A 56,970-nucleotide genomic window follows, 5' to 3' on the forward strand; every position below is an offset into this window, starting at 1 on the left:
GGTCATTTTCGGGGGGTGGGGGGTGCATGGCGCTCGATCATTTCGATTAGTGGACGCACGGCGTCGAGTATGGCTAGGGCTTCGTCCAGGCAGTACTCGCGTTGGGCGAGTAGCCGGGCTGCACGTCCGCATTGGGCGGCGGCGGCGATCATGCGGGCTCGCATTCCTGGTCGATACAGCGGGGCTGCGCTTCGCAGAATGTAAGCGGTGTCTCGTAGTTGCGACCAGGCCGCGACTACGGCGAACATTGGGCGGCTGGGCTTCTGGGTTGGTGTGGTCATGGTTTTGTCATGAGTCGGTCGGTGTTTTCTAGAGCGAGTCGCTGGAGCTGTAGCGCGTGCTCGGTTACGTCTTGGGCGAAGGCGAGCGGGACGGCGTTGTTAGCTGTGGCTTCCATGGCGTCGGCGACGGCTGAGCCGGCTAGGCCGATCATGGCGCGGGCAGACTGGGCTTGTCGCTGCATGAGGATGCCGGGGCGGTCGAGCTGCTTTGTTGAGCGGGTGCGCTGTAGTTCGCGGTGAGCTTCAACGAGTAGGGCGGTGAGTTGGCGGCGGTGGACTTGTTCGGTTGTCATGCGCTCTGGTCTTTCTTGTTGGTTTGAGTTGGTAGCTGGCCGGGTGACTGATTGGAGTGCTGGCGCACCTGTGCCGGTGCGGCCCCACTCCCCAAGGCAAATTCACCCGGCAAGCCTCGAAACTGTGCCGTCAGCAACGCCAATTAGCGCCATCCCGTTTTGGGGGTGTGGCGCTGTGGCGTTCCTGCTAGCACGGGGATCAGTCGTGACTAGCTGGTTCCCCACCTCTCTGGGCACCACGTGCCAATGTGGTGGCGTATCAAGGCCGTCGAGTTGGTGAGGCAGTCCCGCGTGTATCGCTGCACTGCCGTAGCGCTTGGTGCGCCGCGCGCTACCGGCGGCTAGATAGGTGGCGTGGTGCGTTAGGCATCACCGCCTAGGCTGTGGGCATGGGATGGTTCAAGCAGAGACGTGAACAGCGAGCCGCTCGTAAAGCGGCTGAGCAGGAAGCTCGCGAAGCGGCTGAGTTGGCGGCGCGTGAGGCTCGCCTTGCACAATTCAAGCGCTGGGATGGCGAGCGCATCGAGGTGCTTCTTCAGCCGGTGGCGAATGCTGAGCGGCTTAAGGCGATACCCGACGGTAAGCGCCGTAAGTGGCTGTGGTGCGAGCTGGAGGTCATCGCGTCGCCTGATGGGAAATACAAGGGCGAGCCGATGCTGCTGGTCAAGCGCGGCGAGAGCACGCTTGGTTGGCTGCGTCCAGCAGCGTTCGCCAAGGCTCGCGAGCTGCACGCCGCCGTCGTTGGCGGTGTGAACGTCGGCACGGTGGCGATTAGTAAGGATCGCGAATATGACGATCTCAAGGCCACTGCTGAGCTTGTGCTTGGCGAACATGACTGGATGCCCTACTTCGATTTGTGAGCACCAGCGCGCTCGGTCTTGAAGCGGGCGACCTCAGCAGGATCAAAGAAGTAGGCACCACGGCGGCCAGGGGCTTTCAGCGCTGGCCGTAGCGTCTTACTGCGCACAAGCTGCGCTACATATTGGTGCGACAGTCCGAGCACCCGCGCAACATCGCGCGTAGACATGTATCCAGAGCTATGCATATGACTAACCGTACAGCATCATTACGCATATGCCTAGCTTTGGCTGTCAAACTCGCTATAGACACTTGAGGCATATGTCTGCAATGCGTAACGTTGCAGATATGACTATGCAGCCCATCCACGGCGGTGCAATTCCGCAGATCACACTACGAACGCGCCTGCGCGTGGCGCGCGAGTTCGCTGGGCTAGAGCAGAGCGAGCTAGCGCAGCGAGCTGGTATTAGCCGCGCCACAATCTCGAATGCCGAGCGCGGCCTAGCCACACCAAACCGCGCGACCCTATCAATGTGGGCATTCGCTTGCGGCGTTGACGTGCATTGGCTGATGACGGGCGAAACAAACAACGCCCCGGCACCTGATGATGGTGCCGGGGCGTCCGATGCGCGCCCGAAGGGACTCGAACCCCTAACCTTCTGATCCGTAGTCAGATGCTCTATCCATTGAGCTACGGGCGCAGCTGCCATTTCCCGCCGTGCGGGCGACTCAGCTAAATTAGCACAGACTTTGACGCGGAAGCAAGCCGCGCTCGGCGGAGTAGATTAGACCGTGTGAGTGACTCGATTCCCGGCTTTTCTGAGACAGGCACGACCTGGTTGGGACATCGCCGCGGCTCGCGGCACTACCTGCGCATCCAACTGGCCATGCTGCTCGCCGGCATCGCCACCTTCGCGCAGCTGTATGCTCCCCAGGCGGTGCTGCCGCAGATCGCGCAGGCGTTCGAGGTTTCGCTCGCCGAATCATCACTGATGGTGTCAATGGGCACCGGCGGGCTCGCCCTCGCAACGGTGCCCTGGTCGCTCGTCGCCGACCGCATCGGCCGCAAGCGCACCATCACCATCGCCGTGACCGCGGCCACGGTGCTCGGCATCATCGTGACCCTCATGCCCACTTTCGAGCTGGCGCTCGCGGCGCGACTGCTCGAAGGATTCGCGCTCGGCGGCGTTCCCGCGGTGGCGATGGCCTACATCAACGAAGAGATTCACCAGCTGGATGCAGCCGCTGCGGTTGGCACATTCATCGCCGGTAATACCGTCGGTGGCCTCTCGGGTCGCATTATTTCGGGCCCGGTAGGTGATTTCACCGGATCGTGGCAGGCGGGTTTTCTCGCGATCTCAGTGATGTCGGTACTCACCGCCACGCTTTTTGTGGTTTTGGCACCGTCTCCGCACGGATTCCAACCCATCGGTGCGCAGGGTGTGACGATCAAACAGTCGATCATTGACACGTTGCGCAACTCGGCACGCCACCTCACTGATCCGGTGCTGCTGGCGCTCTATTTGCAGCCGTTCATGATGATGGGTGGATTTGTTGCGCTCTACAACTATCTCGGCTCGCACCTCACCGCGCCGCCCTACCTGCTGCCGGTGTGGGTGTCGTCGTTCGTGTTCCTCGCCTATTTGGCGGGTACCTTCTCGTCGCCCATCGCCGGTCGATTGGCGGGCAAATACGGCCGCAAAATCGTGATGCTCATCAGTGACGCCATCGCCATGGCCGCGCTCCTACTGCTGCTGGTGCCGTCGCTTGCTGTTTCGATCGGCGCGCTGATCGTGTTTACCGCCGCGTTCTTCGGCGCGCATTCCACCGCATCCGGGTGGGCGGGTGCGCATCCCAAAATTGGCCGGGCGCAGTCGACCGCGCTGTATAACTTCAGCTACTACATCGGCTCGAGCGTGTTCGGCTTTGTGGGTGGACTGTTCTATCAGTCGCTCGGATGGCCGGCGCTGATTGGGATGATCGCGACAATTTTCGTGATCGCCACGACAGTTGCCATGATCGTACTGCCGCGCAAAAAGCTGCCGCCCCGCGCATCGAAACGTGCCTAGGCACGGTTTATCTGGCCCGTCCCACAATCGCCGCATGACTGATTTGCCACCGGTTGAGCGGCTTCGCCGCGGCGAGTATGCCTTCCCGGGTCCGCTCCGCGACCGGCTCGTGTCAGCGATTCTCGACGGCACCAAGACGTCCACCGCATGTCTGCTGGCCGAGTACAAGCTGGGTGAGAACCCGCTGGCAGAGTTTGGCACGTTTGAGGCGGTAGTCGATTCGCACGACCGAGTGGTATGCATCACGCAGACGACAAGCGTGTGCGTGATGCGGCTTGCCGATGTGAGTGATGCGCATGCCGTTGCTGAGGGCGAGGGCTATCGCGACGCTGCCGAGTGGCGAGGCTGCCACGAACGCTTTTGGACTTCACCCGAGTACGTTGCGGAGGTGGGTCAGGTGGAGCTCACCGATAACACTCCCGTCGTGTGCTTCACGTTCGAGGTGGTGAAGCATTTTGAGCTGCACTAGGTGTGGCACCTCATTTTGTTCAACAAGTGACCCTGTTAGTGCCAAATGACCCTCCTATAACAGGGTCACTTAGCAGTTACAGGGTCACTTAGCGGCCAAGGAGTTCTGTGTTGGCAGAGTCGCTGCGCTAACAGGGTCATTTAGCGGTAAAGGGGTGCTGCAGTAACGGGGTGGTGCTGCAGGGCGCAGCGGTGACGAGGTCTGGCTGTGAAGGGGCGCTGCGGCGAAGCGGCCTCGAACGTTTCTGCCCTTCACCGCGTGCACAAGTGACCCTGTTAGTGGCAAGTGACCCTCCTATAACAGGGTCACTTAGCAGTTACAGGGTCATTTGGCGGTAGTTGGGGGCCTGCGTTGGCGGAGCCGCTGCAGTAACAGGGTCATTTGGCAGTTACAGGGTCATTTGGCGGGAACGAGGGAAACAAGTAACCCCCGACCTCCGCATGATTGCAACGGGGTCGAGGGCTTGAGTCTGGCGGACACGGTGGGATTCGAACCCACGGTCCCACTAACGCGGGACTCCACCTTAGCAGGGTGGCCGATTCGGCCGCTCTCGCACGTGTCCAGACTTGCCTAGTGTACACGCTCCCCACGGCCATTGGCACAAGACCGCAGCACACTCACGCCTCGAGCCCCAATGCCCGCTACCCAGCCGTGAGCACAAAAGCGCAGCACTAGGAGACACAAGAAGACACTAGAAGATCGAGTCGGAGTTTGAGCAGCGCACATCGTCGGCGGTCTGCCCGGTCAGCGTTGGCCCGGAATCGGGCGTGGCCTCACCGCTGCTCTCAGGCTCGCCCTCGCCGGCTGCGGGGTCTTCCGACTCCGCGCCCTCGCCTTCAGCACCGGTCTCGCCTTCAGCACCGGCCTCGCCCTCGGGCGCCGCGTCCGTTTCGCCGGCGGCTTCCGACCCCTTCGGCGCAACATTCGGCGAACGGTCATTGCGCAGCAGCTCCCAAAGCGCCTCACTGGCGTATTCATCGGGCACCACACGGTTGGCGTCGTAGTCCGAAGTCACCACGGGAAGCTGCACGAAGCTGATCTGGTCGAGCGGCACCTCCGACAGTGCGACAGCGATCTGCACCATCACATCCAGATTGTTCAGGTTGCTCGAAAGCACCATATTTTGTGTTGCCGCGCGCGCAATTCCGTAGAGCTTCGTCGGGTCGGTCAGGGTGTCGCTGCTCTTGAGCGTGCGCATCAGCGCCGAGAGGAACACCTGCTGGTTCGAGATGCGTGACAGGTCACTCCCGTCGCCCACGCCGTGGCGGGTGCGCAGGAAAGCCAGCGCATCCGCACCCTTGAGCGTGTGATAGCCAGCATCAAGCTGCAGCCCGATATAGGGGTCGTCGATGGGCTGCTCAACACACACCTCGACGCCACCCACCGCGTTCGACATCTCGATAACGCCACGGAATTTCACCATGGCCGCAAACTGAATGTCCAGTCCGCTCATGTGTTCAACTGTCGAAATAACGCAGTTCATGCCACCGCTGCCGAGCAGCGAGTTGAACTGCACCCCGTACTGTTCGGGAATCTCTTCGCCCTCGTCACTGATGCACGTGGGGGTATCGACGAGCGTGTCGCGAGGGATGGACACTACGGTTGCGTGCTTATGGTCCTCCGACAGATGCAGGACCATCGTGACGTCGTTGAGCACGCCCTCGGCGTCTTCACTTCCCTCACCAAATTCAGCGCCCTGACCGGTGCGGTCGTCGCTGCCGACCAGCAGGAAGTTCACACCGCCCTCGATCGCAGCGAGGTTTTTGACCGGCGCTTCTTCGGCGATCTCGAAGGTCTCAACTCCGGAGCGCAGATTGGTGTAGACAATCGCACCGAACACGAGCACCGACACCAGCGCGGTGCCCAGCAGCATCGCCAACCCTTTTGCGAGGGATGCAGCGGCTCCGGTCTGCCGCAGCCGCCCGTGCCGCGCCATTGTCGCAGCTCGGCGCCCCCGGCGAGGCGCTATGGCGCGATCGAAATCTGATTCCACTCGGCGGCGCTTCCCTCGGTGCGATTGCTATTGGCCTGTGCGGAGGGCGTGGGATTCGAACCCACGGGACATTGCTGCCCACTGGTTTTCAAGACCAGCTCCATCGGCCGCTCGGACAGCCCTCCAGTCGATTTGCACCGGTTGGCGCAAGTCGATTTGTACATCCTACTCGACGTTTCGTGATAAAAACGAGACATTCTGAAAAATGCCAGCTCAGCACCCCAAACTCGGGATGCTTGCAAGCTTTTTTGCGAGCCCCTCGTGGTTGAAATCGGCGGCAATTTCATTTCCCGCATCGATCACTTCCTGTGGCGCTCCGCCGATCGCAATCGCGCGGCCACCACCGGTTTTCGCCCACTCGAGCATCTCAATATCGTTGCGACCATCACCGGCCACAAACACCGACTCGCGCGGGATATCGAGCTGCTGCCGCACGCGTTCAAGCGCCACACCCTTATTGACACCGAACGGCGCAATATCGAGCCAGGCGGTCCAACCCACCGAGTAGCTCACCGAGTGTAGGCCGACCTTTTCGACCTGGGCGAGAAATTCTTCGGTGGTCTGGTCGAACGAAACCACGACCATACGGGTGACCTGCTGGTGCAGCAGCTCTTCAAACTCAACCTGTTTTCCCTGCGCCTCGAACGATCCCTCGGGGAAGGTGCCGGCGTAGCGGAACACGCCGTCCGGCCCCTCCACCGCGTAGTTCGCACCCGACAGCACCGAACGCAGTGACAGCAGCGTCTCAGTGGGGTCGAAGGTTTCGACCCATTCGGCGCGATAGTTTCCGGATGCATCCCGTTTCAGTGTCATCGCGCCGTTTGCCGACACGATGTAGTCGGAGATAATTCCCAGGCGTTCTGCCACCGGCAGCGTGTCGGATGGAGAACGTCCGGTGGCGAGCATCACCTCGTGACCCGATTCGCGCAGGCGCGCAACTTCACGATGCGTTTCGTCGGGTATCCGACCCGACGAATCAAGAATCGTGCCGTCAATATCGAGGGCAATCAGCATCCGTCCGGTCGTCATCGCGCTACGCCTCCGGTTCGATAACTTCCAGGCCGCCCAGGTAGGGACGCAGCGCTTCGGGCACCACCACCGAGCCATCGGCCCGCTGATGCGTTTCGAGCAGCGCCACCAGCCAGCGCGTGGTGGCGAGTGTGCCGTTCAGCGTTGCCACCGGCTGTGTGCGGCCGCCCTCGCTGCGGAAACGCGTGTTGAGGCGGCGAGCCTGGAACGTGGTGCAGTTTGAGGTCGAGGTGAGTTCGCGGAAGGTTTCCTGCGTGGGTACCCACGCTTCGACGTCATATTTGCGAGCTGCTGACGACCCCAGGTCGCCGGCGGCGGTGTCGATGACGCGGTAGTGCAGCCCGAGCGCGTTCATCATCCATTCCTGCCAGCCCAGCAGCCGCTCGTGTTCGGCCTGCGCGATCTCGGGGTCGGCGTAGACAAACATTTCGAGCTTGTTGAACTGGTGTACGCGAATGATGCCGCGGGTGTCTTTACCGGCCGATCCCGCTTCGGAGCGGTAGCAGGTCGACCAGCCCACATAGCGCAGCGGTTCGGTCACATCGATGATTTCGTCGGCGTGGTAGCCCGCGAGCGCCACCTCGCTGGTGCCGGTGAGGTAAAGGTCTTGGCGTTCGAGCAGATACACCTCATCGGCGTGCTCGCCGAGAAAACCGGTGCCCTGCATGATTTCGGGTTTTACGAGAGTGGGCGGGGTGAGCATCACGAAGCCTTCTTCGAGTGCTTTGTTGAGCCCGAGCTGCATGATGGCGAGTTCGAGTCGGGCGCCGATGCCGCGCAGGAAGTGGAATCGTGAGCCCGATACTTTGGCTCCGCGCGCCATATCGATACCGCCGATGAGCTCACCAATTTCGAGGTGATCGCGCGGTGTGAAATCAAAGGTCGGGCGTTCGCCGACAGTTTTCAGCACGGTGAAATTGTCTTCGCCACCTGCCGGTACGCCGTCGGCGACGAGGTTTTCGATGCGGGCGGCTGCTGCGGTGAACTCGCTCTCGGCGGCGGTTACTTCGGCCTGGGCCTGTTTCACCTGCTCAGAGAGCTCTTTTACCTCGGCGAGCAGGGCCGGGCGTTCTTCTTTGGCGGCTTTACCGATGGCTTTCGAGCGTGCGTTCTGTTCGGCGCGCAGCGTTTCAAAATTTCGAATCGCTTCGCGTCGACGGGTGTCGGCAGCCAGGGCGGCGTCTACCGTCGCTTCGTCATTACCTCGCGCACGCTGGGATGCACGCACAATTTCGGGCTGGTCACGCAGAATTTGAACATCGATCACCTCGCCATCGTACTTGGCGCGTAAACTCGCCACGTGAACGGGACCGTTGAACCCGATCTGAGGAGTCACCGTGCGCGCCGCGATTATTTTTAACCCCACCAAAATCGATGAGTCGGAGCTTTCCGCTGCGCTGCTGCCGGCCGAGCGCGCGAATGACTACGCATCCTCAAAAATCATTCCCACCCGGCCCGACTATTCGGCAGCCGAGGCCGCGGCAGACGCGATTGCGGATGGTGTCGATCTCGTCATCGCCTGCGGCGGCGACGGTACGGTACGTGAGGCGGCTGCGGCGCTTGCCGAAACAAAGGCGCCGGTGGCACTGGGCATTGTGCCGCTGGGCACTGGCAATCTGCTCGCACGCAATCTCGGTATCGACCCACGCCAGCCGCTGCAAACTCATTTCGAGATCGCTTTCGGCGGCACCACACGTCCGCTAGACGCCTGCGAGCTCACCGCGACGCTCGATGACGGCAACCGGGTTCGTGAGTGGTTCATGGTGATGGCGGGGATGGGCATCGATGCCGGCATGATTCAGTTCACCGACGAAGACAAAAAGCAGCGTTTCGGCTGGCTCGCGTATCTCGGCGGAGTTGCCCGCACGCTGCGCAAACAGCCGATGTTCACCGCGCGCTATCGCGTGGATTCGGAATCCACCTACGGGGTGCGGGCCGCTTCGATGCTGTTGCTCAACTGTGGCCAGTTGCAGGGCGGAATCACGCTCGCACCCGATGCCACCTTTGATGACGGCATGCTCGATGTGGTGATCGTGCGACCGCGTGGCCCGCTGGGCTGGCTCGAGCTGCTCGGCCAGGGGATGCTGCGGAGTATTTCGACGGTCGTGCCGCCGCTGCGCGAGATTTTGCTGGAGTCGGATGCTGAAAAGCAGGTGGCGCGACGCTATAGCGGCAACCGTGCCATCACCGGCGCGCAGGGCGCGGGCGTTTCGTTCGCCGTTGATTCAGATGCCGAACCGTTCCAGCTGGATGGGGATCTGCTTGGTCGGGTGCGCGATGGTTTGGTGGTGGTGCATCACGATGCACTCAACGTGCGGGCGCCCGCCGTCGATGAAACCGCGCGCCTGGTTTTTGGGTTGCGCGGTCGCGTGGCGCGCTAGCTGTCGAGCCCTGCCACCCATTTTTCGGCCTCGGCGAAATTTTCGTCTGAGTAGGCCCGGTTGATTTCCACGCGCGAGGCCACTGCCCGCGGGTATGAGCCGAGGAAGGTGACGCGCGGGCTGAATCGCCGCAACCCCAAAAGTGCCTCGTGCACGCGCGCATCGTGGATGTGCCCGTCGAGGTCGATCACGAAGCGGTAGCGACCGGGCTGGTCGGGCAGTGGTCGCGAGGTGATCATTGACAGGTTGACGCCGCGGGTGGCGAACTGTTCGAGCATCGACATCAGCCCGCCGGGCCGCTCTTCGGGAAGCTCGACGATCAGGCTGGTCTTGTCGTTCCCGGTGCGAGCCGGCACATCGGTGCGGGTGGTGACCAGCACGAAGCGGGTGAAGGCGTTTTGGTTGTCTTGAATATCGCCGTGGAGCAGTTCGACATCGACGTGTTCCGTGATCGTCATCGGGGTGATTGCGGCGTCGATGCGGTTGGTTTCGTCTATGAGATCGTGGGCGCTTGCCACATTTGATACGGCGACGATGTGTTCGTGGCCGGGTGCGTTGCGCTGCAGCCAGCGGCGGCACTGGCCGTAGGCAACCGGATGCGCGGCGATGCGGTGAATCTGGCCGGGTGCGGTTCCGTGTCGCACAGCCAGACCAAAACGGATGGGCACCACATACTCGCCCGAGATGCGCAGCTTTGGCAGCGTGGCCAGGGCATCCTGGGATGCGGTTACGCCACCCTCGATCGAGTTTTCGAGCGCGATCATCGCGGCCACCGACCGTCCGGTGCGCACGTCGTCGAGCGCTTCGAGCACATTGGTTACCGGCTTCCAGTGTTTGCCCACCGCGTCGGGTGCGAGCTTGAGTGCGGCTTCGGTGAAGGTGCCGGCGGGGCCGAGGAACGAGATCGTCTCCATGCATCCAGCCTAGAGCTAACCGTGCGCGCTCATGCCGGGTGGCAGGTTGGAGGCGGTAAGGCGACGTTCACCAGTAGCTGGTTGGATGGAAGTATGCATGAGCGAGCTGGCACAGTTGCCCTTCCAGAAGATCTCATCGACGTTGACGTTCTGGTCGGCGCCTTCTACCGCAATGTTCCCGATGTGAGCGAGCCAACGCAACGAGTTGCTTTTGGCACTTCGGGGCACCGCGGCTCGAGCCTCAAATCGTCATTTAACGAGACGCACATCCTGGCGATCACACAGGCAATCTGCGAGTATCGCGCCGGGCAGGGCATCACCGGTCCGCTATTTATTGGCCGCGACACCCACGCACTGTCAGAGCCGGCAGAAAAAACCGCTCTGGATGTGCTGGCCGCCAACGGGGTTACCGTGCTCGCCGATGCCGACGATTCGTGGGTTCCCACGCCGTCGCTGTCGCGCGCCATCATCGCCTATAACAGCGGAGGTCACGATGATGTTGCGGACGGCATCATCATCACGCCGAGCCACAACCCGCCGCAGGATGGCGGTTTCAAATACAACCCACCCCACGGCGGCCCGGCTGACACCGACGCCACCAAGTGGATCGAAAACCGCGCCAATGAGCTCATTGCCGCGGGGCTCGATGACGTGCAGCGGGTGAACTCTGACGGCAAGATCGGCAAGTATGACTTCCTCGGCAACTATGTGAACGATCTCGCCGACATCATTGATTTTGAGGCGATCCAGCGCGCGGGTGTACGCATCGGTGCCGATCCGCTCGGCGGTTCGAGCGTGAAGTACTGGCAGCGTATCGCCGAGACCTACGGTATTGATCTGACCGTGGTCAACCCGGTAGTTGATCCGCGCTGGCCGTTCATGACGCTCGACTGGGATGGCAAGATCCGGATGGACCCGTCGTCGCCGTCGGCAATGGCTTCGGTGCTCGCACACAAGGATGAGTACGACGTGCTCACCGGTAATGATGCTGATGCCGACCGCCACGGTATCGTCACCCCCTCGGCGGGGCTGATGAACCCGAACCACTATCTCGCAGTGGCGATCAACTACCTGCTGCAGCACCGTCCCGATTGGTCACCCGAGGCCGGTATCGGGAAGACGCTCGTGTCGAGCTCGATGATCGACCGGGTGGTTGCATCGCACGGACGCAAGCTCATCGAGGTGCCGGTGGGCTTCAAGTGGTTCGTGCCTGGCCTTTCGGATGGCACGGTCGTGTTTGGTGGCGAAGAGTCGGCCGGTGCCGCGTTTTTGAAATTTGATGGCACCACCTGGACCACCGATAAGGACGGCATCCTGCTGGCGCTGCTGGCGGCCGAAATCATTGCGGTTACCGGTAAGTCGCCCTCGCACCACTATCGCGATCTCACCGAACAGTTTGGCGACCCCGCCTACCAGCGTGTGGATGCGCCGGCGACTCCCGACCAGAAGGCGGTACTGAAAGCACTGTCGGGTGATTCGATTGCCGCCACCGAGCTGGCTGGTGAGCCGATCATCGCGCGGCTGTCGGAGGCTCCGGGCAATGGTGCCGCGATCGGTGGCGTCAAGATCGTCAGCGAAAATGCCTGGTTTGCGGCACGCCCTTCCGGCACCGAAGACGTGTACAAAATTTATGCCGAGTCGTTCAAGGGCCCCGAACACCTGAAGCAGGTGCAGGCCGAGGCGAAGGCGATTGTGGACCAGGCGCTCGGAGGCTAGCGCGGGCCACGAAGGCCATAGAGTTGCGGGGCCGGGCAGCTATTGCTGCTCGACCCCGCAACTTTTTGATTGCCAGCTGGCAATGAGGATGCGTCGCTACGGCACGTAGACCGGAACCGTCGGGTTTTTATCGGCGGCGACGTTACCCGAGCTGCTGATACCGTCGGAGTACTCCATCGTGAACGCATCCACCGCCTTGTTATTGCAACTGAGGCCGAGCTCGTAGTCGATGACGCAGTTGAATTCCCCGACCGAGATCACTTCGTTGTAGGCCACCACCTGCCCCCCGGCAAGATCGCCCTCGAGGCACGGATAGTTCACGCCGTCTTTTGTGATCCCGACAGCGGCGCCACTAAAAGCTCCATCGCATTGATTTTCATCGGGCGCAAAGGCGGGGCTGAGCATCTGGCAGGCCACCCCGTTTTCGGGAGTGATCTGGCAGCGAATATTGCCCGATTCGCTTTGGAATGCCACCGGTTCAAACTGTGGCTGTTCTTCGGTGGGTGGCGCGGGGCTCTCGGTCTCGCGCTCGGGGAGGTTCGGGGCCGTCACTGTTGCCGGGGCCTCCGAAGCGCTGGTCGTTGCCGCGGCCTCGCCGCCGTCGTCGCCACCGCCAAAGAGGCGAGTCACACCGAATACGCCACCGATCACCACCAGTGCGGCCGCGGCTGCCGCGAGGATCACCCGCACGCCACGGCGCTGTTGCTCCTGCTCGCCCCCGCCACCACTGCCAGCAGCGCCATCTTTTCCGCCGCCAGCAAAGCCGCCGCCACCGAAGGCACCGGCACCAGCATCAGCACCGGCAGCTGCCGAATCGCGCCGCGCATCCTGCTGCCGGTGGCCATCGGCCACTTCCGACCTCCCCGGCAGCCCCGGTAGCGGCGGCATCTCGCTGCCACCAGCTGCGGCAGCCGGCGGTGCAAACGGAGATGGCTGGGCAACGACTACCGGCTCGTGGCGACGGGTCGCATCCGGATCATCGGCCACTGGCTGCTCATCGCTGTCATCGGCGAATCGCTCAACCGGCTCGGGCTCAGCAAAGAGCCCGTCGATGTTGGTGTACTGATCGTCGTCGTGATCCGGCTCGTCATCGTGATCCGGCTCGTCGATCGTGGTCTCGTGCTGAACCGGAGTGCCGTGCTGGTCTGGGTGATCATGCTGAGCTGGGTCGGCAGGCTGCGCCGCGTCAGCCGGCTGTCCGCCACCGTTTCCGCTCCAAAATGCGGCTGCACGCTCACGAGCCGCCGTGACCTCGGGGTCAATCGGCGCCGGGTCCTGCCGCGGCAGCGGCACAACACCCGTCTCATTAAAGGCGGGGGAACTAATCGGACGGTCGGCCGGGTCGTTGTCCAGCCCGACAATGAGCGAGGTGAATGTCGACTCACCCGCCGACCCGGTGGGTCGTTCGACGGTGTTGGTATCGGATGCGTTCGGTTCGGCTTCCGGCTGATTCTCTGGTTCGTCGTCGAGGAAAGAGGGTGGCACCTGCACCGGCGCGGTCGGCGGTTCGGGTTCGCCAGCTGCGGGCTGCTGCTCGGGTGCCGGCGCCGTAGGCTCGGCGGCTTGCGGCGGAGTTGCTGGCACGGCAGGTTCGGCGGCTTGCAGCCGTGGACGATTCACTCGTTCTGGCTCAGCCTCGCCCGATACCGGGGGTTCGGGCTGAGCCGGCGTCGGGGGCTCGGGCGCAACGGGTGGCGTGGCCCGCTCAGCTGCTGACGGCTGCTGCGGCGCCGGCTCGCTTTCAAGCTTCGGCAGTGTGGTCGGCACCTCACCGGTGTCATAAAGGCTCGGGTTGAAGCGACGCCGAGCTCGCCGAGTGGGTTGCTGCGGGGGCTGTGGCGCATCATCCGAGTCGATTGATGACTTCGGCACAAACTGCGAAAAAAAGTCGTCACTCGCCGCGTCATCGCTGCCGCCAACCGTGAACGGGTCGGGAACGCCGCCACCCGGACGGTGCATCACGGCATTTCGTTCACCGCTCGGAGGCGCCACGAGCCTGGCACCGCACTCACCGCAAAATCGCTGACTGGCGGCTGCTACAGCTCCGCATTGAGAACACTTGTTCATGATTCACTCCGCACTGGGTGGATTACGTACAGACCCGAAGTAGAGGCTTTGTCGGAAATCTACCGGTTTCAGGTGTGAGTAAGGCGTAGGCTAGGCGGGCTGTCGTTAGTCGACTGACGTTCCAGCCGACGCGTCGCCGACAGCGAAGGTGGGTCACTTGAACAAACGAACAGCGCCGTTGCTTTCTCCCCGCGAAATCAGGTTGATCATGATCAGCCTGCTCGCGGCGCTATTCCTCTCATCGCTGAACCAAACCGTGGTCGGCACCGCCATGCGCACGATCGCTGACGATCTCGGCGGTGTTTCCATGCAGGCCTGGGTCACCACCGCCTTCCTCATCGCATCCACGGTGAGCACACCCATTTATGGCAAACTCTCGGATATTTTCGGGCGCCGGCCGCTGCTGCTCACTGCCATGCTGCTTTTTGTGGGCGGTTCACTGCTGGCCACCACCTCTGTCGATATGATCCAGCTCGCCGCCTACCGTGGCGTGCAGGGTCTGGGCGCGGGCGGTTTGATGACGCTACCGTTGGCTGTCATCGCCGATGTGCTCTCACCCACCCAGCGCGCCAAAGTGCAGGGCCTATTCATGGCAGTGTTCGGGGTTTCCTCAGTGGCCGGCCCGCTCGTCGGCGGCCTGCTCGCCGGCATTGACGAAATCCTCGGCGTCACCGGTTGGCGCTGGGTGTTCCTCATCAGCGTGCCGCTGGGACTGATCGCATTCATCCTCACCTGGCGTCACCTCCGCCTGCCCAAAGTGCACGGCAGCGCGCGTATCGACTGGTTCGGTTCGGCACTCGTGGTGCTCATCGTGGTGCCGCTCATCCTCGTTGCAGAACAGGGGATGCGCTGGGGCTGGACCTCCCCCACCGCCATCACCTGTTACGTAACCACCGTCGTATCGCTGATTGTTTTTGTTTTCGTCGAACGGCATATGGGTGACGATGCAATCATCCCGCTGAGCCTTTTTCGCATCCCAACCTTCTCGGTGGCGGTTGGTGTGAGCGTGCTGGTGGGATTCGGGATGTTCCTGGCCATGATCATCCTGCCGCTCTACATGCAGATCGTGCTGCGCCTCGACCCCACATCCGCCGGGTTGGCGCTGCTGCCGCAGGTGTTTGCGCAGCTCATTTCATCAATGGTGGTGGGCTTTGTGGTGGCAAAACTTGGCCGCACCAAACCACTGGTTGTTGGTGGCACCGCGCTGATGCTGGTGGCCTACTGGCTGCTCACCACCAGCGAATACGACCAGCCGCTGTGGCGGCTGTATCTGCCAATGGTGCTGTTCGGTGTCGCGCTGGGTGCGCTGCTGCAATCGCTCACGCTCACCCTGCAATCGTCGGTCGCGCCCGAGCAGATGGGTGTGGCGTCGTCGGCATCCGCGTTTTTCCGCTCAATCGGCGGCACCTTCGGCACCGGGATCGGTTTTTCGGTACTGTTTGGTTCGCTTTCGATCACGATTCCCGAGGCGTTCGACCGCCCCGAGCTGCGCGCCGGTGTACAGCAGGCGCTGGCGCAAAAAGAGGTGCGCGCCGACCCCGACAACGCCGCGCTCATCCAAATTTTGCAATCGCAATCTGGCGACCCGGCGAACTCGCTGCACGGCGACACGTCGTTTTTGATGCACGCCAACGACCAGCTCGCCGCGCCCTTCCTGTGGGCGTTTAATGACTCGACCGTGCAGGCCTTCTGGTTCGGTCTCGCCATGGTGGCGGCCGCACTAGCGCTGTCCCTTTTCTTGCCCGACACGCGCCTCGGCGATCGCTCAGCACTGCAAGAAATGCACGACCGCAGCCAGATCACACCCCCGAGCACGGCCGGGGATGCACCCACCGGTTCCATTCCGATCGTGCTGCCAAAAACCGACGACAACGCGAACAACAGCGCTGCATCCCGGAGTCGAAAAAAACCACCGGAACGCTCATAATCGACCACCGGCTTGCGGAAACATCCAGCCCGTTTCGGCACACTATTGGCATGAGTGATTCCGACAGCTACACCTTCACCCGCGACGCGAGTCGCTCACGATTCGTGGCACACCACGGCGATCAGCTCGTGGGCTTCATGTCGTTCGTCGACCGGGGCGACCGCATCATCATTGACCACACGGTCGTCGATGAGGCCCACCAGGGTGGCGGCGTGGCCTCACGGCTCGTTGCCCACGGGATGCGCGAGCTTGCCGAAACCACGACGGCGACGATCATCCCCGAGTGCTCATATGTGGCGATGTGGCTGCGCCGCCACCCCGAGTTTGCGCATCTCACCAGCCGCGGCACCGGTGCATCCGAGCCCGCCGCGTCCACAGCGGAAGATGTCGCCAAGTTGCTCGACGCCGCCAAGGTGACGCCGTCGCTCGGCGACGATTCCGCTGCGGCAACCCAGCCGAGCAGCAGCGAGCAGTTCGGCATCGACCAGAAGGGCCAGTAGTGCACGGCGAATACAAGGTACCCGGCGGCAAACTCGTGGTGATCGACTTTGAGGTGCGGGATGATCGCATCACCAATCCACGGGTTGCGGGCGACTTTTTTCTCGAACCGGATGAAGCACTCGACGCGATCAATACCGCGCTGACGGGACTTCCTGTCGATTCGACGGCGGCCGAAATCACGCGCGCCATACAGTCAGCACTCCCCGAGGACGCACACCTGGTGGGCGTCAGCCCCGCCGCAATCGCCACCGTCGTGCGCCGCGCCGTAACCGGAGCGCGCGAATGGAACGACTACGACTGGCAGGTCGTGCATCCGGGCCCGCTGCCGGCGCGCGTACACGTCGCGCTCGACCAGGTGCTCACCGAAGAAGTTGCTACCGGCCGCCGCGCCCCCACGCTGCGGTTTTGGGAGTGGACCGAATCAGCGGCGATTCTCGGTTCGTACCAGTCGGTGAGCAATGAGGTCGATTTGGATGCGGCACAGGCTGAGGGCATCCAGGTGATCCGTCGCGTTTCGGGCGGCGGAGCCATGTTCATGGAGGCCGGCAACGTGGTCACCTATTCGCTGTACGTACCCACCGAACTGGTGGCGGGGATGAGCTTTGCCGAGTCATACGCCTACCTCGACTCATGGGTGCTGACAGCGCTGCGCGAAATTGGCGTGAACGCCACCTACCAGCCGCTCAATGACATTGCCTCACCGGCCGGAAAAATCGGCGGCGCCGCACAAAAACGCATGGGCGCGGGCGTGCTGCACCACGCCACGCTGTCGTATGACATCGACGCCGACAAGATGACCAGGGTGCTGCGCATCGGCCGCGAAAAGGTCAGTGATAAGGGCATCCGCTCAGCGAAAAAACGAGTGTCGCCGCTGCGATCGCAAACCGGTATGCCCCGCGACGAAATCATCAGCTCGCTCACGCGGTCATTCATGGCCGAGAACCGCGCCGAATTTGGCGAAGTGACCCCGGCCGAGCTGCAGCGGGCACGCGAACTTGCCGACACGAAGTTTGCCAGCGACGAGTGGACGTTCCGGGTGCCCTAGCCCGCGCATCCCGTTAGCTGTGCGTTAGGTGGGCAGCAGCAAACCGAGCTCCATAGCCAATATGATGCCCGTCACCAAACTTGACATTCCGACTCGTAACCGAGCAGTTCATGATGACTGAGTGCAACTAACTCAGATGCGACCGCGTTCCTCCACCAAGGGGACGACTGCGCGCATCCGGACTGCCGAATACTGAATGTCGGTTGCGCGAGTCGCCCTAATCCCGGTGCCGATTCCGCAGCCCTAACCGAAGCGAGAAGATGTCAAAGAAGACAAATAGCGACAGCTCCGCAGCTCCCGCAAGCAACACGGGCACCGTCGATATCGGCGACCACGGCTATCAAAAGGGTCTGCAGAACCGTCACATCCAGATGATCGCCATCGGCGGCGCGATCGGTACGGGGCTTTTCCTCGGCACCGGTGGCCGTTTCGAAATCGCCGGTCCGGCACTCGCGATCGTCTACGCCATCTGTGGTGTTTTCGCCTACATGGTGGTGCGTGCGCTCGGCGAGCTCGCCATGTACCGCCCATCATCGGGTGCCTTCGTGAGCTACGCACGTGAGTTTTTTGGCGAAAAGGGCGCCTACACCGTCGGCTGGCTGTACTTCCTCGACTGGGCCGCCACTGTCGTCGCCGACATCACCGCGGTAGCGCTCTACGCACACTTCTGGTCGATCTTCATGCCGATCCCCCAGTGGGTGCTCGCGCTCATCGCGCTCGCGGTCGTGATGACCATGAACCTGATCTCGGTGCGCCTATTCGGTGAACTCGAATTCTGGTTCGCATTCATCAAGGTTGGTGCGATCGTCCTGTTCGGCATCATCGGTATCTGGGTGCTGATTAGCGGACAGGCCGTCGGCGACTACCAGCCGGGCCTGAGCCTCATTACCGAACACGGTGGCCTGATCCCGAACGGTATCGGCTCGCTATTTGCCATCACCCTCGGTGTGGTGTTCGCCTTCGCTGGTATCGAAATGGTTGGTATCACCGCCGGTGAATCAACCGACCCGCACAAGTCGATCCCGCGCGCGGTCAACTCGGTTGTGTGGCGCATCCTGCTGTTCTACGTCGGCTCGGTGCTGCTGCTCACCCTGCTCATGCCGTGGGATGCCTACTCGTCAAGCGAGAGCCCGTTCGTTACCGTGCTCAGCGCAATCGGCATCCCCGCCGCCGACGATGTGATGAACCTCGTGGTGCTCACCGCCGCCATGTCGAGCCTCAACGCGGGGCTTTACGCCACCGGCCGCACCCTGCGTTCGCTGGCAATGGCCGGCACCGCACCAAAATTTGCCAAGCGGATGAACAAGGCGGGCGTGCCCTACGGCGGCATCCTGATCACCTGCGCCGTCGGTATCCTCGGCGTGTTCCTCAACATGATCATGCCCGAAAAGGCATTCGAGGTGGTGCTCAACCTCTCGGGTATCGGCACCGTCTCGGCATGGGCATCGATCATGCTCTGTCACTGGGCGCTGGTGCGGCGCGCCCGCCAGGGCAAGCTGCAGCGCCCCGAGTTCCAGCTGCGATTTGCCCCGTGGGTCAACCTGCTCACGCTGGTGTTCCTGGTGTCGGTGGTCGTGATGATCGGCCTCGACGGTGAAATCGGCCCGCTCACGCTCGGCCTGTTCGGCATCGCGCTCGTGGTGATGTTCATCGGCTGGTTCGTGGTGCGTGGTCGTATCGACGCCGAGGCGCTGACCCACAACATTGATGTGGTCGGCGAGGGAATCAACGACTAACCAAGCTGTTCTGCTGCTGCGCTGGCTGGTGTTTCAAATCGGAACGCCAGCCAGCGCAGCAAGTCGTTTGTGGTGGTTTCGTGGTCGAGCTCGTTAAACACCTCGTGCCGCGCACCCGGGTAGATGCGCAGCTCCACATCCTGCAGCCGCGAAACGTGACGATATGCCCAGGCAAGCGCCCGAGCGCCCCGACCGCCATAGCTGAGCGGATCGTGATCGCCGCCGAGAATGAGCACCGGCAGGCGTGCATCCCGCCCGCTACGCGGCAGCGGCGGCAGAGTCAGCAGGCCAAGCGCACCGAGCGGCGACCACACCGACGAGTGGGCGATGTCAAAGCCGTAGGGATCGTCAAGCATCCGATACACCTCGTCTTCGTCGCGCGAAAGCCAGCTGAGCCCGTGCGGTTTTTTCAGGTGCTCCCACGCGGCGTTGTAGTTGCCGACATTGATCAGGCCCGGCTGCGCGAGCGTGGTGCCCGAAAGCACGAGCCCGTCGAAGAGGTGGGGGTCGGTGCGGAATAGCTGCTGCGCCATGAGCGACCCCCACGAGTGGCCGAGCTCAATGATCGGCAACCCGCTGTGTTCGGCGCGGATGCGGTGCAGCACTTCGTGCACGGCGTGGCGGGCCCCGGGCACTCCATCGGGGCCGAGCTGCCCCAGCCCGTAGGCGCCGACGCCGGTGCGACCGTGCCCGTAGTGGTCGTCGGCGATCACGGTGTAGCCGGCGGCGGCCAGGGTGTTGGCGAGACGCTGGTAGCGACGAGCGTGCTCGCCGGCACCGTGCGAAATGTGCACGATCGCGTGCGGACGGCGACGGTTTGCCGGCCACTCGTAGATGTGGACGTTGATCCCCCGGATGCGGACCTGGTGTTCGAGATAGTCAACCCTGAAGCCATCATTGCTGGTGTCTTGTTTGGGGATGTAAAAACGTTCAGCTACCGGTCGAGGAGTCATAGCTTCCAGCCTATGCCCGGGTTCCTGCAGCTTTCTGCGGCTCCCTGCAGCTTCCTGCTGGTTCCTGCTGGTTCCTGCTGGTTCCTGCTGGTTCCTGCGGATTTTTGTTTCCTGTTTCCTGATTTTTGACTGCAGCGAGACAGGAAAAGGCCAGAATTCACCGGTTTTGGCACCTATCCCGCCCATTCTGCAGCCAAAAATCAGAGCCCGAATCCACTAATGCAGCCAGGAAACAAAAATCGCAGGGCACAGGTGCAGAGGCAGCGGCCGGGATGCAGACAGAGCAGACCGGATGCAGACAGAGCAGACCGGATGCAGACAGCACCGGATGCAGGCAGCACTCCAGAGATAGACAGCACCGGATGCAGACAGCACCGGAAAACAAACAGGGCTGGGGACGCACACCCCCAGCCCCTCGGCAACTAGGCCTGGCGTTCGTTCCAGCGGCGCTCAATCACCGCTGTGAACTCACGCACGAACAGTTCGAGCTCTTCGCGGCTCACCACAATCGGCAGCGCAACGCGGATCGACTGCGGCCGGGTGTTTTTGATCAGAATCCCCCGCTCGATCAACTCCGCAACCACCTCGGCGGCGGTGCCAATTGCCGGGTCAATATCAACACCCGCCCACAGCGCCACACCGCGCACCTCGGTGAGACCGCGCCCGAGCAGCGCGCGCAGCCCATCAAAGAGAACCGGATGCAGTTCTTCGGCGTGCGCCTGCCACTTGCCGGTGGCGAGTTCGTCACACACCGCTTTACCGAGCGCGGTTGCCACCGGGTTCCCACCAAAGGTCGAACCGTGCGTTCCCGGCGTGAATACGCTCATCACCTCGTCGCTGCCGAGCACCGCCGACACCGGGTAGAGACCGGCGCTCAGCGATTTTGCACAGGTGACCATATCGGGCAGGATGCCCTCGGCCTGGAAGCGGAACGGCGTTCCGGTGCGCCCCATCCCGGTCTGCACCTCATCGCAAATCATCAGCACGTTATTCCGCTGCGTAATCTCGCGCACCCGCTTGAGGTAGCCCTCCGGCGGCACCACGACGCCACCCTCACCCTGGATCGGTTCGAGCAGCACGGCGACGGTGTTGTCGTCGATGGCCGCTTCAATCGCGTCGGCGTCACCGAACGGCACCTTCACGAATCCGGGTGTGAATGGACCGAATCCATCCCGCGCGTTTTCGTCATCGCTGAACGACATGATGGTCGTGGTACGGCCGTGGAAGTTGCCGTGCATCACAATGATTTTGGCCTGGTCGGCGGCCACGCCCTTCACCTTGTAGCCCCACTTGCGGGCGGCTTTGATCGCGGTCTCATTCGCTTCGGCGCCGGTGTTCATCATCAGCACGCGATCGAGGCCCGACAGTTTCGTGATCGCCTCGGCGAACTCACCAAACCCGGTGGCATAAAACGCCCGCGAGGTGACGTCGAGCTTACGCATCTGGGCGCAGGCGATGTCGATGAATTTGTCGTTCGAGTGACCGAAGTTCGCAGCCGAGTATGCCATGACGGCGTCGAGGTAGCGCTTGCCGTCAACGTCGGTGACCCAGGCGCCCTTGCCTTCGGCGAGCACCACCGGCAGCGGGCCGTAGTTGTTGGTGCCGTGTTCGTTTACGAGTTCAATTTCTGCGGATGCGCGCGAAGACAGTTCAGACATGCTCCAAGCCTAGTGTCACAAAACAGCCCCAGCAGCCCGACCGGCACCGAAACAAGCGGCCCCGCAGCAACAAAACTGCGGGGCCGCTCAGCGTGCCCATCAGGATGCACACACTTCGTTGGGACTATTCGAGACCCTCACCCGAGGGCGACACCAAAATTTTTACCGCGGTTTCGTTGCGGTTGATGAGGGTGTCGAAGCCCTTGTCGATGAGGTCGTCGAGACCGATCTTGCCGGTGATGAATGGCTTCAGGTCGACCTTGCCTTCTTCAACCATCTTGATGGTCTTGGGATGCGTGTTGACGTACGCGATCGAACCGCGCATGTCGATCTCTTTCATGACCAGCTTGTGCATGTCGAAGTCGGCCTTGTGGCCCCAGATCGAGACGATCAGCAGCACACCGGTGGGGCGCAGCGCATCCATCAGAGTGTCGAGCACGACCTGCACGCTGGTGGCTTCAAAGGCAACATCGGCGCCCTTGCCGTCGGTGAGTTCGCGCACCTTCTCGACCACGTCGACCTCGCGCGGGTCAAAGGCGTAATCGGCGGCACCCGAGTCAAGCGCCTTCTGACGGCGCAGTTCACTCAGCTCAGACACCACGACGGTGGCGCCGATGGCCTTCAACGCGGCACCGCAGAGCACACCGATCGGCCCAGCACCGCCGACGATAGCAACATCGCCAGCCTTGGCACCCGAGCGCTCAACCGCGTGCACGGCCACCGAGAAGGGTTCGATGAGCGCGGCCTGGTCGAGGGGAATATCCTTCGAAATCTTGTGCACCCAGCGGCGCTCGACGGCGATCTTTTCTGACAGGCCACCGCCGCGGCCGGCGAGGCCAATGAAGTTCATGTCTTTCGAAAGGTGGTAGTCGTTGCTGTCGGGGCCGGTTTCGACACCGTCAGCGATGATGTAGGGCTCAACGACAACGTGGTCGCCAACTTCGAGCCCTTCAACGCCCTCGCCCACCTCGTAGACGACGCCCGACATTTCGTGTCCGAGCGTGACGGGCGACTCTTCACCCGAGATGGGGTGCGGTTGCCCCGCGGGCGGGCAAAAAATGGGGCCGTCGAGGTATTCGTGCAGGTCGGTGCCGCAGATACCGCACCAGGCAACGTCGATGCCGACTGTGCCCGGGGTAACCGCCGGCTCGGGGATGTCTTCGATGCGAATGTCGTGATTTCCGTAGTAGCGTGCTGCCTTCATTACGACCTCCTGATTGGAAGATGAGTCGGCACGGATCACGCGCCGATCGGCGACGATAACGCCCAAGCTCAGCGTACTCCTGCAGCTACCTTGCTATCTTCAGATTCGATGAGAGATTAACGGACCGGCACCACCAACAATTCACAAAGGTCACCCAATAATCACTATTCGAAAAACACCTTGCCCCTATTGAGAATGTTTTTCGGATCAAAGACGCGTTTAATCTGCCGCTGCAGCTCATACTGCCGATCGCCGAGCTCGTCGCCGAGCCAGCGACGTTTGAGCAGGCCGATGCCGTGCTCACCCGAAAGCGTGCCGCCAAGCTCAAGCGCGGCATGAAACATTTCGCTGGCTGCTTCCCAAACATGATCGGGAACCGCATCCGCCGACCCCTCAAATACGAAGGTCGGATGCAAATTCCCATCACCGGCATGAGACGGGCAGGCAATAAACACATTATATTTCGCGGCGATGCGATCAATTTCGGCGAACATGTCGACCATTTTTGATCGCGGAACCGCCACATCTTCGACCAGCACTGCCCCCATTGCGTCCAGCGCCGGAAAACCCTGCCGGCGCACATCCACGAGCGATGCGGCAGCCTCGGGGTCGGTGGTGAGCAGGGCCCGCCCGCCGGCCCGCTCGACCACTTCAAGCACCAGCCGCGCCTCACGCTCGGCATCGCTGCCATCGGTTTGAATGAGCAAATACACATTGCCCTGGCTGGCGAGATCAACGCCGGTGTGATCACTCACCGCCCGCAGCATATTGGCGTCGAGCAGCTCCTGTATCGCCGGCTGCAAACCGGCCGCCGTGATCGCAGCCGACGCGGCAGCTGCATCCGCCACGGTGTCAAAATAGGCGCCGATAGTGGGCACCACCCCGGCAACCGCCGGGCGAAGTTTCAGTGTCGCCTCGACAATAATGCCGAGCGTGCCCTCCGAACCGATCATCAGCGCACACAGGTCGAGGCCGGTGACGCCCTTGACCGTGCGGTGTCCCACTTCGATCAGCTCACCGTCGGCGAGCACCACTTTGAGCGACAGCACCGATTCGCGGGTCACACCGTATTTGGCGCACAGCAGCCCGCCCGCGTTCATGGCGATATTGCCGCCCACGGTCGACAGGTCTTTACTGGCGGGGTCGGGCGACCACCACAGGCCGTGTTTGGCGAGTTCGCGATTGAGGTCGCCATTGATAATGCCGGGTTCAACCACACACAGCAGGTCGTCACGCGAGATTTCGTGGATGCGGGTCATCTTGGCCGTCGACAGCACGATTTCACCGTGCCCGGCAACGGCGCCGCCGGAGAGCCCCGTACCGGCGCCACGGGTTACGACCGGGATGCCCTGCTCGTTGGCGTAGCGGCAGGTGGCCTGCACATCGGCGACTGTTTCGGCCTCAACGAGCGCCAGCGGTGCCGCACTGCTGCGCAGCCCCGAGCGGTCGCTGCGTAGCTGATCGAGCAGCTCCGGTTCGGTGCGCACTCGGCCGGGGACGGCGGCAAACAACCCATCAAGCATGAGGGTCAGTTTAATGAGTCGCGCACGGGCTGCCGCGACAGCTGACTTCTGGGGTAACGCAGCGCTCTAGACCGGCGCGTTCATCGTTTCAGCAACCGTGACCCGGCTGCGCAACACGAGCCGCTCCCCCACAGCAAGACGAGTGCCGCCGAGCGCGGCGGCTTCGACGCACACAAAATTGCGCCACTCACCCGCACCGAGGTCACTTGGGGATGCATCCGGGCCACAGTTCCACACGACCGCCTGCCGAGCGCCATCAAAACGCAATTTGAGCTGCCGCGCCATCGCCGCATCGGCGACGACAATTTCGCCGGCATCACCACCCGGCAATTCATAGATGCGATCGACCAGCGCACCGAACTCGATAGTCGGTTCTGCTTCGCACTCGCGCTGTGCAACCTTGTCAAAATAGCGGCAGTGCTCGAGCCCGCGCAGCAAAATTGCGGTCACATCCGACACCTGCAAATAGGTGTGCAGGGCCGCCTCAACCAGCGCCTCGCGCTCGCCGCGGTTGGTGATTGTCACCTCATTCACCAGCGTATTGTCGGCGGCCGTTGCCGCGGCCACAAGTTCAAGGGATGCATCGTTGCCGGCGGCATCCCGGTCAACTTCGAGCCGGTGCCGGGTGGCGGTTTCGCTCACCTCAAGCGGCTGCCACAGGCTCGTGCGGGCCGGGCCGTGACTCGGGCGCTGGTTCCCGTCGGGGCCGGCGGCAAACCACGGTGCGCAGATCGGCACCCCACCGCGCCAGGCGGTTTCGGCGCTCGAGGTCGCGAGCGAACTCGAAAACAGCACCGGCTTACCGGCCACCTCCCACGACACCGCGTGGGCCCCACGATCAAGCACCTGCAACATGGCCACAATGCTACGGCTGGCAGGTTACGTGGCCCATCGCCCGGATGCGCGCCCAACTGCCTGGTGCGCGCCAGACTACCCGGATGCGCGCTAGAGCTGTTCCGCCTCCCGCTCGTGCGGGAAGAGCCCCATCACCCGGTCGTCGGTATACCCAAACCGGTTTGCGGTGATCGAAATCGCCTGCTCGCGCAGGAATGGCAACATCTCAATCCGGCCCGCAAGCGTGACATCGTCTGAGAACAGCGCAATATCGACAATATTTTTTGTGGCGCGGCACACCGCCGAGCGCGATCCACCCACGAGTCGCATCCGCAGTGCATCCCGAAGCCCTTCCTGCCGCATCCGCTGCAGGAACGCCTCGTCGTTTTCAATCCACACCCGGGCGCCGCGACGCGCCAATTCATCGGCCACCTGCTGGGGCAACTCGCGGCTGAGCGACAGCAGCACCGGAGCCCGCGAGACGGTCACCGCCACCAGCACCTGCGCGAGTTCGGTAAACGAGGCGTCGTCGGCGGCACGAATCAGACATTCTGTGGGTCGATACCGGAACAGATTGCGCTCAACCCCGAGGTTGGCGCGATCGACCACCTCACCAAACTCTTCATTCCAGGCGATCTGGCAGCTCACCGCGGTGGTGCGCACACGCTCGAACGCGTCAAAGTCGAGCGACGCCTGCATCGCCTCGATCAGCCGCTGGCTGTCGTCTTCGAGCCCGCGCAGATGCAGCGTGTGTGACTGCTCACCCGGCTCGGCCCGCCAACGTCCCAGATGCACGAGCGAGTTGGGGCCACCCGATTTCATCTTGGTGCCGATCATTGAGCGACCCCAGCCACCGGTGGGATGCCGCTGCACACGGCCGTCGATCATTTCGCGGTTGACGTAGAGGTTGCCGGCCTTCACCAGCTGCACCCATTCGGCGATTTCGGCGCGGTCGAGCGCAAATAGCCCGGCACTCAGCCCGTAATCGATACGGTTTTGAATTTCAGTGGCCGCGGCCAGCGAATCGGCGGTAATGAGGTTGATGACCGGCACCGGTGCATCCTGCAGGGCCGATGGCGAATCAGGCTGCACACCGGCCCGGATACCGGGGGTCCACAATCTGCCGGCATCGTCGAGGGCACGCGGCTCGAGCAGCCAGCGCTCCCCCTCGGCCAGTTCGGTCAGCGCCTCCACCTGTTTCACCGTGGCGCGGCTGACGAGCGGGCCGACATGTACGGCGGGGTCTGACGGATAGCCGATGCGCACCGCCGCGATTGCGTCGGCAAGCTGGGCGGTGAATCGCGCCGAACGCGCCACCGCACCCACGAGAATCGCATTCGAGGGTCGGGCCGCGCGCTGTCCGAGCGAAGCCACCACCGAGCGCGCAATTTCAAATGCGGCCAGGTCGTAGTCGGCCGAGGGCGTCACGATCACCGATGATTTTCCACCAGACATCCCCACCAGCGGCAGATCTGACCGCCATTCGAGGAATCTGCGCGCGGTTTCATAGGTGCCCTGCATGAGCACTCGTTCGACACGTCGGTCGGTGATGAGCTGTTCACCCAGCTGTTCGTCGGTGAGCAGCCGTTCATCACATGATGCGACGTGTAGCAGCTGTTCATCCACGCCCGCCGCCCACAGCACTCGCACAATAATTGCGGCGGTGCGCGGGGTGCGCGGTGATGGCTTGAGCACTACGGCGCTGCCGGCCGCGAGCGCCGCGACAATCCCGCCGCAGGTTGACGCCACCGGCGGAATCCAGCCGGGCACCACGAGTGACACGCGCACCGGCTCGAATCGGGCGCCCTGCATCCGGTCGAGCTGGCGGGCCTGGTGGGCGGCGTGATTGGTGAGGTCGATCGCGTCGCTGACATCACGGTCGGCTTCGGCGAAGGTAAAACCGGTTTCGCTGATCGCCACCTCGATGAGACGCGCACGGTTGGCTTCGAGTGCGCGGGCGATGGTGTCGAGGCGAGCGGCGCGTTCCCAACCGCTGGTTGTTGACCAGGTTTCGGATGCCCGGTGTGCTTCGTCGAGTATCGTACCGATTGCTTCGGTCGACTCGACCATATCGGCGGCCGCTTCGGTGATGCCGAGTTCGCTGTGAGCGACGCGGCGGATGATGCGGCCGGCCCATTCGCGCACCGATGCCTGGGTGTGGTCTGAGACGGGTTCGTTGCGGAAGGTGTTGCGCAGTGGCCGGCCGCGGCGCAGCCCGAGCACCACTTCGGTGAGGTCGGGTTGGGCACCGGTATCTGCCGGGTTGACGATGGCGGTTTCGTTGCTGTCGGTTGCGCGGTTGCCGGATGCGGCCACGGTCAGCTCGGTACCGGCTTCAGTATCTGCGTCGGTGTGCGTCTGGGTGCGGTTGTTTGCTGCCGGTTGATTGTGGATGCGGCCAAGCACCGTGGTTGCGTTCGCATCGCCGTCGATGGTGATGGGTCGGGCCGCCACGAACGATTCCGACCAGTCGGGGCGCGGCGCTTCGGGCTCGTCGCTGAACAGCCCGGGCGGGAACATATCGAAGGGTATTGAGGCGGTGACGTTGGGGGCATCCTCGGGGTTCACTCGCTGCTGCACGTGCGTGCGTCCCACCGGCAGTTCATCGGCAAGGTCGACCGCGGCGAGCAGTCGCTGCGCGGCCGGTGACAGGTCATCGTCGACACTCGCCTCGGTGTCGGCTCGCTGCAGTTCACGTTCGGCGAGTAGCGAGCGCAGATAGCGGGTGCCGGCGCGCAGACCGCTTTCGGGTAGCAGCCCCAGCCTCACTCGGATGGCCGCGCCCGCGTCACGCAGCTGCTCGATCAGATGCCGGGGTGTTCCGGCCGGAACGAGCACCGAAACGGCCGCGAGTGCACCGCGTTTGCGGGCGAGCTGCAGCGCCAGCGCGGCATCGAACCGGCTGTTGATCCCAACTTCGAGTTCGAGGGTGCCGTGGTGTTCGGGCGAGAGCACTTCGTCAATCAGGTGCACCGCGTTGGCGTCGACCTCTTCGGGTTTGGTGTAGCACAGCGGCGGCATTGAGCGCAGTTTCGCTTCGGCCAGCTCGGCCCGCACGCCGGGGCGACGGGTGACGGCCACGCGAATGGCCGAGCCACCGTCTTCGCGCCGCAGATGTGCCCATCCCGCGAGTCGTCGCAATAGCGGCGCCGATTCGGGATAGTCGGCCGGGATTTCAATTCCGGCCCGCGCATGTTCAAGCCCGTTCACGTCGAGAGCACGCATGAACGTTTCAACCGCGAGCTCGAGTCGGCTGGCGCTGGTCACCCGCAATTGCACATAGGTTGGGGTGTTGCCTTCGGCTGCGGCGAGCAGAATGGCGGCGAGGCGGATGGCGGCGCGGTCGGCGTTACCGTCGAAATCCCAATCGTTGTCGAGATAGTCGAGGTTGTCGACCGCCATTTCGAGTTCGACCAGGTCGTCATGGCCGGCGAGTTCGAGCAGCCGTTCTTGCAGGGCATTGAAGCCGTTTTCACCGAGCACAGGCTCGCAAAGTGGCCGCACGCGCGCCGCGTAGCCGTCTCGGTGCACCGCGTCGATGCGCTCGCTGAGGTTGCCGGCGCGCACGAGGTCGGCGTCGAACAGCCGATGCGTCGCCCGTTTTGCCAGCGGTACAGCGATAAAGGGCGCGCCGGCACCGGCAAACGTGCCGAGTTTCAGCAGCCGTCGGGATGTACCGGTCACCGATTCGGGGATGCGGCCGTTCAGGTCTCCGAGACCGTTGCCGGCGGTCACTCGGTCGTCGGGGCGGATGACATCATCAACAAGCTGTCGCAGGAAGGTCGCTCCGGCGGGGTCACGCAGCAGCCGGTCGAGTTCGGAACGGTCGTCGAGCTGACTATCGCTTGGCTGTGCACCCGCTTCGGTGTCGCCGTATCGCTGGCGATCATCCGCATCCCATTGCCGCAATAGCGCCAGTGTTTCGGGGATGACGTCGTTCACCGTTACCGAAAAGCGGCTCGCCTGATCTTCGGCCGCTTCAGCGGCTGCCGCAACCGCCGGTGACTGCGGTGGCTTTGGTAGCTGTGGCAGCGCGGCCGATTCGGGTTGCGACGCACGAATCTCGCCGACGTCGATTGGTTCGGCGAGATTCGTGTCTGATTCTGGGTCTTGACTGCGGCGCGCGAGCACACCGCGAACGAGGTCGGCGCGTTCTTGACGCAGCGCCGACTCGTTACGGTTTTCGTCGCGCCCCGACTCCTCGGGGGCGCGGTCACCCTGCGGGTTGTGCATGTTTGCAGCCTAGCGATGCAAACACTCGCTGGCCGGGTGCCGCGCCCGTCGTGGACCACGATTTATTGCGTGAGCGCTACTGCTTGTTTCCGGGCAGGATCAGGCCGTTCCAGGTTTCATTGATGTAGTCGGCCATTTCGGGTGACAGCAGCAGCTCGTGCAGTTTTTGGATGCGCGGGTCGTCCTGCAGCTCGGGTCGGGTGGCAAGCACGTTGTAGTACTTTGACCCCTCCGTTTCGGCGAGCAGGATGGTCTCGCTCGTCAGTTTCGCGGGGATCGCGTATGACGAGGTCACGAACGCGGCATCGTTGTCGTCGAGGGTGCGTGCCAGTGTGGCGTTATCAACCTCTTGGAACTCGTAGTTTTTGGGGTTCGCGGTGATACCCGAGATGTTGTCGGCGCCATCAGCAATTTCGATGATGCCTTCGCTCGCGAGCAGTTCGAGCGCACGAGCCTCGTTCGAGGGGTCTTTTGGAATCGAGATGACGGCACCGTCGGGCAGCTCATCGAAGCTCTTGTGCTTTTTTGAGTGGAAAGCCGCGGCGGGCAGATAGATCTGACCGAGCGAGACGAGATCATCACCCGCTTCGCTGTTGTACTTGTCGAGGAAGGCCTGGTGCTGGAAGAGGTTCGCGTCAATCGAACCGTCTGAGAGTGCCGGGTTGGGGGTGTTGTAGTCAGAGAATTCAACGAACTCGATCTGAATGCCGGCCTCTTCGGCGAGATTTTTTTGCACGAACTGCAGCATTTCGCCGGCGGGCACCGCGAGCGCACCCACGCGCAGCGGGGTGTCGAGCGAAACATCTTCGGGTGTCTGGGCGGCTCCCGCACACGCCGAAAGAGCAAGTGCGGTGGCCGCGGCAACACCGACGGCAAGGATGCGACGAATCGTTTTTTGCATTGATAGTTCCTTTTCGGTGGGGTTGCCCGGTTGCGTGAGCAACGGGACGGGATGGAGAGCTTGCGGGGTTTCGCTACACTTCGCGGCTGAACAGTGTGCGGTGTTTGGGCCGTTCGCGGCCGTAGCGCTTGGCGATAAAGGTGAGTGCGGTCTGGATGAGCTGCACAAATACGAACAGGATGATGATCACGGCCACCATGTGTATCGGTGAGTAGCGCTCGTGGCCGTAGGAGATTGCCACTTGGCCGAGCCCACCACCGCCCACGGTGCCGACCATCGCCGAAAAGTTGATGATCGAGGTGAGCGTGGTGGCGACACCGAGGATGATCGCCGGAGTTGCTTCGGGCAGAATGACTCGGCGCACGGTGAGCCACCGCGAGGCGCCGAGCGAGTCGGCGGCTTCGAGCAGCCCGGCGTCAACTTCACGCACTGCGATCTCAACCATGCGGGCAAAAAACGGGATGGCCACGAGCGTGAGCGGGATGGTGGCGGCCTCGGTGCCAATGAATGTTGGCCGCTGGGTGAGCATCAGCATCACCCAACGGGTGACCGGGATGAGCGCCACCATGAGCACAATGAACGGCACCGAGCGGCCGATGTTGACGATGAAGCTCAGCACCGTGTTGACCGTGGCACCGAGCCAGCGTTGACCGAAGGGTTTGGCCAAAAAGCCGCCGCGCTCGGTTGCCACCAGGATGATGCCCAGCGGTAGGCCGATCAGCAGCGTGATGAGCATCGAAACCGATGCCATATAGAGAGTTTCGCCGGTGCCTTTGAGCAGCACCTGCCACAGCTCGGGCCAAAAATCTGGATTGTTGATATCGGTCACGACTGCACCTCCGCGGGGTCGGTAACGCGCCAGGCGGTGAGCCCATCGGCAATGAAGTGGGCAACCACGCGCTCGGCGTCGGCGACGGTGCCGGGAACCGCGAGCCGGGTGCGGCCAATTTGCACGCCGTCGATGGTTTCGAGCGTGGCGCCAATAATCGACACGTCAACGTCGAGGGTGCGTGCCAAGCGCACCACCGCCGCATCCGTAGCCTGGAGTTGCGAGTAGGTGACGTCGACGATCTCGTAGCCGGGGATGCGGCTGAACGCACCCACCGGGAAGAGCTCTTCAGCCACCTGGCTGCCGGGGGTGGCGATCAGCTCGGGCAGGGTGCCGGTTTCAATGACCCGGCCGTGTTCCATGAGCGCGGCCGAGTCGCAGATGCGTTTCACCACATCCATTTCGTGGGTGATGAGCATCACGGTGAGGTCGAGTTCGGTGCTGAGCCGTTTAATGAGGTCGAGGATGCTGCGCGTAGTTTCCGGGTCGAGCGCGCTGGTTGCCTCGTCACTCAGCAACACGCTGGGGTTGCTGGCGAGGGCGCGAGCGATGCCGACACGCTGCCGCTGCCCGCCCGAAAGCTGCCGTGGATAGTCGTTCGCTCGATGCGCGAGCCCCACGAGGTCGAGCACCTCGAGCACGCGACTGCGGCGCTGCGCACGCGGGGTGCCCACCGCCTCGAGCGCGAAGTCGACGTTTTGGGCGACCGTGCGGTTGCCCACCAGGTTGAAGTGCTGGAACACCATGCCGATGTCGTGCCGGGCGGTGCGCAGCGCGTTACCGTCGAGTTCGGTGATGCGATGCTCGCCGACGGTGACCGTGCCGCGATCCGGGCGCTCGAGCGCGTTGACGCAGCGCAGCAGCGTCGATTTACCGGCGCCCGATTGGCCAACGACACCGAAGATGCTGCCGCGGGCAACGTGCAGCGACACATCCTGCAGCGCGTGGACGGCGCGCTCGCCGCTGCCGTATGAACGGCTCACGCTTTCGATGGTGATCACAGGTTTCCTCCAGGTTCAGGTCACCTGATTCTGATCACCTTGATTCTTTTGTCGAAATCTCGTGACGCTAGGTTACGACGAACCGAAGCTGTCAGTTCGTGAAAACTTTACTGGTCAGAGTCGATATCGCTGTCGTTTCGCGCCTCGTCAACCGCCGGCACGTCTTCGTCGCGCACCTGCTGCGAGGCGACATATCGCCCGCTCGCCTGCAGTTCGCGCAGGGCACTGAGATCAATGGCCATAGTCTCGGGGAGCGGCTCCCCTACGAGCAACCACTCGAGCCCATCCAGCAGCGAACCCACTGAGCGCTGCTTGGCGACGACATCGATGCGCAGGCCGAGCGCCCGGGCATCTTTTGCGGTGCGGGGGCCGACGGCACCCAGCATGATGTCTTCGGGGATGTGATCGAATTGCTTCACCAGCTGCTCGGCAACCGAGCCGCTGGTGACCAGCACCGCGCGGATGCGCGAGTGTCGGATGTCGTATTGGATCGAGTCGGCCGCCGGAACCCCCACTGAGCGGTAGGCGACCACTGAGTCGACGTGGTGTCCGCGGCGACGCATCCCGTTGGTGAGTGTCGGTTTTGAATGCTCTGAGCGCAACCACAGCGCCCGCACCCGCTCGGGTGCCTGCCGCTGGGCCTGCGGCCACTCCACCAACAGGCCCTTGGCCGAGTCGTCATAGACGGGGATAAAGTCAGCGTTGTAGCCGGCGCTCGCCAGCGCCTGCGCGGTGGTTTCACCAGCAGCGGCGATCTTGGTGGTGGCCGGGACGCGCACATTCATCGAGTGCATCACATCGATGGCGGTCTGGCTGGTCACCACGAGCCACTCATAGTCGCCGCGTTCGAGTTTGGCGAGCGCCTCGTGCAGTTGGGGGGCATCCTGCGGCGAGGGGCTCGCAAAATTGATGAGGGGCGCGACGATGGGGAATGCCCCGCGAGCGCGCACCGCTTCAGCAGCGTTACTTCCGAAAGTTCCGCCGCGGGGCACGAGAATTTTCATGCCCCGCAGTGGCCGCTCTGGGTCGCGAGTAATAAAGCGTCGAGACGTTGACCCCACCATGCCTAGTGGAGCACCTCATAGATCTCTGCGGGGCTCACCAGCCGACCCAGCGTCAGCGAAGTCACCGAACCAATTTCCACATCGTCTCCGAACGGTTGGCCAAGGTCGCCCAAAAGTGCCACCGGCTCATCCGCTTCAGCCACCACGAAAAATCCCATTTCACCAATACCGAGCTCGCTGTGCAGCGACACGACTGCGTCACCGCGCAGCAGCGTGGCATCGTCTTCGAGGCCGAGTTCGGGGTCGGCAGCATCGAGTTCGGCCTGATCGAAATCGTCGACATCGGCGGTAACTAATTCACCGTCAACGAGTTCATCAAGATCATCGTCGGCAAACGCGAGCTCGTCAGGGTCGGGCTCGGTGACTTCGAGCAGGTTCAGCCAGCGTCGCGGCTCGGGCTCGAGCTCGGTGAGCTCAACCATGGCGTACGGGTCGAAAATGTCGAGCTCCGCAAACATCTCGGTGCGCAGCAGCTGCCGCTGTGCCCACTGCAGATCGGTCATTGAGCTGCCGCGCAACCACACGAGCAATACCTCGTGACCGTTAAACCCGGTGAGGTCGTAGCAGCCGCGCAGCTCAACGCCCTCGTCTCGCAGCTCGGCAAGCACACCATCGAGCTGTTCAATGGCGCGCACTGCCTGCTCACCGGCGCCCCCGGTGCGCTGCAACTCGCCGTTGCTCGCCAGGGTGCAGATGAGTGAATACGAAACCTCAGGCACCGCCGAAGCGGTGTCTGAGGTTGCAATCTGGTCTGCCACAATCGCCTCGCTTAGCGCCCGCGTCGCGGCAGCATGAAGGCACCAGCGATGATGCCGCCGATGATGGCAACCGTACCCGCGAGCACTCCCACGGTTAGGGCAGGGTTGTCATTCCAGAGACGTTGCGCCTGGGTCTTGCGGTCGGCGGCCCAGTCACCGAGCCGGCTCGGTACGTCGAACTTGTATTCGAGCGCGTCGAGAGTTTCGGCCAGTTCGCGACGGGTCTGAGCGATATCGCTACGCACCTGGGCAGCACTGCGCTTGACAGGCTGTTCGGGGGTGGTGTTTTCGTTACTCATATTTGCCGAGTCCTTTCAGCGCATTGAGGTCTTGACGCACCGAGTCGAGTGTCTCGGTGGGGACGACACCGTTCATCTTTTTGAACATTGTGATGGCCACGATGGTCGCGATCACCATAATCACCAGCAGTGCACCGGCCACAATCAGGGCCGACAGCCACGGCGCAAACACAGTGTTCAGGCCGAGAATTGCCGCGGTGATGAGCACGGCCCACAGCGTGACGGCAAAAAACGCCACCACCGCAAACAGACCAGCGCCGGTGCCACCCTTGATGGCTTTTGACTTCATCTCGAGCTTGACCTGCTCGAGCTCCGACTTCACCAGGTTGGTCACCAGACCCGGCACCGAGCCGACGAGCCGGCTGGTTTTTTGCTTTGATTTGGGGTTGAACTTGCCGATGCGCATCGGTTCTTCAACATTGGGGAAGGGGCCGCTGGCTTCGGCAGCCGGGGTCTTGTCGTAATCGCTCATCCGAGTGTCCTTTCTACGCCCTGCTCGGCGATCGGCACAATAAACCTGCTAGGCGGGGTTCGAAACCGTGCCCTCGGGGACAGTATCGCGCTCAGCAGCCGCGGCTCCGGCCTTGCGCTGCGCTTCGCGGCGCGAGGCACCAGTAGCCGCACGGGTGAGCGCCGAAGCACCCTTACCAAGCAGCCCAAATGCCTGCTCTACCACCGAGGGCACGTAGCGGTCGACCAATTGCTGAACTCGTTCGGCCTGCCGTTGCACAGGCTTGGAGTTCCACACTTTGCCGGCCTGACGCGCAATCTGTTCATAGCGCTCACGTCCGGCACGCGCGCCGAGCACATAGCCGGTGGCGAGACCGGCGAACAGCGCGATTTTGGATGCGGTTTTCATTGGGTCTCCTTCAGGCGGGGTCATGGTCACCGGTCGGCAGCGTCAATGTAAACGTGCCGACCGGCTTGACCACACCAGGTTACCGGCTGAATACAACGGAATGCTGACTACCAAATTTCGACGCGCTGCTCGGGCGCCAGCCACATCTTGTCGCCGGGCTGCACGTCAAACGCCTCATAGAACGGGTCGAGGTTCGAAACAATTTGGTTGCAACGGAACTCCGCCGGCGAGTGCGGGTCGACCGCCAGCAGCATCTTCGTCATTTCGGGACGCTTCTTGTCGCGCCACGCCTGCGCCCACGAGTAGAAGAACCGCTGCGCAGCGGTGAGCCCGTCAATAATCTCGGGTTCGGCACCGTCAAGGTGACGCAAATATGCCTTCCAGGCGATACCGAGACCGCCCAGGTCGCCAATGTTCTCGCCGATGGTCAGTTCACCGTTCACGCACTCACCGTCCGCACCCTCGGGTGAGAGCCCGTTGTACTGGTCGATCAGCGAGGCGGTGTGCTTTTCAAATGCTTCCCGGTCGGCGTCGGTCCACCAGTCGATCAGGCGACCATCGCCATCATATTTTGAGCCTTGGTCATCAAAACCGTGCCCGATCTCGTGACCGATAACCGCACCGATCGCACCGAAGTTGGCGGCCGCATCCCGATCGGGGCTAAAGAAGGGCAGCTGCAAAATAGCGGCCGGGAAAACAATCTCGTTCTGATGCGGCAGATAGTAGGCGTTCACCGTCTGCGGGGTCATCAGCCACAGGTCGCGGTCGACGGGTTTACCAACCTTCGACCACTCCCAATCGGCGTCAAAGCGAGCGGATGCACGAACGTTCGCGATCAGATCGGTGGCACTGATCTGCAGCGCCGAATAGTCGCGCCACTTGACCGGGTAGCCGATCTTGGGCGTGAATTTTGACAGCTTTTCGAGCGCCCGGTCGCGAGTTTCGGCGCTCATCCAGCTCAGCTGCGAAATCGAGTCTCGGTAAGCGCCGAGCAGATCGGCTACCAGCGCATCCATTTGCGCCTTGGCTTCGGGCTTGAAATGCCGCGCCACATATTCGCGGGCAATCGCCTCGCCGAGCATCGACTCAACATGCCCCACACCGCGCCGCCAGCGTTCGCGCTGCTGGGGCACGCCGGTGAGCGTGGTGCCAAAAAATGCAAAGTTGGCGGCCGAAATCTCGGGCGACAGCACCGCCGCATACGCCAGCACGATGCGCCACAGCAGCCAGTCGCGCCAGTGCTCAAGCTGCTCGTCGACCAGCAGCTCGGCCAGACCATCAGCAAAGCTCGGCTCGTTAAGCGAGAAGCGCGCGAACGCCTCAGCCGGCACCTCGAGCGCTGCAAACCAGCGCGCGAACCCCTCCCCATCGAACTTGCCGCGCAGCTCGTCGAACGTGGTCGGGTTATAGGTGAGGTCGGCCTCGCGCGAACGGACCACATCCCAGTGGTGGCAGGCAATCGCCGTTTCAAGCTCGAACACGCGCTCGGCACGCTCGGCAGCGCCCGGCACCGACACCAACTCAAACATCCGCTCGATATGGGCGCGGTAGGCCTCGCGAATCTCGGCATACTGCTCTTCGCGATAGTAGGCCTCGTCGGGAAGCCCCAGTCCGGCCTGTTCGATGTACAGCAGGTTGGTGTCGGGGTCAGCCACATCGCCGATCACGTACAGTCCAAAAAACCCGCCCACACCGTCGCGCTCGTGGCGACCGATGAGTTCCATCAGTTCGGGCAGATTGTCGACCGCCATCACCTGCCGCAGATCGGGCATGATCGGGTCGGCACCCAGCTGCGCGAGCCGATCTTCATCCATGAAGGCCGCGTACGCATCCGCCAATTTGCGCTGTTCGCTACCGGCCTCAGCGCTGGCAGAATCATCCAGAATTTCGCGCACGGCCGCCTCTGCCTCATCGCGCAGGATGTAGAACGAACCGTACGACGACTTATCAGCCGGAATCTCAGTTTCGGCAATCCACTTGCCGTTGACGTGGCGGAAGAGATCGTCCTGTGGACGCACCCGATCGTCGAGCTGTTCAAGTTCAATACCGCTGGCTTGCGTGCTGTTATCAGTCATGTTTGGCATCCTACGCAGTTGTGCCTGCGAACCCATCCCCCATCGGCGCCAGATTTGCGCCAGCAGCATCAGCACAGAATCCGAGACAATAGCCAGGTGACCACATCCGTCAATCGGCGCATCCTCGCCCTCGCTATCCCGTCGCTCGGCGCGCTCATCGCCCAGCCGCTCATGGTGCTGGCCGACACCGCCATGGTCGGGCACCTGGGCGAACAGCTGCTGGCCGGGCTCGCGGTGGGATCCAGCATCATCACCACCGTCACCGGACTGATGGTGTTTCTCGCCTACACCACCACCCCACGCGTTGCTCGGCTGCTGGGTGCCGGCGACCGCCCCGGCGCGATCCGCGCGGGCATCGACGGTATCTGGCTCGGACTCGGATGCGGTGTGGTGCTACTGCTGGCAACACTCGCAATCGGGCCGCTGATCGTACCGGTGTTCACCGATGATGCGCTTGCCCAGCAGGCAGCGACCCAGTATTTGACGATCTCAGCGTGGGGGCTGCCGGGGATGCTGACCGTGATTGCCGCCACCGGGCTGCTGCGCGGGCTCCAGGATGCGCGCAGCCCGCTCATCATCGCCAGTGTCGGCGCCGCGATCAATGTGGTGCTCAACTATTTGCTGATCTATCCCGCAAGCCTCGGCATCGCCGGATCGGCGCTCGGCACCGCGCTGGCCGAAACACTGATGGCGGTGGCCTATGTGGTGATCGCGGTGCGCGCGTCCCGAAAGCACGGAGTATCGCTGCGCCCGGGTATTGGCGACCCGCGCCAGGCCCTCACCGACTCGTCGCTCATGATCGCGCGCACCGCAACTATGCGCGTTGCGGTGCTGCTGCTGGTGCTGCTCGGCGGCACCGTCGGGGTGTCAGAACTGGCCGCCCTGCAGGTGCTTGTGACGGTGTTTAACCTGCTCGCGTTCACCCTCGACGCCCTGGCAATTGCCGCGCAGGCGATGATCGGACACGATCTCGGCGCCGGCGATACCGGTGCGGTGCGCGGCCTCGTGGGGGTGCTCGTGCGCTGGGGGCTGTGGCTCGGATGCGCGCTGGCCGTCATCGTTGCCGCACTCGCGCCGGTGCTCGGTCGGGTGTTTACCTCGGATGAATCGGTGCTGCAGCTGCTGCCGGCCGGTTTCTGGGCGCTCGCGCTTGCGCTACCGGTGAGTGCGCTGGTGTTCGTACTCGACGGTGTACTGATCGGCGCCAGCGATATTGCCTACCTGGCGCTGGTGGGCGTAATTAATCTCGCGGTGTTTGCCGGATGTGCGGCGGTGGTGTGGCTGCTGCAGCCCACCGGCACCACCGGCGTGATCGCGCTGTGGGCCGCATACGGCGGCGGATTTATGATTTCGCGCGCGGTGACACTCAGCCTGCGGGTGCGAACGCAGCGCTGGCTCGGCGGCGCGGCCAATCAGGCCAACTAGAACAGCGTCGGCGCGCCGACCTGTTCGCCCTTCATGGCGTCATAGTCGAGCACCAGGCAGCGAATCCCCCGGTCTTCGGCCAGCGTGCGCGCCTGCGGCTTGATCTCCTGCGCCGCAAACACTCCCGCCACCGGTGCCAGCAGCGGGTCGCGGTTCATCAGCTCGAGATAGCGGGTGAGCTGTTCCACACCATCAATTTCACCGCGCCGCTTAATTTCGATGGCGATCGATCTGCCCGCCGCATCCCGCGCAAGAATATCCACCGGACCGATCGCGGTCATATATTCGCGCCGCACCAGGGTGGCACCCTCCTCTACGCGCTCAATCTGTGCGGCAAGCAGCTCCTGCAGGTGCGCTTCGACGCCGTCTTTCATGAGGCCGGGATCTTCACCGAGCTCATAGGTGTTGTCGTCAATAAATTCAAAAATATTCACCCGCAGCGCATCACCCGATTTGCGGTGCGTCACCTGCCAGCACTCGATGATGCCCGCCTCGCGCTGCTGTTCATCGAGCTCGAGCTGCTCAAACACCGCCGGCGGCGACATCCAGTTGAGCGGCTTATACGAACCGCCATCCGAGTGCACCAGTAGCGAGCCGTCGGCCTTGTGAATCAACAGGCGGGTGGCTTCGGGCAGGTGGGCGGTGAGCCGACCGGTGTAGTCGACCGTGCAGCGGGCAATAACAAGGCGCATCCCGACAGGCTAGTCGAATTGATTTCGCGCGTGGGATGCACCGCGTAGGCTGCCAGGGATGCGGTTTTTCTTTGATGCGCGGTATATCCGCACCGATTTTCATGACGGGATCAGCCGATATACGGCCGGTCTCGGCAGTGCAGTGCAGCGATTGGCACCCGATGAGGTGACCTTCCTCATCCACGATGAACGTCAGCTCGCACACCTGCCCGAAGGTGCCCGCTGGCTGCTTTTTCAATCAAATGAATCGCCGCTTGAACCAATCGCCGCGCTCCGCCTCAATAAATACCGCCCCGATGTGCTGTTTTCGCCGCTGCAAACAATCGGCACCGCCGGACGCAAGTACGCCGCGATCCTCACGCTGCACGACCTCATCTACTACCGCCACCGCAAGCCCCCAACCAACCTCAATCCGTTGCTGCGGCTGGGCTGGCGGCTGTACCACCTCACCTATTGGCCGCAGCGCTGGGCGCTCAACGGAGCCGACCTCGTGGCCACCGTTTCAAACACCTCGCGTCGCGAAATTCTCGAACACCGCCTCACCCGCAATGAGGTCGTGGTCATTCCCAATGCCCCGCAAGACCTCGCCGCGCTGCTCCCAGAAAAAGCCGCGAGCACCTCACCAAGCGCCACCCTGCGCGGCCGCAACCTCGTCTACATGGGCTCGTTCATGCCCTACAAAAACGTCGAAACGCTCATCCGCGGTATGGCGCAGCTGCCGCAGCATCGCCTGCATCTGCTCAGCCGCATCCGCGACGATCGCCGCCGCGAACTCGAAGCGCTCATCCCCCAGGGTGCCCGGGTGACCTTCCACAACGGCGTCTCGGACGCCGAATATGCGCGGCTGCTTGCCGACGACGCCATCCTCGTCACCGGCTCGCTGGATGAGGGATACGGGCTACCGATTGCCGAAGCGCTCGAGCTCGGCACCCCGGCGGTGGTGAGTGAGCTCGACATCTTCCACGAAGTTGCCGGCCCCGGCGCCAAATATTTTTCGGCCACCGACCCCGATGCGTTCGCCGCCCGGGTGCGCGAGCTCTCGCATCCCGACAACTACGCCGCCACAGCCGCCGCCGGGCGCGAACATATGCGCCAGTACACGTGGGAACACTCGGCCCGGCGGCTGCTGCACGCAGCCCGCGAACTTCACGCCAACCGCGACCGTTAGCCAATCCAGCACCAAGCCCCGCTACCCTGGCAGGGTGACCGACTTCCGTAACGACTACGACGATTCAGCCGACCTCGACGCGAACGAGGTCGCCCCCGACGCTCCTCTGCTCGAGGAAGTCGACCCGCAGGCGCAATTGCGCGAGGCCGCGCGCGAAGCCGAAGGTAACTACGCGCATCCCGCAACCGACGCCGCCGAAACAGCGGCCGCGGCCCGCGAAGCAACCGGTGGTGCATCCCGAGGACGATCGGGCGATGGGGATGCGGCCGGCAACTTTTCGCCCGCCTCAATCACCGTCGTACAGCCCGAAGCCGTCGAAACCGAAGCCGACTCGTCACAGCCCCTGTTCCGCCCGGTCACCCCGGTCGATTTTGCCCGCGGCACCGGCGCCGGCCCCTACACCGCCGTGCTCTGGGACCTCGACGGCACTATCTCTGACTCGGCCGCCGGCATCGTCGACGCGCTGCGCAAAACCTTCGACACTTTCCGGATGCCGATCCCCAGCGACGCGACGCTGCTGAGCTATGTGGGACCGCCAATCATCGACTCGTTCAAACGCGAACACCTCGACGATGCCATCGAGGTGCAGCACGCGCTGCAGACCTACCGCGAAATCCACGATGAGATCGGCCTTGACGGCACCCCGCCGTTCGCCGGCATCCCCGAGATCATTCGCGCGCTGCACGCATCCGGGATGCCGCAATCAACCGCCACCAGCAAACCCGAATCGGCGGCCCGGCGAGTGCTGCACCACTACAACCTGCTCAACGAATTCGAAGCGATCACCGGCGCCAGCGAAGACGAGTCGCGTTCCAAAAAAGAAGATGTTGTGGCCGAGGCGCTGCGACGATTGGATGCGCTGGGCGTCGACCTGTCGAATGTGCTCATGATCGGCGACCGCTACTACGACGTGCAGGGATCGGCCCAGCACGGAGTGCCCTGCGTGTACGTCACCTGGGGATACGGTCGCACCGGCGAAGACGATGGCGCGGTCGCGGTGGTGAACACCGCCGCGCAGCTGGCCGAAATTCTCGGTGTGCAGCTGTGACGGGGCGCAACCGGCAGCCGCGGCTACTGGGATGCGCCGCGGGGCTGCTATCGCTCACGCTGCTGAGCGGATGCGCGGCAGCCGGCGACCTCGACGCACCCGCAGATCGCCCACAATCAACCGCCGAGGCCTACCCCAAACTGGCCGGTCAGGTCGAGGATGCGCAGGCGCATCCCGATGATGCGGGCAACGAGCAGGCCGAGATGGCCGCCACCGCGCTCGAAGTGCTCGATAGCATCCCGGTGGCCGAACGCACCGAGTGGGATGGCCCATTCGACCGCGCGGCACATTTCGGTGAGGGCTGGGCCGACCTCGATGACGACGGCTGCAATACCCGCAATGAAACACTCGAAGCACAGCTCGAACAGGTTGAATTGCTGCGCGACAACTGCCGCGTCGACACCGGCGTGCTCGAAGATCCCTACACCGGTGAAACGGTTAGCTTCCAGCGCGGCCAGGGTACGAGCGAGCGGGTGCAGATCGACCACGTCGTCGCGGTGTATAACGCCTGGCGCACCGGCGCACAGGATTTGAGCTACGAGCAGCGGGTGGCATTCGCCAACGACCCGCTCAACCTGCAGGCGACCCAAGACTGGGTGAACGACGAAAAAATGTCATCGGATGCATCCCAATGGCTGCCGCCGGACGAGACGTATCACTGCACGTATGTATCGCGTCAGATCGCGGTGAAGGCCACCTATCAGCTGTGGGTCACCGAGGCCGAGGATGCGGCGATGCGAGAGGTGCTGGCCGGCTGCTTATAGCAGCGGCGCTGCTGGATGAGGCTTAAAGCCGCGTGACCCCGTAGCCGATGCTAGATCCGTTCGGTATTGGAGTTGAAATCTTCCGGCATCGGAAAACACGGACCGTCAACCCAGATAACCACTTCTTGCCGCCCTCGATAGGTATCGTATTCAACCGTCAACACGATACGATTCGCCGAAACAAAGACCGTCTCAATACCGCCGGTGGAGTTCGTCACCTGCCGCGCCTCCCAACCATCCTGAGACCCCAGATATTCACGCACCACCGACTCATAGGCCCGAGCTGACGCCTCATCCTTGAAGAACACCGCGGTCGCCGCGGGATAGTAATAGTGATTGCGCTTGTTGCACGACACTAAATACTGTGGCGTTGTCCCAGGTTTCGGAGCCTGCAACTCCGCAGGAAGCATCTGATCTTCAGGAGCAAGCTCGATAAGTTCAATAAGCACACTCGAGATCACACGTTTCGCGCTCTGCGCATCCACAATCGGCTCACCGGCCCACAAATCCGTACCGGTCGGTAATGGATCTGCAGAGTTTGAAGATGCGCACCCCGCCAGCAACAGCGACGCCCCCAGCAAGAGCGCGGCAGACCTCCGCAAGAAAGATTCACGAGCAGTCATTAACTCAAACCCCCGCTCACTTCCCACCAGTGCCACCAGGGCCAAGCCGGGCTAGGGCTTCTTGTAGTCGGGCGCGGCCGGGGCGCCGACAAACTCTTCGTAAGTGCGCGCACCCGACTCGTGGTAGGCCGCGGCCACATCTTTACCGACATAGCGGAAGTGCCACGGCTCATACTCGTAACCCACCACATCCTGGGTGCCATTTTCGTAGCGCAGGATGAATCCGTACTTCCACGAGTTTTCTTTGAGCCACTTGCCAGGCTTGGTCTCGCCAAAACAACCCTCGAGGATGCAATCGGTGTTGGTTTCAAAAATATCCACTGCCAGGCCGGTCTGATGCTCGCTGAAGCCGGGCTTGGCGCTGGTTGCATCCGCCGCTTCCTGCCCGAGCTGGTCAACGTATTCGGTGTAAAGCTCGGTCTGCAGCTCGTAGCTGCGGTAGCCGCTGGCGAAGTTGAGGTGATGGCCGGCTTTACCAGCCGCATCGTAGAGCTCGCGCGAGGCGTCGGCGGCTTCGCGGCGCATCGAGTGGTCGTTCACCGAGGGAACACCCACGCTCGAGAGTTTGACAAGATTTTTGGGAACGAAGTCTTTTGCCAGCGGTCGCTGCTTATTGACGAGCGCGGTGATGCTATTTGGATCGTCGATGTCGATCTGCAGCCCCTGGGTAGACCCGTTCGGCTGCGCGGGCGTGGATGTTGGTGCGCTGATTGGCGTTGGAGTTGCGGTGGGCGTGGTCGTGCCGCTTGGCACCGCAACCACAATCGCGTCGTGCTGCCCCGAAACACCTGCCAGCGCAACGCCGGTGCCACCGACTGCCGCGCAGGCCACGACGACCGCGATCGCCAACCCGATGCCCTGCTTACGCCGAGCGCGCTTACGCTCACTCACGGCCACGGCAATCTCATGTGCACTGTGCGAGTGAGTCGCCTCGTCAGCCGTCTCGAGTTTTTCGAAATCCGCCACCAAGCATCCCCTCACCGAAAATCATCGCCCGGTTGCCGCACACCGCGCGGATACTCACCAGTCTGCCACCGGCGTCGCGGCAAAGTAAGTGCCACGACGAGATCCCCAGTAAATCGACCTCAAGCATCATCCGAAACGGCCGGCGGATACCAGCGCACCAGCTCAGTGCGCGCCCGCACTCGGGTGCCGTGGCGCAGGGCCACGATCTCGCCGTGACCGGCCGCAAACACACGGCCCGACTGCCGCGCCAGCCGATCATCCGCGAGCGCCGATTCGAGCTCACGCACGCGCTTGCGCAGCTCCGACACCTCGCGTCGCAGCTGCACCACCCGCGAAATCCCCTCCAGGCCAATGCCAGCGGCAGACAGCTCGCCAATTTCACGCAACCGGTTCACATCGGCGGTTGAGTAGCGCCGCACCCGGCCCGCGGTGCGCGCGGGCACCACGAGACCGAGGCGGTCGTATTGCCGGAGAGTTTGCGGATGCATCCCCGCCAGTTCGGCGGCGACGGCGATCGGAAATACCGGGTCATCTTCACCGAATTGTTTGTCGGTTATTTTCGCCACGCCCATCACCTCGCCGATGCCGAGCGAAGCAAATCTTCGCGCGGGTTTTCAGCGGGCGAGGCTGCGATGAACGCATCCAGGGCCTTTTGCTGTTCTTCACTCAGGCGGTTGGGCACCGCAATTTGCAGTTCGACGAGCAGGTCACCCGTGTGCTTCTTGGTTGCGACACCGCGGCCCTTGACCCGTAGTACGCGGCCACCACTCGAGTTGGCCGGCACGCGCACCTTCACCGGACTCCCCGAGAGCGTCGGCACCTCAACGGTGGCGCCGTTAACGGCCTCGGCGAAGGTTACCGGCAGTTTGATGCGCAGATTGTCACCGTCGCGTTCAAACACCGGATGCGAGCGCACGGAGATTTCGAGAATGATGTCGCCAGCTTCGCCGCCGGTGGGGCTCGGTGCGCCCTTACCGCGCAGCCGAATCTTCTGCCCGTCCTTCACTCCGGCGGGAATGTTCACGGTGAAGCTGCGGCCGTCACCGGTTGTGAGGTCGATCTTGCCGCCGAGCACCGCGGTGGTGAAATCGAGCGTGGTTTGCGCGCGCTGGTCCTGGCCACGCTGCGGGGCCGCGCGGCCCCCGAAACCGGCGGGGCCGTATCCACCCGCGCCGCCGAATAGGCCGCCGAGCAGGTCTTCATAGCCGGGGCCGGCGCCACCGGCTCGGGTCGAATACGACCAGCTGCCGCCGGTGCTTCCGGCGCCCTGATTGAACAGGCCTCCGAAAAGATCTTCAAAACCACCCGCTGCGCCCGGACCACCCGCCGAGAAGCGGGCGCCGGATCCCATCGCGCGAATCTGGTCGTACTCTTTGCGTTTCTGCTGGTCAGAAAGCACATCGTAGGCCTCAGAGATTTCTTTGAATTTCTCTTCGGCGGCCTTATCGCCAGGGTTCGAGTCGGGGTGGTACTTGCGCGCCAGCTTGCGGTAGACCTTTTTCAGCTCTGCAGCCGAGACATCGTTGCTCACGCCGAGCGTTTTGTAAAAGTCTTTTTCAAACCAGTCTTGGCTCGCCATAGTTCGTCACCCACTTTCGCTGTGTTTGTTGATTGAGTTTGTGGGCGCACAGCGTGCGTGAGTTTCGCACGCTGTGCGCTGAGATGTGTTGGTTAGGATGCCGGCACGCCCCAGGCCTGTGTTGGTTAGGATGCCGGCACGAACACGGCCACCTTGGCCGGCCGCAGCTCGATCTCACCGATGCGGTAGCCGAGTTCCACCACATCGGCGATCGTCTCTACCTCAACCTCGGGGTTGGGCAGCTGCGCGATCGCTTCGTGGATCGTGGGGTCGAAGGTTTCGCCGGTGGCGCCGTATGCTTCCACGCCCATCCGCTCGATAATGCCGAGCAGCTTGTCGGCGATGACGCGCATTGCCGATCCCTCTTCGAGGTCGCCGGCCTGCTTGGCGCGGCCAAGGTCGTCAACCACGGGCAGCAGCTGCTTCACGAGTGAAGCGGTGGCGTGACTGCGCAATTCGGCTTTTTCACGCTCGGTGCGGCGGCGGTAGTTGGCATACTCGGCGGTCACGCGGCGCAGATCTTCGAGGTGTTCCGACTCGGTTTCGGCAGCCTCGGCCGGTTCGTCACCGTCGGTTGCCGGCGGTGTCATCGCCTCGTTGAGCAGATCGCGCAGATCGTCCTCGCTGATGGTGGGCAGATCGTCGGCGTTATCCGCGGCGGGTGCCTCAGCATCCGATGCGTCCGCGCTGGCGGCGCTGGGTTCTTCGGTCACGCCGTCACGGCCGGCGGCCGATGCATCCGCTGCACCGGCCGCCGCCATGTCGTCGCGAACCTCGTCACCCTCGGGTTGGTTGCGGTTCTCGTCGGTCATGGCGTTTTCTTCTCCGTTTACTTGTTCTGCTCGTCTTCGTCGTCAACAACCTCGGCGTCGACGATGTCTTCGTCATCGGCCGGAGCGGCGCCGTCGGTGGGAGCCTGCGGCGCAGCCTCTTCCTGGCTGGCAGCGTAGATGGCCTGTCCGAGCTGCTGCTGCGATTCGTTGAGTTTGTCGAGCGCGGCCTTCACGGCGTCGTCGTCATCGCCAGCGAGTGCGGTCTTGAGCGCGTCGACATCTTCCTGCACCGAGTTCTTCACATCGGCGGGCAGCTTGTCTTCGTTCTCGTTGATGACCTTCTCAACCTGGTAGGCGGTCGATTCGGCGACGTTACGCTGCTCGGCAGCCTCGCGACGCTTCTTGTCTTCAGCCTCGTGCTCGGCAGCCTCACGGACCATGCGATCGATGTCTTCCTGCGGCAGCTTCGAGCCACCCGAAATGGTCATCGACTGCTCCTTGCCGGTGCCCTTGTCGGTGGCCGACACGTGGACGATACCGTTGGCGTCGATGTCGAAGGTGACCTCGATCTGCGGGATACCGCGTGGGGCCGGGGCGATACCGGTCAGCTCGAAAGTGCCGAGCGCCTTGTTGTCACGAGTGAACTCGCGCTCGCCCTGGAACACTTGGATCTGCACCGAAGGCTGGTTGTCTTCAGCGGTGGTGAAGGTCTCCGAGCGCTTAGTGGGGATCGCGGTGTTGCGATCGATGAGCTTGGTCATGATGCCGCCCTTGGTCTCAATACCGAGGCTCAGCGGGGTGACGTCAATGAGCAGCACATCCTTGCGCTCGCCCTTCAGCACTGCGGCCTGCAGGGCGGCACCCACTGCCACAACCTCGTCGGGGTTCACGCCCTTGTTGGGCTCGCGACCACCGGTGAGCTCCTTCACGAGGTCGGTGACGGCGGGCATACGGGTCGAACCACCAACGAGCACGACGTGGTTAATGTCGCTGACGCTGACGCCGGCTTCACGAATGACGTCGTTGAACGGCTTCTTGGTGCGCTCGAGCAGATCGGCGGTGAGCTCCTGGAACTTCGCACGGCTCAGGGTCGTGTCGAGGTTTGCGGGGCCCTCGTTGGTGAGCGAGAGGTAGGGCAGCTGGATGCTGCTGCTGGTCGAGCTCGACAGCTCCTTCTTGGCCTGCTCAGCGGCTTCTTTCAGACGCTGCAGAGCGATCTTGTCGTTTGAAACGTCAACACCGGTCTGGCTCTTGAACTCGCCGACGAGGTAGTCAACGACGCGCTGGTCCCAGTCGTCACCACCGAGGCGGTTGTCACCTGCAGTGGCGCGCACCTGGATGGTCGAGAAGTCGTCGTCCTTACCAACTTCGAGCAGCGAAACGTCGAAGGTACCGCCACCGAGGTCGAACACCAGGATGAGCTCGTCTTCCTGGCCCTTGTCGAGACCGTAGGCGAGCGCGGCGGCGGTGGGCTCGTTCACGATGCGCAGCACGTTGAGACCGGCGATCTCACCGGCTTCCTTGGTGGCCTGACGTTCGGCGTCGTTGAAGTAGGCGGGAACGGTGATCACGGCGTCGGTGACGGTGTCGCCGAGGTAGGTTTCAGCGTCGCGCTTGAGCTTGCCGAGGATGCGGGCCGAAATCTCCTGCGGAGTGTACTTCTTCGAGTCGATTTCCTGGGTCCAGTCGGTGCCCATGTGGCGCTTCACCGATGCGATGGTGCGGTCGACGTTGGTGACCGCCTGGCGCTTGGCCGGTTCACCGACCAGCACCTCGCCATCCTTGGTGAAACCAACCACCGAGGGGGTGGTACGAGCGCCCTCGGCGTTGGCGATGACCTTCGGCTCGCCACCCTCGAGGACGGACACGACTGAGTTAGTGGTACCGAGGTCAATTCCAACGGCACGAGACATAGTTGGGCTCCTTTTGTTTTGGGGTTTGGGATGAAAAGTTCTCGATCGGGGTTCGTGGTGAGTGTTTTCTTCTGAGTGCCTTTTGCGAGCACTTCTCTCGAAAACCCCAGATCAAACCCTGAGTCGATCTGACTCAAGAATACACCTGAGTCAACCCGTGTCAAGTCTGCAAACCTGAGAGTTGAGTGTGAGCGGCTCAACTTTGGTGCGCAGGATGCGCGCAGCGCCGCGTAGCACAGACGAACACGGCCGCCCGGGTACACCGCAACCACTCGGGTACACCGTCATAGCGGTGTACCCGAGCACTTTCGGCGGCTCTCAAACGCAACAGCACGGCAGTGCGGCGCCTCCACTCCCCCAGTCGCCGTCCCGATCGCCGCCCCGTCGCCCTCAACGCAACCCCGCCGGCGCCTCAATCACCGCCGCAACCCGGATTTGTATGCCTCCGCGTCATCTGCATGTGGCACAACACACACAATTAACGCGAACCCACACAGAACACGGCTAGGTGGGTTGCACTCGGGTGGAGTGCGCGAAGCGGGAGGCGGGGCAGCGGGGCGGCGACTACCCACGCGACAGCGGCGCGACGCACTATTCTGACGGGTGGCGCATCGACGCGGGCGCGACACCCGCATCCACACCAACACCGGCAAGCGAACACAAGACGCAACCACCAGCATCCAGCCCCCACCCACAGAATCGAGACAACCATGACGAACGAGCGGTTCGCGCGGCTCAAGCTGCTACTCGGAGACGAAGGCCTCGAAAAACTCCAGAACGCCACGGTCATGGTCGTCGGCCTCGGCGGTATCGGCTCGTCCTGCGCCGAAGCCCTCGCGCGCGGCGGCGTGGGCACGCTCATCCTGCTCGACCGCGACACCATCGAACCCAGCAACATCAACCGGCAGGCCATCGCCTTCGTCTCGACGGTCGGCCGAGTCAAGGCTGAAGTCATGGCCGGCATGGTCGCCGATATCAATCCCGACTGCACCGTCCACGCCAAGCAGGTGTATCTCAACCGCGACAATCTCGCATCCGAATTCGCCCAGTTCCCGCGCCCCGACTACGTGATCGACTGCATCGACGTCGTCACCAGCAAAATCGAAATTGCGCAGTGGTGCGCCGAAAACCGTGTGCACCTCATCTCGTCCATGGGCGGCGGCAACAAACTCGACCCGAGCTACCTCAGCTTCGCGAAAATCCACAAAACCAAACTCTGCCCGCTCGCCAAGGCGATCCGACAGGTGTGCATCCGCCGACGCATCCGCGGACTCGAGGTGCTGTATTCATCCGAAGTGCCGGTCAATATTGCCGACAAGGGCAGCGGCACCAAAGCCGAAACGCTCGGCACCATGAGCTATATGCCGCCGATTATGGGGCAGATGCTCGCCGGCAAGGTGATCCGCCGCCTGGTTGGGCTTGAAGAAACTCCACTCGCCCCGCGCATCGGCAACCCGGCCGACGAAAGCCAGCCCCCAACAGAGTCGTGACAGCGCTGCTCGACACCCACTTTCACTACGATTTCGTGCCGCCGCCGTCACGCGAGCCGCTCGTGCAGCAACTGGCGGATGCGGGGATCACGGTGGTTGCGCAAACGGTCACACCGTCGGGTTTCGTGCGGCTTGAGGCCGATGAGCGTCAGCGTCTGGGGATGCATCCCAGCAGCCAGCAACCGAAGGCACCGCTTCTTTCGCTCGGTTTTCATCCCTGGTATATCGGCGACGATGCCGAGCATGAGCTCGAGGTTTTTCAGGATGCGCTCGCCCGAACCCGGTTTATTGGCGAGATCGGGCTCGATTTCGCGCCGCGGCGGCTGGCTGCGGTGCCGGCTGCAACACAGCTCGACGTGTTGCGCCGGATGCTGCAGGCAATACAGCAGACGGTGTCTGGTCGGCCGTTCGTTCTGTCGATTCACGCGGTGCGCGCAGCCTCCGAGGTGCTTGAGTTATTGGCGGAGTGCCGGGTAGACACTGCCGCGATCGTGCCGGTTTTTCATCGCTTCGGCGGCACGAGTGACGAGCTGACGCGGTTGATGCGCGCGGGCGGATTCATTTCGGTGGGCACGCAAATGCTCGACACTAAGCGTGGGCGCGCCTATGCCACGCAGGTGCCAGAGGGTCGGCTGCTGCTTGAGACCGACCTGCCCGCCGCATCCGGTACTGCAACCGACCCGGCGCAAGAAGTGATCGCATCCCTGCGCGCGACCGTCAACGAACTCGCCCGGCTGCGGGGCGTGGATGCAGGGCAACTTACGGCGCGGATCTCACGAACGAGCGCGCGGCTCTACGGTGCCGCGAACTAGTCGAGTAGATCTTCTTCGTCGAGTTTGCCCGCGAGCGCACGGGCTTCGAGATGCTCGAGGTGGGCAATCTGCCACACCTCTTTGGCGGCAAATACATTGATGGCGATGATGGTGACGCCGAGGATGATGTCGGGCCAGCCTGATCGGGTGAGTGCGGTGATGAATCCGATGAGGATGATGAGGATGTTTACGATGACGTCGTTGCGGGCCGACAGATAGGCGACGCGCGCCATTGAGCTTTGGGTTTTTCGGAAGGGCACCAGGATGAGCGCACAGGCCAGATTGACGATACCGGCACCGCCCGCTGTGATGGCGAGAAGGAGCGGATCTGGCGCGTCAGGGTTGATGACTTTGCGGATCGCTTCGCCGGCGGCGAATAGTGCGGGGATGCAGATGAGGAATGCGAGCATTTTGCCGGTTACGGCGCGGGCGTGCAGCGACCATCCGAGGGCAAGGAAGATCAGGTGTTGATGGCGACATCTTCGAGCAGGTCGATGGAGTCGGCGAGCAGCGACACCGACCCGAGTTTGAGCGCCATGGTGAACTCGACGCCGAAGTAGGCAAGGTTGAGGTCCGCAACCCAGAGCACCGCGATACCGAGCTTGCGCTTGAGTTCGGGTGAACTGTCCATACGCCAAGTATCACATTGGATGCGGTGGGCCCAATCGCATATTGAAAGTACCGCGCTAGTTGTCTTCTTCCTCGCCGGGTACTTGTTCGGGGACCTGCACGAAAAAGCGTGACGAGATGGCGAGCAGTTCGCGCATGAGCTCGTATTGGCCGCCGTGCATGTTCCAGATTTCGTCTTCACCAGCCGCTTCGGGCCGCTCGTAGATCGAGTCGGTTGCGTTGACGTCGGCCAGCCAGCCGTTGTCGTAGTAGGCCATGAGGGGTTGCATAGCCTCGTTGAAGGCTTCGATGGCCTTGAGCCCCTCGGCAGCTTTTTCGTATGCGGCGCGGGCCTTGACGAGGTTGTTTTGCGCGATGCCCAGGCGCTCGAGGGCCGCCTGCTGTTCTGGTGTGTGTTCGATGGGTGCCGTGTCGTTGTTCATGGTTTTACTGTGGCACACGGCGACCGCCTGCAACAGTCCTGACCATCTCGTTCGCCCGCCGTTCACCTGCGGCAACCATGCTGCATCCAGGCACTCGCATCGGCGCCCCAGCTGCGCACCCAGTCGAGCGCATCCCGAACCAGCAGCGTCAAAGGACAAAATCCGTGAAACTCCGCACCGCCGTGCTCACTGCTGCCGCCGCAGCACTGGCACTTTCGAGCGTCGCAACCACCGCGGTCGCTGAAGAATCCGCATCCAGCACTGAAACCCTGAAGGTCGCTACTTTCAACGCCAGCCTCAACCGCAACGAAGCCGGCCAGCTGCAAACCGACCTCGCAACCACCGACAACGAGCAGGCCAAAAACGTCGCCGAAACCATCCAGCGCACCGAACCCGATGTGGTGCTCATCAACGAGTTCGACTACGACGCCGAAGGTAAATCGGTGCAGTTGTTCAGCGACAACTACCTCAAACAGTCGCAGAACGGCGCGCCCGCAATCGACTACCCCTACTCGTGGAGCGGCCCGGTGAACACCGGTGTGCCCAGCGGCTTCGACCTCAATAACGACGGCGAGATTGGCGGCCCTGACGACGCGTTCGGGTTCGGCATGTTCCCCGGCCAGTACGGTTTTGTCGTCTACTCGAAATACCCGATCAACGCCGAGGATGTGCGCACCTTCCAGAACTTCCTGTGGCAGGACATGCCCGACGCCTACCTGCCCGAAAACGCCGACGGCACCCCGTGGTACAGCGAAGAAGAACTCGCGGCGATGCGACTGTCGTCGAAAACTCACGCCGACATCCCCGTCGACTTGAACGGCACCACCGTGCACGTGCTCGCTGCACACCCCACCCCGCCCTCGTTCGACGGTGAAGAAAAGCGCAACCAAAAACGCAACCACGACGAAATCCGCATCTGGAGCGACTACGTCTCGGGCAAGGCCGACTACCTCTACGACGACAAGGGCGTAACCGGTGGCCTCGCATCCGACGCCAATTTCGTGATCGTCGGCGACTACAACGCCGACCCCTTCGACGGTGACTCGTGGCAGGGTGCGATTGATCAGCTGCTCAACAACGACAACATCCTCGACCCCAAGCCCACTTCGGCAGGCGGCGAGGAAGCTGCGGCTCAGGGCGGCGCCAACGAAACCCACGCGAGCGACCCGAAATACGACACGGCCGACTTCAACGACAAGCCCTCGCCCGGTAACCTGCGCGTCGACTACGTGCTCGCAAATAGCTCGGCAACGGCTGTGGATGCTGGCGTGTTCTGGCCCACGCGCGACGACGAACTGTTCCGCCTCACCGGCGAATACCCCTTCCCCACCTCAGACCACCGCCTCGTGTGGGTGAACTTCGAGTTCCCCGCGGCAGCGTCTGGGACACCGGGGCCGACCGCAACTCCGGAGCCCACCGCGACTCCGCTGCCAACCGACGAGGAAGGGACCACCGCCCCCGAGCCCACCGCGACCGCGGACCCAGAGGCACCCGCTACGCCGAAGCCCACGGCGACTGACAACGGTCGCCAGGATGCAGCCGGCAGGCTCGCGACCACCGGTGCATCCGGTCTGCCGATGCTGGTCGCAGCCGCAGCTGCGGCAATTGCCGGTGGTGTTGCATTCACGCTGCGCCGCCGCAACGCCGACAGCTAACCATTAGCTATCAGTGGGAGCTCGCCGAGGGCGCGGGCTCCCACTTCGTTTTCCGCGCCCGCGGCCGGTGCGGTGGGGCGGGCACAGCACGAGCCACCCACCACCGCATCCACGTTGTGTGTGGGTTCGCGTTATTTGTATGTGGCAGAACACACACAAATAACGCGGAGACACACACATCCGAACGGGCAACCGGGGCAGCCGTCCTGACCCGCGCGCTGCAACAATAGGGATGCACGAGGGAGGACCATATGGACGCGCTCACCAAACTCTTCGCAATCAGCTGGCAGGAGGCCACCGCGGTCGTCATCTCGACCGTGGCGATCTACCTCGTGTTTTTGCTGCTGGTGCGACTATTCGGCGCCCGCGTGATTTCGCAGCTATCCACCTTCGACGCGCTCGTGGCCATCATGCTCGGCGCGATCGCCGGCCGCGTCATCCTGATGGACACCCCGGTGCTCCCCGCCGGCATCCTGGGCCTCGGCACGCTCTTTTTGCTCGAGGTCACGATCGGCCAGCTCGGCCGCCACACCCGCGCCGATCGGGTCGTGAACCAGCGCCCGATCGTGCTCGTCGATGCAGGCGAAATTTTGGATGCGGGGCTACAGCGGGCGCATATGTCACGGGATGAACTGGCCAGTTCGTTGCGGCTGGCCGGGATCCGCCAGCTCAGCGAGGTGGAGCTTGCGGTGTTCGAACCCAATGGTCGGGTCTCGGTGCTGCGCACCGGCGCATCCATCGACCCTGAAGTGCTCGGCTCGGTTCAGCGCAGCTTGAAGCAGCACTAAGCGCCCCCAAGCCCCGCCAGTAACGCATCGGCAACCTCGGCCACCTACACTGCGGCACGTGAACCAGCCCGCAAACGCTCAAAACACCCAGCTGACGATGCTCGACGGCACCGAGCTCAGCCGCCAAGAACAGCGCCGCCGCGCCCGCGCCTGGCAGATGTACGACGTCGCCAACTCAGCGTTCCAGGCGATCGTGGTGACGTTCGTGTTCGCCACCTATCTCGCATCCGATCTGTTTCTCGACCCCGAGGTGGTGGCGCTTGGCGCTGCCGATCCCGACAACCCCGTCTATCGCGCAGCTCAGGCCGGTTCGCAGCAGGTGATTTCGGGCCTTGATCTGGCCGCCGCAATTATCGTGGCGGTGCTGGCACCGGCGCTCGGCCGCGCCACCGACGGCAGCGGCCGCCGCAAACGCCTCATGGTGGCGTTTTCGATGGTGACGATCGTCGCAATGTTCGCCATGTTTTTTGTGTACCCCGGCGCCGAGTTCCTCTTTTTTGGGGCGCTATTGATGGCGATCGGCATCGTGTTCTCCGAGCTCGCGGGAGTGAACTACAACGCGATGCTTTCGCAGGTGGCCACGCGCGAAAACGTCGGGCGAGTGTCGGGCACCGGTTGGGGGCTCGGCTATCTCGGATCGATCGTGCTGCTGCTGGTGGTGCTGGTGCTGTTCATCCAAAACTTCAATGGGGATGCACCGGGCGCCGGCATCCTTGGGGTTCCGGATGGGGCTGATGGGGATGCACTCAACATTCGCCTCACGGTGCTGGTTTCAGCGGTGTGGTTTTTGTTGTTCATGATCCCGATCATGCGGCGCGTGCCCGAGGCCGCCCCGAACGTCGCCGAAAAGCGGGTGAGTTTGCTCGGCGCCTACCGCGAACTCGGTGCCACTATTGGCCGGCTGTGGCGTGGCGACCGCAAATTGCTGCAATTTTTGCTCGCGTCGGCCGTGTTCCGCGACGGCCTGGGCGCGGTGTTCGCCTGGGGCGCAGTGCTCGCCGCGCAGGTATACGGTTTTTCAAGCTCCGAGGTGATCTATTTCGCGGTGGCCGCCAACCTCGCCGCTGGTGTGGGCACGCTCGCCTCGGGATATGTGGATGACCGGCTCGGCCCCAAACCGGTGATTATTGGTTCGCTGCTGTCGCTGATCACAGTGGGGCTCGTCATGATGATGACCCCGAACGACAAGCTATTCTTCTGGGTCTTCGCACTGCTGCTGTGCCTGTTTGTGGGACCGGTGCAATCGGCCTCACGCTCGTATCTGGCCCGGTACACACCCGAGGGCCGGCAGGGTGAAATTTTTGGGCTCTATGCCACCACCGGTCGCGCTGCCGGCTGGCTGTCGAACCTGCTGTACTTTGCGTTCATCACGTGGCTGGCGCATCCAAAAGCTGGCGTGTGGGGCATCCTGATTGTGTTTGCGCTGGGGCTTCTGCTGATGGTCACGGTGCCGGCGAAACGCGAAACGGTGCAGCTCTAGGCCGGGCTGTCGGGCAGCGGTGCGGCACTTAGGATGCGACTATGACGCAATGGCTGATCCGTCCCGCCACGCTGGATGATGTCGATGGCATCGTCACCGTGCACATTGATGCCTGGCGCGAAACTTACGCCGGACTGCTGCCGGATGAGGTGATTACGGCTCGTTCTGACCGCGCCGAACGCGCCGCAATGTGGGCCAAGGTGCTGCAACCCGGCAGCGAGGCCACGGTGTTTGTCGGCGAGGTTGATGGCCGTGTGGTGGGTTTTGCCTGCGCCGGCCCGGCACGGGATGCGGATGCGCCGGTCGAGTACGAGTTTTGGATGCTCTACACGCTGCAATCAACCCACGGCAGTGGTCTGGGGCAGGCGCTCACGGATGCGGTGCTCGGTGATCGCGAGGCGTACCTGTGGTGCCTGATTGAAAACCGCCGCGGGATGGGCTTCCATCGCCGCAACGGATTTGTTGTGGATTTGCCGCTGGGCTTGCAGCACGGCGGCGGCGATGTTCGCCTGGTGCGCACGCCGCGCTGAGCTGCGCCGGAAGTCGCGTTGCCGCCGCTACCGCGCCTGCGCTAGCGGAACCGCAGCAGGCGCAGCGAGTTCAACACCACGAACACACTCGAAAACGCCATCGCGGCGCCGGCGATCATCGGCGAGAGCATCCCGAATGCGGCAAGCGGCAGCGCCAGCACGTTGTATCCGAACGCCCACACCAGGTTTTCGGCGATCACGCGGTTGAGGCGCCGCGACAACCGCACCGCATCCACCGCAGCGTCAAGCCCAGCCCGCACCAGGGTGATGTCGGCAGCCTGCATCGCTGCATCCGTGCCGCCACCCATTGCGATCCCGAGGTCGGCGGTGGCCAGCGCCGGAGCATCGTTCACACCATCGCCCACCATCGCCACGCGCTTACCCTGCGCCTGCAGCTCGGCGATGGCAGCCACCTTCTGCTCGGGCAGCACCTCGGCCACCACCTCGTCGATGCCCACCTGTTTGGCGACCGAACGCGCCACCGGTTCGGCATCGCCGGTCAACAGCACCGGATGCATCCCCAGCTCGCGCAACTGCGCAATCGCCGCCGCTGAAGTATCGCGCACCGCATCCGCAATGCCGATGATGCCAACCGGCCGCTCATCAATGGTGACCATCACCGCTGTCTCGCCGCGCTCACCGTGACCGCGCACGGCATCGGCGAGCGCACCACCAAGATCAGCGGCGGGGCGTGTCACTGACACCCGCATCCCGGCCACTGTCGCGCTCACGCCATGGCCAGTCTGGCTGGTGAAATCGGTGGCGACAGGATGCGCACCATCATGAGCGTCAACGATCGCCA

General features: G+C 63.0%; 53 protein-coding genes and 3 tRNA genes (1 of these 56 only partly in view). 20 read left to right on the forward strand and 36 right to left on the reverse strand.

The genetic code is table 11. The annotated features are described in order from the left end of the window. Positions 1-277: 277 nt before the first annotated feature. Entirely contained in the window at positions 278-574 is a 297-nt protein-coding gene (locus JMV54_RS07460; RefSeq protein ID WP_201518290.1) for a hypothetical protein, read from the reverse strand. Between the two features lie 389 nt (positions 575-963). On the opposite strand from JMV54_RS07460, the gene JMV54_RS07465 reads away from it, so the two are divergent. Further along, the gene (locus tag JMV54_RS07465; protein WP_201518291.1) at positions 964-1,434 is read left to right on the forward strand and encodes a hypothetical protein; all 471 of its coding nucleotides are present in this window, start codon (positions 964-966) and stop codon (positions 1,432-1,434) included. On the opposite strand, the gene JMV54_RS07470 is transcribed toward JMV54_RS07465, so the two are convergent. Continuing rightward, positions 1,419-1,601 (reverse strand): helix-turn-helix domain-containing protein, encoded by a 183-nt coding sequence (locus JMV54_RS07470; protein WP_201518292.1) that lies wholly within the window; start codon positions 1,599-1,601, stop codon positions 1,419-1,421. The two genes, JMV54_RS07465 and JMV54_RS07470, sit on opposite strands and share 16 nt — an antisense overlap. A gap of 119 nt (positions 1,602-1,720) precedes the next feature. Here JMV54_RS07470 and JMV54_RS07475 point away from each other — a divergent pair, with 119 nt between their 5' ends. Next, a complete protein-coding gene (locus JMV54_RS07475) occupies positions 1,721-2,035 on the forward strand; it encodes a helix-turn-helix domain-containing protein (protein ID WP_230972861.1) in 315 nt (104 codons plus the stop codon). Here the strand turns inward: JMV54_RS07475 and JMV54_RS07480 are convergent. Further along, positions 2,001-2,073: transfer RNA gene (locus JMV54_RS07480), tRNA-Arg, on the reverse strand. The two genes, JMV54_RS07475 and JMV54_RS07480, sit on opposite strands and share 35 nt — an antisense overlap. 93 nt (positions 2,074-2,166) lie before the next feature. Here JMV54_RS07480 and JMV54_RS07485 point away from each other — a divergent pair. Both JMV54_RS07485 and JMV54_RS07490 read left to right on the forward strand, forming a co-directional pair. Further along, positions 2,167-3,441, forward strand: coding sequence for an MFS transporter (locus tag JMV54_RS07485; RefSeq protein WP_230972862.1), 1,275 nt, complete (start codon positions 2,167-2,169; stop codon positions 3,439-3,441). 34 nt (positions 3,442-3,475) lie between these two features. Further along, positions 3,476-3,910: an ASCH domain-containing protein gene (locus JMV54_RS07490; protein ID WP_201518293.1), complete on the forward strand. Its 435-nt coding sequence runs from the start codon at positions 3,476-3,478 to the stop codon at positions 3,908-3,910. 470 nt (positions 3,911-4,380) lie between these two features. Here JMV54_RS07490 and JMV54_RS07495 read toward each other — a convergent pair. From JMV54_RS07495 to serS, 5 genes are all read right to left on the reverse strand, one after another. Beyond that, a tRNA-Ser gene (locus JMV54_RS07495) sits at positions 4,381-4,472 on the reverse strand. Between the two features lie 129 nt (positions 4,473-4,601). Beyond that, positions 4,602-5,846 (reverse strand): LCP family protein, encoded by a 1,245-nt coding sequence (locus JMV54_RS07500; RefSeq protein WP_201518294.1) that lies wholly within the window; start codon positions 5,844-5,846, stop codon positions 4,602-4,604. A gap of 97 nt (positions 5,847-5,943) precedes the next feature. Next, positions 5,944-6,028, reverse strand: a tRNA-Ser gene (locus JMV54_RS07505). A gap of 88 nt (positions 6,029-6,116) precedes the next feature. Beyond that, positions 6,117-6,932 carry an HAD family hydrolase gene (locus tag JMV54_RS07510; RefSeq protein ID WP_201518295.1) on the reverse strand — a complete coding sequence of 272 codons (816 nt, stop codon included), beginning with the start codon at positions 6,930-6,932 and terminating at the stop codon, positions 6,117-6,119. 4 nt (positions 6,933-6,936) lie between these two features. Then, positions 6,937-8,199, reverse strand: a complete 1,263-nt coding sequence (gene serS, locus JMV54_RS07515; protein WP_201518296.1) for a serine--tRNA ligase — start codon at positions 8,197-8,199, stop codon at positions 6,937-6,939. A 70-nt stretch (positions 8,200-8,269) separates the two neighbouring features. On the opposite strand from serS, the gene JMV54_RS07520 reads away from it, so the two are divergent. Further along, the gene (locus tag JMV54_RS07520; protein ID WP_201518297.1) at positions 8,270-9,313 is read left to right on the forward strand and encodes a diacylglycerol/lipid kinase family protein; all 1,044 of its coding nucleotides are present in this window, start codon (positions 8,270-8,272) and stop codon (positions 9,311-9,313) included. Here JMV54_RS07520 and pheA read toward each other — a convergent pair. Further along, on the reverse strand, positions 9,310-10,227 hold the full coding sequence (pheA, locus tag JMV54_RS07525) for a prephenate dehydratase (RefSeq protein ID WP_201518298.1): 918 nt from the start codon (positions 10,225-10,227) through the stop codon (positions 9,310-9,312). The two genes, JMV54_RS07520 and pheA, sit on opposite strands and share 4 nt — an antisense overlap. 93 nt (positions 10,228-10,320) lie before the next feature. Here pheA and pgm point away from each other — a divergent pair, with 93 nt between their 5' ends. Next, positions 10,321-11,943 (forward strand): phosphoglucomutase (alpha-D-glucose-1,6-bisphosphate-dependent), encoded by a 1,623-nt coding sequence (gene pgm, locus JMV54_RS07530; RefSeq protein WP_201518299.1) that lies wholly within the window; start codon positions 10,321-10,323, stop codon positions 11,941-11,943. 96 nt (positions 11,944-12,039) lie between these two features. Here pgm and JMV54_RS07535 read toward each other — a convergent pair whose 3' ends face one another. Next, positions 12,040-13,905 carry a hypothetical protein gene (locus tag JMV54_RS07535; RefSeq protein ID WP_201518300.1) on the reverse strand — a complete coding sequence of 622 codons (1,866 nt, stop codon included), beginning with the start codon at positions 13,903-13,905 and terminating at the stop codon, positions 12,040-12,042. 313 nt (positions 13,906-14,218) lie between these two features. Here JMV54_RS07535 and JMV54_RS07540 point away from each other — a divergent pair, with 313 nt between their 5' ends. From JMV54_RS07540 to JMV54_RS07555, 4 genes are all read left to right on the forward strand, one after another. Beyond that, positions 14,219-15,937, forward strand: coding sequence for an MDR family MFS transporter (locus JMV54_RS07540; RefSeq protein WP_201518301.1), 1,719 nt, complete (start codon positions 14,219-14,221; stop codon positions 15,935-15,937). Between the two features lie 50 nt (positions 15,938-15,987). Next, complete coding sequence (locus JMV54_RS07545; protein WP_201518302.1) at positions 15,988-16,437, forward strand: GNAT family N-acetyltransferase; 450 nt, start codon at positions 15,988-15,990, stop codon at positions 16,435-16,437. Next, positions 16,437-17,483 (forward strand): lipoate-protein ligase LplAB, encoded by a 1,047-nt coding sequence (locus JMV54_RS07550; RefSeq protein WP_201518303.1) that lies wholly within the window; start codon positions 16,437-16,439, stop codon positions 17,481-17,483. Before JMV54_RS07545 ends, JMV54_RS07550 begins: the two co-directional genes overlap by 1 nt. A gap of 260 nt (positions 17,484-17,743) precedes the next feature. Next, positions 17,744-19,219, forward strand: a complete 1,476-nt coding sequence (locus JMV54_RS07555) for an amino acid permease (protein WP_201518304.1) — start codon at positions 17,744-17,746, stop codon at positions 19,217-19,219. Here the strand turns inward: JMV54_RS07555 and JMV54_RS07560 are convergent. The 15 genes from JMV54_RS07560 to JMV54_RS07630 all read right to left on the reverse strand — a co-directional run bounded on the left by JMV54_RS07560 (position 19,216) and on the right by JMV54_RS07630 (position 37,410). Further along, positions 19,216-20,172, reverse strand: coding sequence for an alpha/beta fold hydrolase (locus tag JMV54_RS07560; RefSeq protein ID WP_201518305.1), 957 nt, complete (start codon positions 20,170-20,172; stop codon positions 19,216-19,218). The two genes, JMV54_RS07555 and JMV54_RS07560, sit on opposite strands and share 4 nt — an antisense overlap. Before the next feature lie 422 nt (positions 20,173-20,594). After that, a complete protein-coding gene (rocD, locus tag JMV54_RS07565; RefSeq protein WP_201518306.1) occupies positions 20,595-21,830 on the reverse strand; it encodes an ornithine--oxo-acid transaminase in 1,236 nt (411 codons plus the stop codon). Positions 21,831-21,954: 124 nt separating this feature from the next. Next, a complete protein-coding gene (locus JMV54_RS07570) occupies positions 21,955-23,034 on the reverse strand; it encodes a 2,3-butanediol dehydrogenase (protein ID WP_201518307.1) in 1,080 nt (359 codons plus the stop codon). A 164-nt stretch (positions 23,035-23,198) separates the two neighbouring features. Further along, positions 23,199-24,557 (reverse strand): FAD-binding oxidoreductase, encoded by a 1,359-nt coding sequence (locus tag JMV54_RS07575; RefSeq protein ID WP_201518308.1) that lies wholly within the window; start codon positions 24,555-24,557, stop codon positions 23,199-23,201. Between the two features lie 66 nt (positions 24,558-24,623). Further along, positions 24,624-25,412 carry an aldose epimerase family protein gene (locus JMV54_RS07580; RefSeq protein ID WP_201518309.1) on the reverse strand — a complete coding sequence of 263 codons (789 nt, stop codon included), beginning with the start codon at positions 25,410-25,412 and terminating at the stop codon, positions 24,624-24,626. Between the two features lie 90 nt (positions 25,413-25,502). After that, positions 25,503-29,624 (reverse strand): aldehyde dehydrogenase family protein, encoded by a 4,122-nt coding sequence (locus JMV54_RS07585; protein WP_201518310.1) that lies wholly within the window; start codon positions 29,622-29,624, stop codon positions 25,503-25,505. Positions 29,625-29,700: 76 nt separating this feature from the next. Continuing rightward, a complete protein-coding gene (locus JMV54_RS07590) occupies positions 29,701-30,525 on the reverse strand; it encodes a MetQ/NlpA family ABC transporter substrate-binding protein (protein WP_201518311.1) in 825 nt (274 codons plus the stop codon). Between the two features lie 73 nt (positions 30,526-30,598). Next, positions 30,599-31,354, reverse strand: coding sequence for a methionine ABC transporter permease (locus JMV54_RS07595; RefSeq protein ID WP_201518312.1), 756 nt, complete (start codon positions 31,352-31,354; stop codon positions 30,599-30,601). Beyond that, positions 31,351-32,355: a methionine ABC transporter ATP-binding protein gene (locus tag JMV54_RS07600; protein ID WP_201518313.1), complete on the reverse strand. Its 1,005-nt coding sequence runs from the start codon at positions 32,353-32,355 to the stop codon at positions 31,351-31,353. The genes JMV54_RS07595 and JMV54_RS07600 overlap by 4 nt, the downstream gene beginning before the upstream one ends. Positions 32,356-32,462: 107 nt before the next feature. Then, a complete protein-coding gene (locus tag JMV54_RS07605) occupies positions 32,463-33,359 on the reverse strand; it encodes a uroporphyrinogen-III synthase (protein ID WP_230972863.1) in 897 nt (298 codons plus the stop codon). Positions 33,360-33,421: 62 nt separating this feature from the next. Next, positions 33,422-34,177: a hypothetical protein gene (locus JMV54_RS07610; protein ID WP_201518315.1), complete on the reverse strand. Its 756-nt coding sequence runs from the start codon at positions 34,175-34,177 to the stop codon at positions 33,422-33,424. Between the two features lie 11 nt (positions 34,178-34,188). Beyond that, the gene (locus JMV54_RS07615) at positions 34,189-34,476 is read right to left on the reverse strand and encodes a DUF3618 domain-containing protein (RefSeq protein WP_201518316.1); all 288 of its coding nucleotides are present in this window, start codon (positions 34,474-34,476) and stop codon (positions 34,189-34,191) included. Next, positions 34,469-34,948, reverse strand: a complete 480-nt coding sequence (locus JMV54_RS07620) for a phage holin family protein (RefSeq protein ID WP_230972689.1) — start codon at positions 34,946-34,948, stop codon at positions 34,469-34,471. The genes JMV54_RS07615 and JMV54_RS07620 overlap by 8 nt, the downstream gene beginning before the upstream one ends. Positions 34,949-34,996: 48 nt before the next feature. Further along, the gene (locus JMV54_RS07625; RefSeq protein ID WP_201518317.1) at positions 34,997-35,335 is read right to left on the reverse strand and encodes a YtxH domain-containing protein; all 339 of its coding nucleotides are present in this window, start codon (positions 35,333-35,335) and stop codon (positions 34,997-34,999) included. Between the two features lie 107 nt (positions 35,336-35,442). Then, a complete protein-coding gene (locus tag JMV54_RS07630; protein WP_201518318.1) occupies positions 35,443-37,410 on the reverse strand; it encodes a M13 family metallopeptidase in 1,968 nt (655 codons plus the stop codon). Positions 37,411-37,506: 96 nt separating this feature from the next. Between JMV54_RS07630 and JMV54_RS07635 the strand changes: the two genes are divergently transcribed. Next, the gene (locus tag JMV54_RS07635) at positions 37,507-38,835 is read left to right on the forward strand and encodes an MATE family efflux transporter (protein WP_230972864.1); all 1,329 of its coding nucleotides are present in this window, start codon (positions 37,507-37,509) and stop codon (positions 38,833-38,835) included. Here the strand turns inward: JMV54_RS07635 and nucS are convergent. Further along, a complete protein-coding gene (nucS, locus tag JMV54_RS07640) occupies positions 38,832-39,527 on the reverse strand; it encodes an endonuclease NucS (RefSeq protein WP_201518319.1) in 696 nt (231 codons plus the stop codon). The two genes, JMV54_RS07635 and nucS, sit on opposite strands and share 4 nt — an antisense overlap. A gap of 58 nt (positions 39,528-39,585) precedes the next feature. Between nucS and JMV54_RS07645 the strand changes: the two genes are divergently transcribed. The 3 genes from JMV54_RS07645 to JMV54_RS07655 are packed head-to-tail and all read left to right on the forward strand — an operon-like array spanning position 39,586 to position 42,507. After that, the gene (locus JMV54_RS07645) at positions 39,586-40,695 is read left to right on the forward strand and encodes a glycosyltransferase family 4 protein (RefSeq protein WP_201518320.1); all 1,110 of its coding nucleotides are present in this window, start codon (positions 39,586-39,588) and stop codon (positions 40,693-40,695) included. A gap of 34 nt (positions 40,696-40,729) precedes the next feature. After that, positions 40,730-41,743: an HAD hydrolase-like protein gene (locus JMV54_RS07650; protein ID WP_230972865.1), complete on the forward strand. Its 1,014-nt coding sequence runs from the start codon at positions 40,730-40,732 to the stop codon at positions 41,741-41,743. Next, positions 41,740-42,507, forward strand: coding sequence for an HNH endonuclease family protein (locus JMV54_RS07655; protein ID WP_201518321.1), 768 nt, complete (start codon positions 41,740-41,742; stop codon positions 42,505-42,507). Before JMV54_RS07650 ends, JMV54_RS07655 begins: the two co-directional genes overlap by 4 nt. Before the next feature lie 50 nt (positions 42,508-42,557). On the opposite strand, the gene JMV54_RS07660 is transcribed toward JMV54_RS07655, so the two are convergent. The 6 genes from JMV54_RS07660 to dnaK form a co-directional block, all read right to left on the reverse strand. Beyond that, the gene (locus JMV54_RS07660) at positions 42,558-43,130 is read right to left on the reverse strand and encodes a hypothetical protein (RefSeq protein WP_201518322.1); all 573 of its coding nucleotides are present in this window, start codon (positions 43,128-43,130) and stop codon (positions 42,558-42,560) included. Positions 43,131-43,181: 51 nt separating this feature from the next. Then, positions 43,182-44,096 carry a M15 family metallopeptidase gene (locus JMV54_RS07665; protein WP_201518323.1) on the reverse strand — a complete coding sequence of 305 codons (915 nt, stop codon included), beginning with the start codon at positions 44,094-44,096 and terminating at the stop codon, positions 43,182-43,184. Between the two features lie 119 nt (positions 44,097-44,215). Then, positions 44,216-44,653, reverse strand: coding sequence for a heat shock protein transcriptional repressor HspR (locus JMV54_RS07670; protein ID WP_269144554.1), 438 nt, complete (start codon positions 44,651-44,653; stop codon positions 44,216-44,218). Positions 44,654-44,667: 14 nt separating this feature from the next. Beyond that, on the reverse strand, positions 44,668-45,675 hold the full coding sequence (locus tag JMV54_RS07675; RefSeq protein WP_201518325.1) for a DnaJ C-terminal domain-containing protein: 1,008 nt from the start codon (positions 45,673-45,675) through the stop codon (positions 44,668-44,670). A gap of 125 nt (positions 45,676-45,800) precedes the next feature. Next, on the reverse strand, positions 45,801-46,487 hold the full coding sequence (locus JMV54_RS07680; protein WP_201518326.1) for a nucleotide exchange factor GrpE: 687 nt from the start codon (positions 46,485-46,487) through the stop codon (positions 45,801-45,803). A gap of 17 nt (positions 46,488-46,504) precedes the next feature. Continuing rightward, positions 46,505-48,361, reverse strand: coding sequence for a molecular chaperone DnaK (gene dnaK, locus JMV54_RS07685; RefSeq protein WP_201518327.1), 1,857 nt, complete (start codon positions 48,359-48,361; stop codon positions 46,505-46,507). Positions 48,362-49,071: 710 nt separating this feature from the next. On the opposite strand from dnaK, the gene JMV54_RS07690 reads away from it, so the two are divergent. Both JMV54_RS07690 and JMV54_RS07695 read left to right on the forward strand, forming a co-directional pair. Beyond that, a complete protein-coding gene (locus JMV54_RS07690; RefSeq protein ID WP_201518328.1) occupies positions 49,072-49,851 on the forward strand; it encodes a tRNA threonylcarbamoyladenosine dehydratase in 780 nt (259 codons plus the stop codon). Further along, entirely contained in the window at positions 49,848-50,663 is an 816-nt protein-coding gene (locus tag JMV54_RS07695; RefSeq protein ID WP_201518329.1) for a TatD family hydrolase, read from the forward strand. The genes JMV54_RS07690 and JMV54_RS07695 overlap by 4 nt, the downstream gene beginning before the upstream one ends. On the opposite strand, the gene JMV54_RS07700 is transcribed toward JMV54_RS07695, so the two are convergent. Genes JMV54_RS07700 through JMV54_RS07705 form a run of 3 tightly spaced genes read right to left on the reverse strand, consistent with a single transcriptional unit; the run spans position 50,660 to position 51,715 of the window. After that, positions 50,660-51,073: a cation diffusion facilitator family transporter gene (locus JMV54_RS07700; protein ID WP_230972866.1), complete on the reverse strand. Its 414-nt coding sequence runs from the start codon at positions 51,071-51,073 to the stop codon at positions 50,660-50,662. The genes JMV54_RS07695 and JMV54_RS07700 overlap by 4 nt on opposite strands. Positions 51,074-51,123: 50 nt before the next feature. Further along, the gene (locus JMV54_RS10720) at positions 51,124-51,294 is read right to left on the reverse strand and encodes a hypothetical protein (protein WP_230972867.1); all 171 of its coding nucleotides are present in this window, start codon (positions 51,292-51,294) and stop codon (positions 51,124-51,126) included. Between the two features lie 55 nt (positions 51,295-51,349). Further along, entirely contained in the window at positions 51,350-51,715 is a 366-nt protein-coding gene (locus JMV54_RS07705; protein ID WP_201518330.1) for a DUF4298 domain-containing protein, read from the reverse strand. 164 nt (positions 51,716-51,879) lie between these two features. Between JMV54_RS07705 and JMV54_RS07710 the strand changes: the two genes are divergently transcribed. The 4 genes from JMV54_RS07710 (at position 51,880) to JMV54_RS07725 (ending at position 56,168) form a co-directional block, all read left to right on the forward strand. Next, positions 51,880-53,370, forward strand: coding sequence for an endonuclease/exonuclease/phosphatase family protein (locus JMV54_RS07710; protein ID WP_338085378.1), 1,491 nt, complete (start codon positions 51,880-51,882; stop codon positions 53,368-53,370). 251 nt (positions 53,371-53,621) lie between these two features. Then, a complete protein-coding gene (locus JMV54_RS07715) occupies positions 53,622-54,158 on the forward strand; it encodes a DUF421 domain-containing protein (RefSeq protein ID WP_201518332.1) in 537 nt (178 codons plus the stop codon). Positions 54,159-54,216: 58 nt separating this feature from the next. Then, a complete protein-coding gene (locus JMV54_RS07720) occupies positions 54,217-55,638 on the forward strand; it encodes an MFS transporter (protein ID WP_230972868.1) in 1,422 nt (473 codons plus the stop codon). 41 nt (positions 55,639-55,679) lie between these two features. Next, positions 55,680-56,168 (forward strand): GNAT family N-acetyltransferase, encoded by a 489-nt coding sequence (locus JMV54_RS07725; RefSeq protein ID WP_201518333.1) that lies wholly within the window; start codon positions 55,680-55,682, stop codon positions 56,166-56,168. 41 nt (positions 56,169-56,209) lie between these two features. Here the strand turns inward: JMV54_RS07725 and JMV54_RS07730 are convergent, their stop codons facing one another. Continuing rightward, positions 56,210-56,970, reverse strand: the end of a protein-coding gene (locus JMV54_RS07730; RefSeq protein WP_269144548.1) for a heavy metal translocating P-type ATPase. It continues 1,411 nt past the right edge of the window; the window shows 761 of its 2,172 coding nt (coding positions 1,412-2,172); the start codon falls outside the window, past its right edge — the gene reads right to left on this strand; it ends in the stop codon at positions 56,210-56,212.

Origin of the sequence: Gulosibacter hominis, assembly GCF_904842695.1 — a bacterium.
GTDB lineage: Bacteria > Actinomycetota > Actinomycetes > Actinomycetales > Microbacteriaceae > Gulosibacter > Gulosibacter hominis.

Excerpts from the sequence above, each read along its gene's own strand:
- JMV54_RS07460 (WP_201518290.1), bottom strand. The coding sequence starts at position 574 with ATGACAACCGAACAAGTCCACCGCCGCCAACTCACCGCCCTACTCGTT.
- JMV54_RS07465 (WP_201518291.1), top strand. The coding sequence starts at position 964 with ATGGGATGGTTCAAGCAGAGACGTGAACAGCGAGCCGCTCGTAAAGCG.
- JMV54_RS07470 (WP_201518292.1), bottom strand. The coding sequence starts at position 1,601 with ATGTCTACGCGCGATGTTGCGCGGGTGCTCGGACTGTCGCACCAATAT.
- JMV54_RS07475 (WP_230972861.1), top strand. The coding sequence starts at position 1,721 with ATGACTATGCAGCCCATCCACGGCGGTGCAATTCCGCAGATCACACTA.
- JMV54_RS07490 (WP_201518293.1), top strand. The coding sequence starts at position 3,476 with ATGACTGATTTGCCACCGGTTGAGCGGCTTCGCCGCGGCGAGTATGCC.
- JMV54_RS07500 (WP_201518294.1), bottom strand. The coding sequence starts at position 5,846 with ATGGCGCGGCACGGGCGGCTGCGGCAGACCGGAGCCGCTGCATCCCTC.
- JMV54_RS07510 (WP_201518295.1), bottom strand. The coding sequence starts at position 6,932 with ATGACGACCGGACGGATGCTGATTGCCCTCGATATTGACGGCACGATT.
- pheA (WP_201518298.1), bottom strand. The coding sequence starts at position 10,227 with ATGGAGACGATCTCGTTCCTCGGCCCCGCCGGCACCTTCACCGAAGCC.
- pgm (WP_201518299.1), top strand. The coding sequence starts at position 10,321 with ATGCATGAGCGAGCTGGCACAGTTGCCCTTCCAGAAGATCTCATCGAC.
- JMV54_RS07540 (WP_201518301.1), top strand. The coding sequence starts at position 14,219 with ATGATCAGCCTGCTCGCGGCGCTATTCCTCTCATCGCTGAACCAAACC.
- JMV54_RS07545 (WP_201518302.1), top strand. The coding sequence starts at position 15,988 with ATGAGTGATTCCGACAGCTACACCTTCACCCGCGACGCGAGTCGCTCA.
- JMV54_RS07555 (WP_201518304.1), top strand. The coding sequence starts at position 17,744 with ATGTCAAAGAAGACAAATAGCGACAGCTCCGCAGCTCCCGCAAGCAAC.
- JMV54_RS07560 (WP_201518305.1), bottom strand. The coding sequence starts at position 20,172 with ATGACTCCTCGACCGGTAGCTGAACGTTTTTACATCCCCAAACAAGAC.
- rocD (WP_201518306.1), bottom strand. The coding sequence starts at position 21,830 with ATGTCTGAACTGTCTTCGCGCGCATCCGCAGAAATTGAACTCGTAAAC.
- JMV54_RS07570 (WP_201518307.1), bottom strand. The coding sequence starts at position 23,034 with ATGAAGGCAGCACGCTACTACGGAAATCACGACATTCGCATCGAAGAC.
- JMV54_RS07575 (WP_201518308.1), bottom strand. The coding sequence starts at position 24,557 with ATGCTTGATGGGTTGTTTGCCGCCGTCCCCGGCCGAGTGCGCACCGAA.
- JMV54_RS07580 (WP_201518309.1), bottom strand. The coding sequence starts at position 25,412 with ATGTTGCAGGTGCTTGATCGTGGGGCCCACGCGGTGTCGTGGGAGGTG.
- JMV54_RS07585 (WP_201518310.1), bottom strand. The coding sequence starts at position 29,624 with ATGCACAACCCGCAGGGTGACCGCGCCCCCGAGGAGTCGGGGCGCGAC.
- JMV54_RS07590 (WP_201518311.1), bottom strand. The coding sequence starts at position 30,525 with ATGCAAAAAACGATTCGTCGCATCCTTGCCGTCGGTGTTGCCGCGGCC.
- JMV54_RS07605 (WP_230972863.1), bottom strand. The coding sequence starts at position 33,359 with ATGAAAATTCTCGTGCCCCGCGGCGGAACTTTCGGAAGTAACGCTGCT.
- JMV54_RS07615 (WP_201518316.1), bottom strand. The coding sequence starts at position 34,476 with ATGAGTAACGAAAACACCACCCCCGAACAGCCTGTCAAGCGCAGTGCT.
- JMV54_RS07620 (WP_230972689.1), bottom strand. The coding sequence starts at position 34,948 with ATGAGCGATTACGACAAGACCCCGGCTGCCGAAGCCAGCGGCCCCTTC.
- JMV54_RS07625 (WP_201518317.1), bottom strand. The coding sequence starts at position 35,335 with ATGAAAACCGCATCCAAAATCGCGCTGTTCGCCGGTCTCGCCACCGGC.
- JMV54_RS07630 (WP_201518318.1), bottom strand. The coding sequence starts at position 37,410 with ATGACTGATAACAGCACGCAAGCCAGCGGTATTGAACTTGAACAGCTC.
- nucS (WP_201518319.1), bottom strand. The coding sequence starts at position 39,527 with ATGCGCCTTGTTATTGCCCGCTGCACGGTCGACTACACCGGTCGGCTC.
- JMV54_RS07645 (WP_201518320.1), top strand. The coding sequence starts at position 39,586 with ATGCGGTTTTTCTTTGATGCGCGGTATATCCGCACCGATTTTCATGAC.
- JMV54_RS07660 (WP_201518322.1), bottom strand. The coding sequence starts at position 43,130 with ATGACTGCTCGTGAATCTTTCTTGCGGAGGTCTGCCGCGCTCTTGCTG.
- JMV54_RS07675 (WP_201518325.1), bottom strand. The coding sequence starts at position 45,675 with ATGGCGAGCCAAGACTGGTTTGAAAAAGACTTTTACAAAACGCTCGGC.
- JMV54_RS07680 (WP_201518326.1), bottom strand. The coding sequence starts at position 46,487 with ATGACCGACGAGAACCGCAACCAACCCGAGGGTGACGAGGTTCGCGAC.
- dnaK (WP_201518327.1), bottom strand. The coding sequence starts at position 48,361 with ATGTCTCGTGCCGTTGGAATTGACCTCGGTACCACTAACTCAGTCGTG.
- JMV54_RS07690 (WP_201518328.1), top strand. The coding sequence starts at position 49,072 with ATGACGAACGAGCGGTTCGCGCGGCTCAAGCTGCTACTCGGAGACGAA.
- JMV54_RS07700 (WP_230972866.1), bottom strand. The coding sequence starts at position 51,073 with ATGCTCGCATTCCTCATCTGCATCCCCGCACTATTCGCCGCCGGCGAA.
- JMV54_RS10720 (WP_230972867.1), bottom strand. The coding sequence starts at position 51,294 with ATGGACAGTTCACCCGAACTCAAGCGCAAGCTCGGTATCGCGGTGCTC.
- JMV54_RS07705 (WP_201518330.1), bottom strand. The coding sequence starts at position 51,715 with ATGAACAACGACACGGCACCCATCGAACACACACCAGAACAGCAGGCG.
- JMV54_RS07715 (WP_201518332.1), top strand. The coding sequence starts at position 53,622 with ATGGACGCGCTCACCAAACTCTTCGCAATCAGCTGGCAGGAGGCCACC.
- JMV54_RS07725 (WP_201518333.1), top strand. The coding sequence starts at position 55,680 with ATGACGCAATGGCTGATCCGTCCCGCCACGCTGGATGATGTCGATGGC.